Genomic DNA, 57,401 nt, shown 5'->3' on the forward strand with positions numbered 1-57,401 from the left:
AGTTCGTCGGCGTGGCCCGCGGCGCTCGCGGCGGAGAGCTCGTCGATGTAGGCGAAGGTCAGCTCGGCGAACTTGGCGACCTCGGCGGCGGGCAGACCCGCGACGCACGGGGGACTCGGGGGCGGACGTGCGTGTGGAACCGGAGGGCCGGGGCGCGGGCCCGGCCGAAGCGGGCGAGCCCCTGCGGATCGACCTGCTCGGGCCCGTCCGGGCCCGGCGCGGCGACGTCGCCCTCTCCCTCGGTCCGGTACGGCGCCAGGCCGTGCTCGCGGCCCTGGTCCTGCGCGCCCCGGGCTTCGTGACGTACCGGCAGCTCCTCGACGACGTCTGGGGCGCGGAGCCGCCGGGCACCGGCCACCGCGTCCTGCCGAGCTACGTCTACGCGCTCCGCAGGGCCCTGGACCCCGTGGACGCCCGGCCCGGCGGTTCGGTGATCGGCGGCGGGCGCGGCGGCTACCGGTTCGAGCCCGGCGCCGCCCGCACCGACCTCGCCGAGCTCGCCGAGCGGGCGGCGCTCGCCCGGCACACGAAGGCCTCCGGCGACCTCCCGGGCGCCCTCGACGCGGGCGGCCGGGCCCTCGCGCTGCTGAGCGGCGATCCGCTGCCCGGCCTCCCGGGGCCCCTCGCCGACACCGAGCGGCAGCGGCTGAACCGGCTGCGCCGGGCCCTGCACCAGGAGCGCGCGGAGTGCCTCGTCCTGCTCGGCCGCCATCCGGAGGCCCTGGACGGCCTCATGGCGGCGCCCCTGGCCCTGCCGTACGACGAACCGCTGGCCGCGCTGCGGATGCGGGCGCTGTACGGCAGCGGCCGTCAGGCGGAGGCGCTGGCCGTCTACCGGGACACCCGCGACCGGCTCCTGGACGAACTGGGCGTCGAGCCCGGCGCGGACCTGCGCCGCGTGCACCAGGCCGTCCTGCGCCGGGACGAGGCACTGCTGCTCGGCCCGGCCGAAGGGACCCGGCCGGCACCGGCGCCCGCCCTGCGGGACACCGCCTCGGGACAGGTCCCACCGCCGGACGGCGCGGCGGAGCGCCGCCCCGGTGGGGGGAGCCCGCCGCGCAACGAGCTCCCCGGTGACATCGCCCGTCTCGTCGGGCGCGCGGCCGAACTCGCTCTGCTCACCGCTCCCGTCCACCCCGGCGCCGTGTCGGTCATGACCGTGGACGGGACGGCCGGCGTCGGCAAGACCGCGCTCGTCGTGCGCGCCGCCTGGACGCTTCGCGACGACCACCCCGACGGGTGTCTGTTCGTGGACCTGGAGGCGCACGGCGGCGGACCGCACCGAGCCCTGCGTCGCCTGCTCCGCACGGTGCGGGGCGGCGGCCAGGAGCTCCCCGCGGACCCGGACGGCGCGGACGGCCTGGCCGACCTGGTCACGGCCTGGCGCGCGGCCACGAGCGGGCTGCGGCTGCTCCTCGTCCTGGACGGCGCCCGCAGCGCCGAGCAGATCCGTCCGCTGCTGCCCGCGGGCCCGGGGAGCCGGGTCCTCGTGGCGGGGCGGCAGCGGCTGCCCGGTCTCGACGCCGACGTGCGGCTCACCGTGGAGCCCCTGCCCGCCGAGGACGCGCTCGGCCTGCTCCGCTCCCTCCTCGGGGAGGTCCGGGCGGACCGCGAACCCGAGGCCGCCCTGGAGCTCGCCCGGCGCTGCGGCGGCCTGCCGCTCGCGCTGCGGATCACGAGCGCCCGGCTGCAGAACCGCCCGTCGTGGACCCTGGCGTTCCTGGCGGGCCGGATGTCCGACGACGACCGGGGCCTCGGCGAGCTGCGCGCGGAGGACCGCAGCGTGGAGGCCGCGCTCCGGCTCTCGTACGACCGGCTGGAGCCGCGACTGCGGCGTGGATTCAGGGCGTTGGGGGTGGTGCCGACCGTCCGTTTCGACGGACTCGGTCTCGCCGCCGCACTGGGCGGGTCCCGTGCCGATGCCGAAGGGATGCTGGAGGACCTGGTCGACGCGAGCCTGCTCCAGGAGCCGCATCCCGGCCGCTACCGGCTGCACGATCTGGTCCGGGTCCATGCCCGGCAGCTCGCCGCCGCCTCGCCCGCGGAGGCGACGGCGGACCGCGTGGCCGTCCTGCGCCTCTACACGGTGGCCGGACGGCTCGCGGGCGACTGGGGCCCGGACGCGTTCCCGACCGGACCCGCCGCCGCCGAAGTCCCCTTCGCCGACGGGCGGGAGGCCTCCGCCTGGCTGGACGCGGCGGGCGGCGAGCTGGTCGACGTCGTGGCGTACGCGGCGGCCGCCGGGGAGTACGACCACGCCTGCTGGATCGCCGAGGCCCTGGTCGACCACCTGCTCCGGCACGGCCGGCACCTGGAGTGCCGGACCGTCCTGGACCTCGCCCTGGCCTGCGCGGACCGGGCCGACGACCGTCGCATGCCCGCCTCGCTCCGCAACTGCAGGGGCTTCGTGGACGTCCATCAGGGACAGTTCGGGCAGGCGTACGCCTGGTTCGTCGACGCGCTGCGCCTCAGCCCCGGCGACACCAGCCCACGGGACCGGGCCCGGTCCGTCGCCGGGCTCGGGGTCGCCGAGTGGACGCGGGGTCGCGTCGAGGAGGGAACCGCGCACCTGGAGGAGGCCGCGCTCCTGGCGGCCGGACTCGGCGACGCCTGGCTGACCGGTGTCGTGACCTGCAACCTGGGCGCGATCCACCATCGACAGGGCCGCCACGAAGAGGCGGAGGAGCTGTACTCCGAGGCGCTCGCGCTGGCCGAGCGGAGCGGACGGCCCCGCACGATCAGCAGCGGTCTGTGCTTCGTCGCCGAGGCGCGGCTGGCCCTGGGCCGGACCACGGACGCCATCGGCCTGCTGCGGCGGGCGGCCGACCTCGCCCACGAGGCCGACGACCCCACGCTCCGCGTGTCGGCGCTCTCCCGGCTCGCGACCGCCGAGCACGGCCGGGGCCGGCTGCGCGCCGCCGTCGACACCCACCACGAGGCCCTGTCGACGCTCACCGAACACACCAGCACCTGGCTGGAGATGGAGGTCCGGACCCGGCTCGGCAGCACGTACGCGGCGGCGGGCCGTCGCGCGGAGGCCCACCGCGAGTTCAGGACCGCCCTCTCGCTGCCCGGCGCCGGGGACCATCCCCACCTGTACGAGAGGGCGCGCGACGGGCTGGCCGGGACGGGTGACCCGGCGCGGGAGACCGTCGACCGCCGGGCACCGTGCCACGTCCAGGACCACGGCGGCACCGGCACCGGCACCACACGTTGACCGACACCGACGCCCAGGCGCACACCCGCGCAGCAGCCGGCGCCCACGGAAAAAGCCCGTGCCGTCGTCGACGCGGCGTCGTACGATGATCGCGATGACGACTCACCTCCTTCACAGATCGGGGGTCCCGTCCGCGCAAGGTGAGTGCTGATGGCCACTCCCTCCGCGTACGAGGATTCCCACCTCTCCCGCTGGCTGCGCGTGCGCGAGTTCGCCGTGCCGCCCTCCATGATCGAGACCGCGACCACCCGCCGTCAGGCCGAGGACTGGGCGGGGGCCTGCGCCGCCGCGCACGTCGACGTCGATCTCGACCTCCGCGCGTCGGCACGGATCCACGGCACGGAACGCGCGGCCCTCGTGCGGGCCGATCTGCGTCGCCTGGCCCCGGATCTGCTGCGCTGGCACATGCCGAGGATCGCCCCGGACGGGCTGCTGCGCCCGGGCCTCACCGTCGCCCTCGCCCGGTACGGCACCGGTGGGGACGACGGCGCGGGCCCGCTGTGTCTGGTCGCCCGGACCGCCCCCGCCTGGGCGGACTCCGGACAGCGGATCAGCCTCGCGCTCTGGGACCGGTCCCGGTCCGACGCCGGTCCCGCCCCTTCCCCTCCGCATCCCCATCCGCACCCGCACCCCCGGTTCCGGCTCGACCTGCACCGGCACCTCTGGGACGCGAGCCGGTCTGCCGAACTGCGCACGCGCTCCGGGGCCGACGGGCCGTCCGTCGCCCCGCCCGGGCCGGATCTGCCGTGGCACGGACTCCCCTGCGCCGTGGACCGGTGGGCCGACGAGGCGGCGATCCTGCTGCGCGCCGAGGGCCGGCCGGCGGGTCCCGTGTCCGTACGCCTGGGCAGGGGGCACCGGTTGCTCCTGGACGCCGACCCGTCCCAGGATCCCGGGCGTCCACCGGCCACGGCCGCCCTCCGGAGCGAGTCCGCCCGGCACGGCTCCGCCAGGGTGCCCGTCCTGCCGGACGCGGCGACCTGGCTCCCGCCCGACCTGGAGCTGCTGCGCGCCGGTCTCGTCGAGGCGGGGCGACTTCACCCGCTGGTCGCCGCCGCGCTCGTACCCGGCCACGTACCGACGGGGCCGTCCCTGCCGCCCGACCGGGCGGGGGCGCCGCGCCTCGTCGCGTGCCGGGGTGCCGTGCACCGGATCGGTCTGGTCGACGGGGTGCTGACCCCGCTCGACCACGACCCCGCCGAACTCCGCCGCGAGGAACTGCTCGTCGCCCTGACCGGCACCGCACTCCCCTGCGTACGGGCCGTCGACGAGGCGCACCGGCGCCCGGACTGCCTCAGGGGTGTCCGCGAGCGGCTCGACCACGGTGACGTGGCCGGGGCACTGGCCGTCGTCGAGGGCCTCCTCGGTCCCGCCGCGCTGCTGCGTGACGGGGCGCTCCGGGACGCCCTGGAGGCGGCGGCCGAGCGGCGCGTCACGTACGGGCTCTACCGGGCCGGGCTCATCGGCCCCGCGCCCGGCCGGCCGCTCGCGCCGCCCTCGTCCCCGCCCACCCGCGGCACACGTCCGGACAGCCGACGCGTGAGCGCGCGTGGCGCGCGCCCGCGCCACGCCACGTCCGCCTTCCCGAACTCCTCACCCCGCTGACGGAGACCGTGTCTCCCCTCCTTCTTCCCAGGTGATCCTCCGTGCCCGCACCCCTGCCCACCGCTCCTGTCTCCGGTCCGTCCCCGTCCGGGGAACTCGACGTCGCCGGAGCCCTGTTGTCCCTGCTCCGCGACACCACCACCGAGCCCCGGCCCGACCCCCAGCTGGAGGCGCTGGCCCTGGCGGTCGCCGCCGACCTGCCGGTCCTCCTGTGGGGTGAGCCGGGCATCGGCAAGACCGCGGCCCTGACGCAGCTCGCCGCCTCGCTCGACCTGCCGCTGACCACGGTCATCGCGAGCGTGCACGAACCCACCGACTTCTCCGGTCTGCCGGTCGTCGGGGACGACCCCGGGGAACAGGGCGTGCCGATGGCGCCGCCGGAGTGGGCCGTACGTCTGGTGCGGGCCGGTCGCGGCCTGTTGTTCCTCGACGAGCTGTCCACCGCTCCCCCGGCCGTCCAGGCCGCCCTGCTCCGGCTCGTCCTGGAGCGGCGGATCGGGACGCTGGTCCTCCCGCCCGACGTACGGATCGTGGCCGCGGCCAATCCCCGGTCCTCGGCGGCCGACGGCTGGGAGCTGAGCCCGCCGCTCGCCAACCGCTTCGTCCATCTGCGCTGGACCCACGACGCCGAGGTGGTGGTGCGCGGCCTCGGCGGCACCTGGCCCCGAGCCACCCTCCCCCGGCTGGCCCCGGAGAGGCTGGCGGAGGCCGTGGACGTCGCCCGGCGGGCGGTCTGCGGTCTGCTGACGGCCCGTCCGGCGCTCGTGCACCGGCTGCCCGGTGGCGAGACGATGCGGGGCGGCGCCTGGCCCTCGCCCCGGAGCTGGGAGACGGCGCTGCGGCTCATCGCCTTCGCGACCGCCGCCGACGTCTCACGGGACGTGCTCGCACAGCTGGTCAGGGGCGCCGTCGGGGACGGGCCGGGGCTCGAACTCCTGGCCTGGCTCGACCGGATGGACCTCCCGGATCCCGAGCTGCTCCTCGCCGATCCCGAGGGCGCCGAGCTCCCCGAGCGCGGAGACCGCCGCCAGGCGGCCCTGGAGGGGGTCGTGGAGGCCGTGGCGCGGCGCCCTGAGAAGTCCCGCTGGGACGCGGCGTGGGTGCTGCTCGCCCGGGCCCTGGAGTCGGGAGCACCCGATCTGGTGGTGGTTCCGGCGACGGCGCTGGCGGGGCTGCGCCGGGAGGACTGGGACGTTCCGGAGTCGATCGAGCGGCTCGCCGGTGTGGTGTCCCTGTCCCGGCGCGCGGACCGCGCGGGCGACCGCGTGCGGTCGGGCGCGGGGGCGGGGCGGTGAGCGCGGTGGCCCCGCTGGACCGGGAGAAGCTGTACGCCGCCCGTCTGCACGCCGTGCGCGTCCGGCCGTATCTGGCGACCGCGCTGTTCGCCCTGCACACCGTGGAGACGCGGGACGTGCCGACCATGGCGGTGGACCGCCACTGGCGCTGCTACGTGTCGCCGGCGTTCGTCGACCGGACCCCGCTGCGCGAGCTCGCCGCGGTGTGGGTGCACGAGGTGACGCACCTGCTCCGCGACCATCACGGGCGCAGCGACCGGGTGGCGCGGGAGCGGGGTCTCACGGGTCCGGGCGAGCGGCTCCGGATGAACATCGCCGCGGACTGCGAGATCAACGACGACGTGTTCGACGACGAACTGCCGAGGCCCGAGGGGGCCGTGCATCCCGGGATGCTGGGGCTTCCCGAGGGCGAGCTCATGGAGGACTACCTGCGGCAGTTCCAGCTGGGGCGGCGGACCTCGGACGCGGGGTGGCTGGACTGCGGCAGCGGCGCCGACGGCCTGGAGCGGGACTGGGACCTCGGGGCGGACGGCGCCCGGGGGCTCAGTGCCCAGGAGCAGGACGCCGTGCGGTTCCGGGTGGCCGAGGCGATCACGGGCCGTCCGGGCACCACGTCGCGGGGCTGGCGGCGGTGGGCCGAGGAGGCGTTCCATCCGCCGCAGGCGTGGCGCGCGCTGCTGGGGGCGGCGGTCAGGTCGGCGGCCCACGGTTCCGGCTCGGGGGACGACTACGCGTACGGGCGGCAGTCCCGGCGCTCGGCCTCGGTGCCCGGCGCCGTGCTGCCGAGTCTGCGGCGCAGTCCGCCCCGGGTCTCCGTCGTCGTCGACACCTCGGGTTCGGTGAGCGACGCCGAGCTGGGCAGCGCGCTCCTGGAGGTCGCCGCGATCGCCCGGGCGGTGGGCGGCCGGCGCGATCTGGTCACCGTTCTGCCCTGCGACGCGGCGGCGCGGATCGTCCATCCGCTGTGCCGCGCGGAGGGCATTCCGCTCATGGGCGGCGGCGGTACGGATCTGCGGACCGGTTTCGCCGCGGCGCTCCGGGCGCGTCCGCGGCCCGACGTGCTCGTGGTCCTGACCGACGGTCAGACGCCGTGGCCGGCCGGGCGGCCGGCCTGCCGGACGGTGGTGGGCCTGTTCCCGCGCGAGCGGAGGTTCCGTTCCTGGGACGAGGACGACCCCGACCACGTCCCCGCCGGACCGCCGGAGTGGGCCCGTGTGGTCGAGCTCGGCTAGTCGGCGCGCGGGCGTGAGCCGGATCACAGGGAACGTCCGACGGGTCCGGGTCCTCCTTCAGGTGTCGGCACCCTTCGGCGTCGGCGCCGAACCGACCTCGATCCGATCCGGAGGGGACCTCATGGCGGTCATCGACATCGAGCGGCCTCGCGCGGCCGGCGGCGGGCGTGCCGTCGCCGTGCTGCTCGCCGTCCTCGCGCTGGCGCACGTCTACTGGGCGACGGGGCTGACCTGGCCCGCCGTCGACGAGCGGGGGCTCTCGCTCGCCGTCCTGGGCGATGTCGTGTCCTTCGGGCCCGCGGTGGTGCTGCCGCTCGCCCTCGTCGAGGGGTGCGCCGCGGCCGCCGTGGCCGCCCACGCGCGCGGCGTCCGCGGTCGCCGGATCCCGCGCCTGGTCACGTATGCCGTGGCCGGGGGGATGCTGCTGCGCGGGGCGGCCGGCCTGGTGTGGATCGTGCTGGGCCGGGACGGCTCCGGGGCGGTCTTCCCCTGGCTGAACGCGCTGCTCTACACCCCGCTGAGCCTGGTCCTCGGCTGGACGGCCCTGCGTGCCGCCCGCTGAGGACACGGGTCCCGTCGACCGGGGGGTCGCACTCGTCCGGGCCGCCCGGCGCGGCGACACCCTGGCCCTGCACGACCTGCTCGACCACCTGACCCCGTACATCGCCCGGATCTGCGGTCCCATCGCGCTCGACGACGGTCCGGACGCCACCCAGGAGGCCCTGGTCGCCGTCTTCACCTCGCTGCGCTCGCTGCGGGAGCCCGCGGCGCTGTACGGGTGGGTGCGGGCGATCTCCGTACGGGAGGCGGTACGGGTCGCCGGGCGGGCGGCGCGGGCGCGGCCCGCGGAGCTCCCCGACGTACCGGAGCGGGGGGATCCGCAGCTGGCCGCCGACATCGGGGACGTCCTGGCCCGGCTCTCTCCCGCGCACCGGGCGGTGCTCGTGCTGCGGGACGTCGAGGGGATGGACGAGGCGGAGGCGGCGGCGCTCCTCGGAGTGCCGGCGGGTACGGCGAAGTCCCGGTTGCACCGGGCGCGACAGAGCTTCCGGAAGGCGTGGTCGGCGTGAGCGACGAGAAGACGACCGGCGAGGGGAACGGCCCGGTGATCGACGAGGTGCGTCGGCTGCGGGTCATGGCCGCCGGGGTGCGGGGCGCGCGGATCGTGGAGCGGGTGCTGCCGGCGCCGCTGGACGCGGTGTGGGGCGTGATGGGTGATCTGGAGGGCGGCTTCGGGGAGTTCCAGCCCGACATGCGGTCGGTGCGGATCCTGCGGCGGGACGGAGACCGGGTGGAGGCCCTCGCCCGCAGCCGGCACGGATTCCGGGCGCGCTTCCGCGGCGTGCTGCGGCCGGGCTGGTGCTGGCTGCAGAGCCGGTTCCTGGTCATCGGGATGGCGGCGGTGGACGAGGGCGGCCGGACCCGGGTGGCGCTCACCGGCGGTGTCCGGGTTCCCGGGCGGGCCGCGCTGGTCCCGTTCGGGGCGCGCCGCGAGCTGGAGCGGGCCATGGCGCGCCTGGCCGAACGGGCCGTCGGCTAGGAGGCGTTGTCGCGACCGGTGATGTTGACCATCCAGGTGATGCCGAACTGGTCCGTGCACATGCCGAAGACGTCGCCCCACATCTGCTTCTCCAGGGGGACGGCGACGGTGCCGGTGCCGGAGAGCTTCTCCCAGTAGGCGCGGAGTTCGTCGGCGTCCTCGCCGCTCACGCTCACCGCGATGTTGTTGCCGGGGTGGTGCGGCATGCCCGGGGGGACGTCCGCGGCCATGAGGGTGAAGCCGCTGCCGGTCTCCAGCATGCCGTGCATGATCTTGTCGGCGGCGTCCCCGGCCTTGTCCTCGCCGAAGGCGCCGTAGGTGTTGAGGTCCAAGGTGCCGCCGAAGACCTCCTTGTAGAACTCCAGGGCGGCACGGGCGTCGCCGTCGAAGCTGATGTACGGGTTGAGCCGAGAGGGCACGGGATTCCCCTTTTCCTGACGGGCCGGTGGTTCCGGCCGAGGCTAGGGGAAGCTCCGCCGCCGGACGCGGCGACGCCTCGGCCGCGTCCCGGAATTCGACCGGTTGCCTCAGGCGGCCGCCGGCTCACCGCAGGGTCACGCGTCCTGGATCCGCCGGAACGGCCGCTCCGCCTCCAGGGTGAACGCCACGTCCAGGAGGGTCCGTTCGCTGCCGGGGCGGCCGGAGAACATGACGCCGACGGGCAGTCCCCCGTCCGTCGTCCGGGGGCCGGGGAGGGAGATCGACGGGGTGCCGACGACGTTGTCCACCGGGGTGAACGCGACGTACGCCAGGATCCGCTCGATGAGCGTCGGGTAGGGGACGGTGGGCGCGAGGTGCCCGATCTCCGGCGCGGGGTGGGCGAGGACGGGGGTGAGGAGCAGGTCGAGGCCGCGGAAGGCCGCCGCGTACGCCACCTTGGTGCGCTTCAGCCTGCGCAGCACGCCCGGGGTGCGGCGCCAGTTCTCCACGTAGGCGGCGCGCAGCCCGCGGCTGAGGCCGTCCATGCGGTGCCGGTCGAAGTCCGTGCCGAGGGTCCGGCCGGTGGCTCCGAGGAGGAACGACAGCATGCCCCAGTAGGTGAGGAAGTCCTCGGTGAAGCGCGGGTCGATGTCCATCTCGACCGGCTCGACGGTGTGGCCGAGCCGTTCGAGCGTCGACGCGGTCTCCGTGACGGCCTGTCGGGTGACGGTGTCGGAGGCGACGCCGTTCGGCGAGTCCCGCAGGAACCCGATGCGGAGACGTCGTCCGGAGGGCCCTTCGACCAGGCCGACGGGCGGCAGCTTCGGGTTGCGCCAGTGCGTCTCGGCGCCGGCGAGGAAGGCGGCGGTGTCCCGTACGGAGCGGCTGACGACGCCGTCGACGACGAGGTCCAGGGGCAGCCGGCGGCTCTGCTCGTTCGGCACGAGCCGGCCGCGGGTCGGCTTGAGGCCGACGAGCCCGCAGCAGGCGGCGGGGATCCGGATGGATCCGCCGCCGTCGTTGGCATGGGCGATCGGCACCGCTCCGGCGGCGACGAGGGCGGCGCTGCCGCCCGAGGAGCCGCCGGCGGAGTGGCCGGTGTTCCAGGGGTTGCGGACGGGTTCGGCGTTCTCGTACTCCGTGCTCGCGCTGAAGCCGAACTCGGGCAGCCGGGTCTTGCCGAGCACGGTGAACCCGGTGCTGAGGAACTGGCGGGTGAAGGGCGCGTCCCGTCGTGCCGGTGCGGGCGTGAAGGCCGCGCTGCCGTGGCCGGTGGGCAGGCCCCGGTGGTCGGTGTTGTCCTTGACGAAGGTCGGGACGCCCGCGAAGACCCCGCCGGATCCGGCGGCGGGCGCCGGGGCGTCGGCGTGCGTCTGGACGGCGTGGAGCCGTTCCTCGACGGCCCGGACCCGCTCGGCGGCCGCGCGGGCGGCCTCGGCGGCGCCGACCTCGCCGCGCCGGATGGCGTCGGCGAGTCCGACGGCGTCGTGCTCCCCCAGGGCGTCGTCCCGGAAGGCGTGGACCCTGGTCTTCTCGTACGTCGTCACCGCTGTCAGCCCCCCGGCCGTGTGGATGGTCGCCCACCATCATTGCCTACCAGTGGGTAACACGCGAGGGGCCGGAGCGGTTCAGCGTCCCTGGAGGGCCTTGACGTTGTCGCCGAAGGTCCAGCCCTTCGAGCCGTCCCAGTTGGCCGACCAGGTCATCAGGCCCTTGAGGGAGCCCCCGTAGCGGTTCCAGGCCTGGGCCACCGCCGACGGCGTCATGTAGCCGCCGCCCGCGCCGGGCTGGGCCGGAAGGCCGGGGACCTGCTTGTCGTACGGGACCTTGATGGTGGTGCCCTGGACGACGAGTCCCCTGTTCAGGCAGTCGGTCTGGGCGGCGAACCCGGCGACGGTGCCGGCGGAGTAGGAGTCGCCGGAGCAGCCGTACATGCTGCCGTTGTAGTACTGCATGTTGAGCCACCACAGCCGGCCGTTGTCCGCGTACTTCTTGACGATCGGCAGGTAGGCGCCCCAGATGGAGCCGTAGGCCACGCTACCGCCGGTGACGTACGCCGTCTCCGGCGCCATCGTCAGCCCGAAGCCGGCGGGCATGCGGGCGAGGACCCCGTCGATGATGTACACCAGGTTGGCCTGCGAGGCGGACAGGGTGCCGATGCTTCCGCTGCCGACGAGACCGGTCTCGATGTCGATGTCGATCCCGTCGAAGTTGTACTTCTGCAGGATCGGGACGACGGTCGCGATGAAGCGGTCGGCGACGGCCCGGGAGCTCAGGTCGATGCCCGCGGCGGCTCCGCCGATGGACATCAGGATCGTGGCGCCGGCGGCCTTGGCGGCGCACATCTGCGCCGGTGTGGAGACCCGGACGGTGCTGTCCATGCCGTCCTCCCACAGCACGGTCCCGTCCGAACGGATCACCGGGAAGGCGGCGTTGATGACGTTGTAGCCGTGGGCGGCGAACCGGGGGTCGTCGATGGGCGCCCAGCCGAACGGCGGATGGACGCCGTTGGCCGAGCCGTCCCAGTTCTCCCAGTACCCCTGGAGCACCTTCCCCGCGGGCCTCGGCTTGAGGGCGCAGGTGTCGGCGGCGGCGGACGAGGGGGACTGCGCGGGCGGGGCGCCTTCGGCGGCCGCGGGGCCCGTGAGGACGGCGGCGGCGAGCAGGGCGGTGAGCCCCGCTCCGAGGACACGGGTGATCCGGGGGCCTGGCATGCGTGCTCCTGGGGACGTGGGGGGGTGGTCCTGGGCATGGCGCGCGCTCCAGCAGACCGTAAGTTGGTCCAGACCTTTAGTCAACCACCCTCACACGTACGGGAGTTGCCGCACGGAGTGTCAGCGCACCTGCCAGGTCAGCGAGTTGGACGCCGCCGCGCGGACCGCCGGGTCGCGGACCGCCGCCGTGGTGTCGGTGACCTTGGCCGTGACGCGCTGGCCGCTGCGGGTGGCGCCCAGCCGGGCGGGGGTCACGGAGGTGTCGCCCGCGGCCCGGGCGACCTGCTTGCCGTCGACGTACCAGGTCAGCTTCAGGCCGGACAGGCCGGTCACCGGGGCGAGCCGCACGCCGATCCGCTCCCCCGGACGGACCCGGGTGCCGGTCGGCACGGTCGAGGTCAGGCCGTCCGCGTACGTGTAGAAGCCCTTGATCATCGCCTCGCGGCCGACGTGGTTGAACTCCGTGGAGGCCAGGGTGCGCATGAGCGACGTGCTGGTGGGGCGGTAGACGCCGGTCTCGTAGTAGTCGCCGCCCTCGTAGGCCCCGATCACCGAGCCGGTCGGGTCCTGTTCGCCGAGCCAGCGGTACCACTTGGTGGTGCCGAGCTCCGGGGCGACCGAGATGTTGGAGCTCTCGGACGAGGGGTACGGGTAGGCGCCGAAGCCGGCGTACTGGTACTCGTCGGCCAGGTTGCCTATGGAGTGCCCGAGTTCATGGGCTCCGATCAGGTACGACTGCGGGTTGTCGGAGGACATGGTCGCGACGCCGTGGTAGGACGCCCCGTCCGGCGGGGTGGGGAAGCTGTAGCCCGCGCCGCCGTACTTGGCGGAGTTGGCGATGACGAAGACGATGTCGGAGGCCGGTGCCCGGTCGGCGTACGCGGTGACCTTCGACGTGTCGAGGCAGAGCAGCCGCTCCGTGTCCTCGCAGAAGAAGTACGAGCTGAGCGCGGTGTCCCTGACGACGCCGGCGGTCGGATCGCCGGAGACGCCGGACTCGGCGGAGACGGTTTCCACCAGCCAGATGTTGAAGAGGCCGCGGTAGCTGGCGTACGGCTCGATGGCGAAGACGTGGTCCAGCGTGGCCTGCGCGTCCGCGCGGAAGTCGGCCTGCTGGGCGGCGGTGTAGCCGTCGCCCATGATCACGAGGTCGAGCCGCCCGGAGACCGGCCCGGTCTCCTGGACGGGAGTGACCGTCGCTGCCGGGGCCGCGGCGGACGTCCGGTGGCGGGCGATCCCGGCGGGCGCCTCGGCGGGGACGGTCGCGTGCCGGGGCTTGCCGCCGGGCCCGTCGAAGTACTCGACCCGGTGCGTCTCCCCCGCACCGGGGCCGGTGGCGGGAACCGGAGCCGCCCCCGCCGTGTGTGCTCCGGCGAGCAGCGCGGCGGCGGTGGCGAAGGCTCCGACGGAGGTGATCCAGCGTGTGCGGGCCGATCGGGGTCCGGGCACGGCGACCTCTCTCAAGTAGCGGGTTAACTGTGCTTAAGTAGCCGCTTAAGCTAGGGGGTCGGGAGGACCGGGCACAAGCCCCCGGCGCCCGGGAGGACCACGTGGGCGGCAGGGGAGCTGGCATGATGGGGCGCATGGCACAGCGGGACGACCCGGAGACCATCGGCCGCAGGGTCCACCGGCTGCGAGTCCAGCGCGGGCTGACCCAGCGCCAGCTCGCCGAGCCCTCCTACACCCCCGCCTACGTCTCCACGCTGGAGGCCGGACGGGTGCGTCCGTCCGACGAGGCGCTGCACCACCTCGCCGAGCGGCTCGGCGTCGCCTTCGACGAACTCGCCACCGGACGGCCCGCCCACCTCGCCACCGATCTGCGGCTCCGGCTCACCGGGGCGCAGCGGACCCTCGCCGACGGCGCGGCGGAGGAGGCCGCCGCGCGGTACGCCGCCCTGCTCGACGAGGCCGCGGCCCACGGACTGGTCGACGAGCAGGCCACCGCGCGGCTCGGACTCGGCGAGTGCGGGCTCGACACCGGCGACCTCGCGGCCGCCCGCGAGCACTTCGAGCACGCCGAGCGGCTCCTCGCCGAGGCGTCCCTGCCCGCCCGCGTCCCGGCCCGCCGGGGCCGCGCCGTCGCGCACTACCTGGCGGGCGAACTCCGCTACGCCGTCTACCTCCTGGAGTCCACGCTCGACGAACTCAACCTCGCCGGCCTGCACGACCCCGACGCGCTGCTCCTCCTCTACACCGCCGTGATCGCCCCCTACATGGACATGGGCGCCCAGGCCCGCGCCGCCCAGGCCGCCGAACTGGCCCTGGCGCTCGCCCCGCGGGCCGAGGACCCCGCGCTGATCGCCCGGATGCACCGCTCGGTCGCGCGCACCCTGCTCGCCGAGGGCCGCATCGCCGAGGCCGACGCCTCGCTCGGCAAGGCCGCCGAGATGTACCGCCAGCTGGAGATCCGTACCGAACTGGCCAACTGCCGCTGGATGCGCGGCTACGTGTACGCCCAGAACGGCGAACTGGCCCGGGCCGAGGAGGAGCTGCGCGCCGCCCGCGCCATGCTCACCTCGCACCGGGCCTCCCTCTACAGCAGCCAGGTCGCCGTGGAACTCGCCGACGTGCTGCACCGGCAGGGCAGGTCCGGGGAGGCCGCCGAACTGCTGCGCGGGGTGCTCGGGGGGCTCGACGGCCTGTCCCCGGAGCGCGGCGCCGTCCACGCCGCAGCCGCGCACCGGCTCCTCGGCATCATCGCCGAGGACGCCCACGACACCGAGACGGCCGAGGAGCACTACGTACGGGCCCTCAGCCTCCTGGAGCGGGCGGGCGCGGCGGGCGACCTCGCCGACCTGTGCCGGCTCCTCGGGGACCTGCTGCGCCGCACCGGCCGGGTGGAGGCGGCCCTCGACGCCTACCGCACGGGGCTCGGACACCGCACGGCCGGCACCACCACCCTCGGCCCGGCCCCCGCCCAGCCGCCGCTGTAGGACCGGCGCGGCCGTACGACCGTCGGGGGCGCCGGACGCGGGGTGCCGACGAGGCCGTTCACCCTTCCCTCCTCTTCCCGTCTCCGCCCTCGGGCCCGGTCGCGGCCCCGGCACCCTCCGTCCCTCGGTCGCGCCAGGCCGGGACGGCGGCCGTGAGCATCACCGCGGCCGTGAGCGCGAAGGCCGCCGGATAGCCGGTGCGGGCCGCGAGGATTCCGAAGCCCACGGCCCCGGCGCCCATGCCCGCGTCGAAGGCGAAGTTCCACAGGGCGCTGACGGTTCCGTACCCGGAGGCGGGGACCCGTGCGTACATCAGGGTCAGGGTGACGTTCTGGACGGCGCCGAAGCCGACGCCGAACAGGGCCACGCCGACGACGACGGCGACCGGGCTGTGCGTCAGGGCGGTCAGGAGCGTTCCGCCGGCCGCGGCGGCGAGGCCGGGCAGGAGGAGGACGGCCGCCCCGTGCCGGTCGCCGTGGCGGCCCGCGACCCAGCGGGCCGCGGTCGCGGCCGCGGACTGGGCGAACAGGGCCGTGGCGACGACCCCCGCGGAGGCCGACGGGACGGCGAGCGGGAGGAAGGTCACGAGGATCCCGGCGGCGAGGGCGGTGACCGCGAAGACCAGCGTGGGCCGCAGCAGCGCGGCCGTCCGGAATCCGGCCGCCACCCCGATGTCCCGCCCCGGGGCCGCTTCGCGGTCCGGCAGGCCCGGGACCGAGACGACGGCGGCCAGCGCGGCCACGGCTCCGGCGGCGAACACCGGCCCGTACCCCACGTGCGCCGCGAGCCACACGCCCAGGGGCAGCGCCACCAGGGACGGGACCCCGGAGACGATGCCGACGAGGGCCAGCCCCTCACCCCGCCGCTCGGCCGGTACGAGCGAGGCCGTCAGCGCACCGCCCGCGACGACCGTGAAGGCGAAGCCGAGACCGCGCAGGGCGCAGACCGCCGCGATCCACGCCGTGCTCCCCGAGACGGAGAACGCGAACGCGGGCGCACCGAGGAGGACGAGGCCCGCCCCGAGCACGAGGCGGTAGCCGAAGCGGGCGACGAGCCGGGGCGTGGCCAGTTCGCCGCCCACCGTGGCCAGCATCAGCGCACCGGTGGCGAGCCCGGCGGCACCGCCGTGGCCCCCGGCGGACGCCTCGGCGTAGAGGGGGACGACCGACAGGAGCAGGTAGAAGCTGGTCGAGGCGCCGATGATCGAGACGAATCGCAGCAGCAGGGGGCGTGTCACCAGGGGCGGCCGTGCACCGGCGCCCTCCACGGAGGAGCTGAGCATCTTGGTCACGCGACGACGCTAGGGGGCGCGGCGCGGCGCCGGTAGAACCCGATTCCCGCCCCTGGCGCGGTCCTGACCCCGCCGTCCGAGCCTCGGACGGACCGCGCCCGAGCCTCTGGCGGGCACGTCGCCCGAGCGGCTGCCGGCCTCGGCGGGGGGCGCCCGTCCGGCCCTCCGGGGCGGATCGAAAAAAACTTCGGCGGGAGCTGAATCCTCTGGGGACCTCCCCGTCTCTTATGTGTGTACCGGCCGAACGGGGCCGGCGTAACCGGGAGGAAACAGCAAAATGGTGACTGCCATCATCGTGATCGGCGTGGTGCTCGTGGGTGCGTGCAGCTGGCACCTCATGCGGCGCTTCAACAAGAGCCGAAGCTGACCAGCGGCTGCGCGCGGGGCGCCTTCCGGTATGAGTAGCGCATGAATCAACGCTTCCCCTGGCCCGACGAGCGGCTGATCAAGGCCGCTCAGGACGGCGACGTCACGTCGCTCACCACTGTCGTCATGGAATCGCAGCCGCATGTGCGCAAGTTCGCCATATCGCTGTGCGCCTCGCCGCAGGACGCGGAGGACGCGGCACAGGAGGCGCTGATCATCCTCTACCGGAAGATCGGCACCTTGCGGGCCACCGGTGCGCTCGCCTCGTGGATGTTCCGGATCGTGCGCAACGAGTGCCTCCGGTCGCTGCGGCTGCTCGTCGCCCGACGTGACGAAGTATCCGCCGAACCGGAGGCAGGCGCGGAGCCGTCGGCCGAGGAGGCCGTGCTGTACCGGCTGGAGGTGGAGCGGATCGCGGCCGCGGTCAGCGCGCTTCCGCGTGACCAGCGGCAGGTCCTGATCATGCGGGACGTCCAGGGCCTGCCCGGCAAGACCGTCGCCCAGACGCTCGGTCTGAGCACCGCCGCGATGAAGTCGCGGCTGCACCGGGCGCGTGCGGCGCTGCGTGACGCGCTGGAAGCGACCGACCAGGCATCAGATCAGGCCATCGACAGACCAGTCGAAGGAGACTCACGACCATGAACACCGTGAACATCGTGAAGCCCCCCGAGGGCGTGAAGGCCCCGGTCACCGCACCGGCCGTCACCCCGATCAAGGCCCCGTCCGCGGCGCCGAACTTCGCGAGCAAGTCCGTCCCGCGCCACCTGGCGCGCGGTGTCATCGGCTTCGGGCTGATCATCGGCTCGATCGCCATGGTGCCCGTCGTCGGCCCGGCGAGCCTGCTCGCGGCGCCGCTGGCGCTCATCGCCTTCCGGGGCTGCCCCACCTGCTGGATGGTCGGCCTGGCGCAGACCATCTCCCGGGGCCGTCTTGAGCGTCAGTGCGTGGACGGCGTCTGCACCCTCACCAAGGCGCAGCCGGGGGCGAAGAACGACTGATCCCCCCGGCTCCGCGGCCTCCTGCCCCGGCCTGACCCCCACCCTCCCGCAATCCGTCCCGGAGGGTGGTGTCACCGGGCCGGGAGGCTCTGCCCATGCGCCGGAACAATCATGGGACGCCCGTCTCGAAAAACCCGCACAAGTGGCTTCTGGATTCTCTGTCACATTCGTTTTGCATACCATCCCCCCGTTCTCGCCATTGGTTTACGGAGCGGCCCCTCGGTGCTAGGGTCCGAATCGAGTTGAGTCCGGCAGGGCCGCCGAGTCGGCAACGCTGTTGATCGTGCTTCACGGGGGGAGCAACAACACCATGATCCGCCATGCCCAGAACCGGAAAGATTCGGTCGGGGACGCGCCGACGCGCCCGAAGACCGATCCGTTCGACGACCACGCCGTCGCCGTCGTCGGGCTCTCCTGCCGTTTCCCCGGCGGTGCCGGCCCCGCCGAATTCTGGAATCTCCTCAGGAACGGCCGCGACGCCATAGCGGAACCGCCCGCCGATCGCGCCCACCTCGGCGTCCGTGACGACGGTTCGCCGCGTCCCGGTGGTTTTCTGCCCCGTGTCGACGCGTTCGACGCCGAGTTCTTCGGCATATCCCCACGTGAAGCCGCCGCGATGGACCCGCAGCAGCGGCTCGTCCTCGAACTCGCCTGGGAGGCCCTCGAGGACGCCGGCATCGTCCCGGCCGCCCTCGCCGGCAGCGCCACGGGCGTCTTCGTCGGCGCGATCGCCGACGACTACGCTGCGGTCACCCACGCGGCCGGCCCCGAGGCCACCTCCGCGCACACCGTGACCGGCCTGCACCGGGGCATCATCGCCAACCGGGTCTCCTACGCCCTCGGGCTCCAGGGCCCCAGCATGGTGATCGACAGCGCACAGTCGTCATCGCTGGTGGCGGTACATCTGGCCTGCGAGAGCCTGCGCCGCGGCGAGTCCGTGACCGCGCTGGCGGGCGGCGTCAACCTCAACCTCGCACCGGAGAGCACCGAGGCCCTGGCGGCCTTCGGCAGCCTCTCGCCCGACGGCCGATGTTACTCGTTGGACGCCCGGGCGAACGGGTATGTGCGAGGTGAGGGCGGCGGCGTCGTGGCGCTGAAACTCCTCAGTCGGGCCATCGCCGACGGGGACCGCATCCACTGTCTGCTGCACGGTGGAGCCGTCGGCAGCGACGGCGCGAGCGACACCCTCCCCACTCCTGACGGAAAAGCTCAGGAACGCGTCATACGTGACGCCTGGGTTAACTCCGGAATAACACCGGAACACGCGCAGTACATCGAAATACACGGGTCGGGAACCCGCGTCGGCGATCCCGTCGAAGCCGCAGCTCTGGGCGCCGTATTCTCCTCCTCCCGCACTCCGGAAAATCCTCTCCGGCTCGGTTCCGTCAAGACCAACATCGGGCACCTCGAAGGGGCCGCGGGAATTGCCGGACTCGTGAAGACGATTCTCTGCCTCAAAGAGCGGGAACTCGTTCCGACCCTCAACTATCGAACCCCCAATCCGCAGATCCCCTTCGAGGAACTGCGCCTCGCCGCCGTCACCGAAACCGGTCCGTGGCCGAATCCGGACGCCCCGCTCTTCGCCGGTGTGACATCGATCGGAATGGGCGGCACGAACTGCCATCTGGTCCTCGGCGCATGGCCGCGCACGGCCGCCCCGACCAGCGAGAACGAGCCGGTACGGACGCAGGGAACGCGCACCTCCGCATTACTCCCGTGGGTACTCTCCGGACGCGGCGACAAGGCGCTGCGCGCCCAGGCCGCCCGGCTCCGCGAGCACCTCGCGGACCACCCGGAGCTCGACGCCGCGGCGGTCGCCCGGGCGCTCGTCCACGACCGCACCGCCTTCGGCCACCGGGCGGTCCTGACCGGCACCGACCGGGCCGCGCTGCTGACCGCCCTGGACGCGGTGGCCGACGCGGGGGTCACCCAGGCCGCGGTCACCGGCACCACCCCCGGCGCCACCCGCGAGGCCGTGTTCGTCTTCCCCGGCCAGGGCTCCCAGTGGGCCGGGATGTCCGCCGAACTCCTCGACAGCTCACCCGAGTTCGCGCAGGTCATCGGGGACTGCGAGCGCGCCCTCCGCCCGTACCGCGACTGGTCGCTGACCGACGTGCTGCGCGGCCGCCCCGGAGCCCCCGCCCTGGACCGCGACGACGTCGTGCAGCCCGCCCTGTGGGCCGTGATGGTCGGACTCGCCGCGCTGTGGCGGGCGGCAGGGGTCGAACCCGCCGCGGTCGTCGGCCACTCGCAGGGCGAGATCGCCGCCGCCACCGTCAGCGGCGCCCTCACCCTGGACGACGCGGCCCGGCTGATCGCCGTGCGGAGCACCGCCCTCGGCGCGCTCGCCGGGCTCGGAGGCGGCATGCTCACCGTCTCGCTGCCCGCCGAAAGGGTCCGCGCGGACCTGGCCGGATTCCCGCGCCTGAGCGTGGCCGCCGTCAACTCGCCCGGCATGACCGTGGTGGCCGGCGACGGGAACGACCTGGACGCCCTGGCCGCGCACTACGGCGAGGACGTCCGCACCCGGCGCGTCCCGGTCGCCTACGCCTCGCACAGCCCGCACGTCGACGCCGTGCGCGACACGCTGACCGCCGAGTTCGCCGGGATCGCGCCGCACGCCGGAACCGTGCCGCTGCACTCCACCGTGACCGGCACGGCGCTGGACGGCTCCGAGCTGGACGCCGACTACTGGTACCGCAACCTCCGCGAGCCCGTCGGCTTCGAACCCGCCGTGCGGGCCCTGCTCCACGCGGGCCACGAGCTGTTCATCGAGATGAGCCCGCACCCCGTCCTGGCGCTCGCCGTCCAGCAGACCGCGGAGGACGCCGACCTTCCCGCGGCCGCGCTCGGCACCCTGCGCCGCGGCGAGGGCGGGCCGCAGCGCCTGCTGCTCGCGTTCGGCGAGGCGTTCTGCCACGGCGCCGAGGTGGACTGGGACACGCTCCTGCCGGTCCCGCCCGCCGGGACCCCCCGCGCCGAACTGCCGACCTACGCCTTCCAGCGCCGTCGCCACTGGATCTCCGGACGGCCCCACGCCGCCCGGACCCGCCGGCCCACCGCCACGGTGCTCCCCGAGGCCGCCGCGGACGCGCCCGAGGCCGAGCACGACCTCGCCCTGACCGGCCCGGCCGCCCTGGAGCTCGTACGGGCGCACACCGCCGCCGTCCTCGGCCACGACTCCGCCGCCGACGTCGAACCCCGGCGGACGTTCAAGGAACTGGGCATCGACTCGGCGATGGTCGTCGAGCTCCGCAACCGGCTCGTCACCGCCACCGGGCGCAGGCTCCCCACCACCGTCGTGTACGACCACCCCAGCCCCGCCCGGCTGGCCGCGCTGCTCGCCGACGCGCGGGACGAGGCCGAGACGGCGCCCGAGGCCCGTACCGGTGAGGACGACCCGGTCGTGATCGTCGGCATCGGCTGTCGCTTCCCCGGCGGGGTGGACTCGCCCGAGGCGCTGTGGCGGGTCGTCGCCGAGCAGCGCGACGTGATCTCGGGCTTCCCCGCCGACCGCGGCTGGGACCTCGACGGCCTCTACCACCCCGACGCCGCCCACGTGGGCACCACGTACGTCCGCGACGGCGGATTCCTCGAAGGCGCCGCCGAGTTCGACGCCGAGCTGTTCGGGATCTCGCCGCGCGAGGCGCTGGCGATGGACCCGCAGCAGCGCGCCTACCTGGAGGTCTGCTGGGAGGCCCTGGAGCGCGCCGGGATCGCCCCGGACTCCCTGCGCGGGACCCAGACGGGCGTGTTCGCCGGTGTCATGGCCCAGGAGTACGGCCCGCGCCTCGGGGAGGCGGGGGCGGGCGCCGCCGGGTTCGGTCTGACGGGCACCACGTCGAGCGTGGCCTCGGGCCGCGTCGCCTACACCCTCGGCCTCCAGGGCCCGGCCCTGACCGTCGACACCGCCTGCTCGTCGTCGCTCGTCGCCCTCCATCTCGCGGTGCGCGCCGTCCGGTCGGGAGAGTGCTCGCTCGCGCTCGCCGGCGGTGTGACGGTCATGTCGACGCCCGGCATCTTCGTCGAGTTCTCGCGACAGCGCGGGCTCGCGACCGACGGCCGCTGCAAGTCGTTCTCGGCGGACGCGGACGGCACCGCCTGGGCCGAGGGCGTCGGCGTCCTCGTCGTCGAGCGCCTCTCCGACGCCCGCCGCCTCGGCCACACCGTGCTGGCCGTCGTGGCCGGTACGGCCGTCAACCAGGACGGCGCCTCCAACGGACTCACCGCCCCCAGCGGCCCCGCCCAGGAGCGGGTGATCCGCGCCGCCGTGCAGGACGCCGGGGTGACCTTCGCCGAAGTCGACGCCGTCGAGGCACACGGTACGGGCACGGTGCTCGGCGACCCGATCGAGGCCCAGGCCCTGCTCGCCACGTACGGCACCGAGCGCGACGGACAGCCCCTCATGCTGGGCTCCCTCAAGTCCAACCTCGGCCACGCCCAAGCCGCCGCAGGCGTCGGCGGCATCATCAAAATGGTCATGGCCCTACGCCACGCCGAACTCCCCGCAACACTCAACGTCGCCAAACCCAGCGAACTCGTCGACTGGGACACCGGCGGCGTCGAGATCCTCACCCAACCCCGCCCCTGGACCCCCACCAACGGCAGGACCCGCCGCGCCGGCGTCTCCTCCTTCGGCATCAGCGGCACCAACGCCCACGTCATCCTCGCGGAGGCTCCGGCGGACACGCCCGCCGAGGACACCACGCCGGACGGGACACCCGCCCTCGACGGCGCGGCACTGCCGTGGCTGGTCTCGGCGCGTTCGCCGGAGGCCCTGGCCGAGGGCGCCGCGCGGCTGGCCTCGTACGTACGGGAGCGGCCCGAGCTGAGCACCGCCGATGTGGCGCTGTCGCTGGCCGTCGGGCGCTCCGCCTTCGAGTCCCGGGCCTTCGTTCCCGGCGCCGAGGGACGCGACGGGCTGCTGGCCGGCCTGGACGCCCTGGCCGCCGGGGAGACCGGAGTCGTCACCTCGGCCGTCACCGGGGCGAAGCCGGGGCGGACGTCGGGTGCTCCCGTGGTGTTCGTGTTCCCGGGGCAGGGTTCGCAGTGGGTCGGCATGGCCACGGATCTGCTGGACTCCTCAACCGAGTTCGCCCGTGTGATCGCCGCCTGCGAGACGGCCCTCACGCCCTTCGTCGACTGGTCCCTCACCGCCGTCCTGCGCGGCGAGGACGGCGCTCCGGGCCTGGACCGCGTCGACGTCGTCCAGCCCGCCTCCTGGGCCATGATGGTCGGCCTCGCCGCCCTGTGGCGCGCCAACGGCGTGCAGCCCACGGCGGTCGTGGGCCACTCGCAGGGCGAGATCGCCGCGGCCGTCGTCGCGGGCGGTCTGAGCCTGGAGGACGGCGCCCGCGTCGTCGCCCTGCGCTCGAAGGCCCTGCGCGTCCTGTCCGGCGGCGGAGGCATGGCCTGGCTCAGCGTCCCGGAGCCGCGGGCGGAGGAACTCCTCAGCGCGTGGAGCGGACGCGTCTCGGTCGCCGCGGTCAACGGCCCGTCGTCGACCGTCGTCGCCGGACAGCCCGAAGCCCTCGACGAACTCCTCGCCCAGTGCGAGGCCACCGGAGTCTGGGCCCGCCGCATCCCCGTCGACTACGCCTCCCACTCCGCTCACGTCGACGAGATCCAGGACACCCTCGCCCGCGAACTCAAGGACGTCGCACCCCGGTCGGGCCGGATCGCCTTCCACTCGACGGTGACCGGTGGGCTCCTGGACACGGCCGAGCTGGACGCTTCGTACTGGTTCCGGAACCTGCGCAGCAAGGTGCGCCTCGCCGAGGTCGTCACCCGACTCGCCGCCCCCGACGTCGTCTTCGTCGAGGTCAGCGCCCACCCCGTCCTCGTCTCCGGCATCACCGAGACCCTCGGCGACACCGGCGCCGTCGTCGCCACCCTCCACCGCAACACCGGAACCCTCGACCACTTCGCGCAATCCGCCGCCGAAGCCTGGACCCACGGCGTCACCGTCGACTGGACCACCCTGCTCGCGCCGTACGACGCGCACACCGTCGAGCTTCCGTCGTATCCGTTCCAGCGTCGGCACTTCTGGCTCCTGAACGAGCCCGCCGCCGCTCCGCACGAGGTGTCCCGTCCGGTGGACCGTCCTGTCGAGCAGGCCGGTCTGCTGGGTGCGCGGCTTCCGTCGTCGCCGCTCGCGCAGGCGCAGTTCGCCCCGCGTCTCGACCCGGTGGCGCATCCCTGCCTGGGGGACTTCGTGGTCGGCGGGCGGCCGGTGGTCAGCGCCGGTGTGCTCGTGGAGTCGCTGGTCGAGGCGGTGACCGAGCTCGCCGGGCCGGGTCCGGTGTCCGTCGAGGACCTGGAGCTCCCCGTCGACCTGGTGCTCGACCCGGTCGCCGCCGACCTGTCGGCTGCCGGTGCCGAGCGCGGCGCCCAGCTCATCGTGGACGAGGGCCGGTTCCGCTACTACGCCCAGGACGCCTCCGGCGCCTGGCAGCTGCACGCGCAGGGCCGGGCCGCGGCGGGTGCGCCGGCCGCGCCGACGGTCACGCTCGCCCCCGTGGGTTCGGGCCGTGAGCTCACCGGCGACGCGCTCTACCGGCTGCTGTGGCAGCGCGCCCTGTACCTGGGGTCCGCCGCCCGCTGGGTCGAGCGGATCCGGCTCGGCCGGGGCGAGGCCACCGCGGAGATCCGGTCCGCGCGGCCCGGCGAGGCGGAGGGGTACGTGATCCACCCCGGTCTCGTCGACGCCATGTTCCAGACGGCGCTGGCGTGCCTCCCCACGGAGGGTCCGGCCCTGGTGCCGGCCGGGCTCGACCGCTTCGTGCACTACGGCCGCGGCGGGGCCCCGGACGGGCTGCGCTGTCATGCCGAGCTGTTCGACGGCGGTACGCGGGCGCGTATCCGGCTCATCACCGCGCAGGGCCGGCTGGTCGCCGAGGCCGACGGCGTGCGAATCGTCCCGGCCGTGGACCGGCCGGCGGTCGGGCCGGCGGCCGCGCCGGCGGCGACCCGCGCACCCGCGGCCGACCGGGTGTCCCCGGTCGTGCCGGAACCGGTGCGGAGGGCCGAGGTCCCGGCGCCGCAGGCGTCCGTCGAGGCGCCCGGGGCCACTCCGGCGGTGGAGCCCGGGTCGGTGCGCGCCCTCGTGGCGCGGACCGTCGCGCAGGCGCTCGGCACGGTGGCGGCCCGGCTGGACGCCGGGCAGTCCCTGCAGGCCCTCGGCCTGGACTCGCTGATCGCGATGAAGATCCGGACGGCGCTGAACCGGGAGTTCGACGTCCTGCTGCCGATGACGGCGTTCCTGGGCGGCCGGAGCACCGAGGACATCGCCGGGGACGTGCTCGACGCCCTCGGCGCGGGAGCCGAGGAGGAGACGCCGGAGTCGGGCCCCGAAGCCCCCTCGTCCGCCGACGACGCGGAGCGGTACGAGCCGTTCGGCCTGACCGACCTCCAGCAGGCGTACCTCGTCGGCCGCGGTGATGCCTTCGAACTCGGCAACACCTCCACGTACTTCCAGATCGAGATCGACCTGGAGCAGGTCGACCTGGACCGGCTCGGCGCGTCCTTCCGGGCGATGGTGGAGCGTCACGACATGCTGCGGGCCGTCTTCACCGAGGAGGGCGAGCAGCGGGTCCTGCGCGAGGTCCCGGCCTATGTGATCCGTGAGACGGATGTCTCCGCGCTGTCCCCGGAGGCGCGCGAGGAGGCGCTGGTCGCCGTCCACGAGGAGATGCGGCACCAGGTCTTCGACACCGCCCGCTGGCCGCTGTTCGACGTGCGGGTGACGCGGATCGACGATCGGGTGATCCGGCTGCACGCCGGCTTCGACGCCCTGATCATCGACGGCTTCAGCACCTCGATCCTGTTCAAGGAGTGGGCGGCGAGCTACCGCGGTGAGGAGCTGCCCGAGCTGGAGCTGCGCTACCGGGACTACGTGCGGCAGGCCCGCGAGCTGGATCGCGGGCCCGCGTACGACCGGGCGGTCGCCTACTGGCGGGACCGCCTCGACACCCTGCCGGGGGCGCCGCAGCTGCCGCTGGCCGTGGCCCCGTCGAGTCTGGACCGGCCGGTGTTCCACCACCGTGGTGCGACGCTCCCCAAGGAGGAGTGGGACCGGTTCAAGGAGCACGCGGCGGCGGCCGGGGTCAGCCCCTCGGCGGCCCTGTGCACCGCGTACGCGCAGGTGATCGCCGAGTGGAGCGCCACGCCCGACTTCTCGCTGAACCTGCTCTACTTCAACCGGCTGCCGCTGCACCCGCAGGTCGGGGACGTGATCGGCAACTTCTCCACCACGCTGATGCTGGAGATCCGCGACGCGGCCGACGACACGTTCGCCGCCCGTGCGAGCGACGTGCAGGCCCGGCTGTGGAGCGACATGGAGCACAGCCAGGTCAGCGGTGTGCAGGTGCTCAGGGAGCTGAACCGGGCGCGGGGCGCCTCGGTGCGGGCCGCCGCGCCGGTGGTCTTCACGAGCCTGGTGAACTTCGCGGGGCAGCAGGACACCGAGCGGCGCGGAGTCGTCCAGTACCTGGCGGGGATCGGTGAGAACGGCCGTCAGGTGAGCAGCTCGGTCCGTACGCCGCAGGTCTGGCTGGACCACCAGGCGGTCGAGGAGGCCGGTGAGCTCGTCCTGAACTGGGACGTGATCGAGGAGCTGTTCCCCGCGGGCTGCGTGGACGCCATGTTCGCCGCGTACCAGCGGATGCTGCACGAGCTGGCGGGTGACCCGGCGGCCTGGCGGCGGCCCCGTCCGGCGCTCGTACCGGCGGCCGATCTGGACGTACGGGCCGAGGCGAACGACACCGACGGGCCCGTGCCCGACGGGCTGCTGCACGACGCGGTGCTCGCCCAGGCCGCGGCCACGCCCGGCGCGCCCGCCGTCATCTCGTCGGCGCTGACCCTGACGTACCGGGAGCTCGACCTCAGGTCGAACCAGGTGGGGCACGCGCTGCGGGCCCAGGGCGCCGGTCCCGGCGACCTGGTGGCGATCGTCATGGACAAGGGCTGGGAGCAGGTCGTCGCGGCGCTCGGCATCCTGCGGTCGGGGGCGGCGTACGTCCCGATCGACGCGCGGGTGCCCGTCGAGCGGCTGCACGTGCTGCTCGGCAGCGCCGGGATCAGCCATGTGGTCACCCAGCCGTGGGTGGAGGAGGCGGCGGACTGGCCCGAGGGCGTGGTCAGGACCGTGGTGCGGGCCGACGACGCGGGCGAGGAGAGCCCGCTCGGCGAGTCCGGTGCCAAGCCGGGCGACCTCGCCTACGTGATCTTCACCTCGGGCTCCACGGGCCTGCCGAAGGGCGTGATGATCGAGCACGGCGCGGCCCTGAACACGGTGGTCGACGTCAACGAGCGGTACGGCGTGACCGCGGCTGACCGGGCTCTCGGACTGTCCGCGATGCACTTCGACCTGTCGGTCTACGACGTCTTCGGACTGCTCTCGGTGGGCGGCGCCCTGGTGCTGCCCGAGCCGGCCGCGCACCGCGAGCCCGCCCGCTGGGCGGAGCTCGTCGCCGAGCACGGGGTGACGATCTGGAACAGCGTTCCCGCGCTGATGGAGATGTTCACCGAGCACGCCCTGTCGAACGGTCTGACCGGGCTGCCGGTGCGGCTCGTCATGATGAGCGGCGACTGGATCCCGGTGTCGCTGCCCGGACGGATCCGGCTCCTCCTGCCGGACGCCGGGCTGTGGAGCCTCGGCGGCGCCACGGAGGCGTCGATCTGGTCGATCCTGCACCCCATCGGTGACGTCCCGGACGACTGCGTGAGCATCCCGTACGGCAAGGCGATGCGTAACCAGCGCTTCCACGTGCTCGACGCCTCGATGCGGCCCTGCCCCGTGTGGGTGCCGGGCGACCTGTACATCGCGGGCGTCGGTCTGGCCCGCGGCTACCTGAACGACGAGGCGAAGACCGGCGCCGCGTTCCTGCACCACCCGGTCACCGGCGAACGGCTCTACCGGACCGGCGACATGGGGCGCTTCCTGCCGGACGGCACCATCGAGTTCCTCGGCCGGCTGGACTCCCAGGTGAAGATCCAGGGCTACCGGATCGAGCTCGGCGAGGTGGAGTCCGGGCTCACCCAGTGCGAGGGGGTGCGCAGCGCCGCGGTCGTCGCGGCGGGCGAGCAGCACGGGCCGAAGCGGCTGATCGCGTACGTCGTCCTCGACGAGGGGCGCGACGACACGGAGCAGCAGATCACCGAGGCACTGCGCCGGGTGGTTCCGGCGCACCTGGTGCCGCAGCGGGTCCTCGTCCTGGACGAGCTGCCCCTCAGCGACAACGGGAAGGTCAACCGGGCGGCCCTGCCCACGCCGGACGAGGTCGCCGCGGAGGGCGCCGGCTTCGTGGCGCCCCGCGACGAGGTGGAGCGCAGGCTCGCGGAGATCTGGGCGGAGTTCTTCGGCGTCACCGAGATCGGGGTGACCGCGAGCTTCTTCGACCTCGGCGGGGACTCGCTGCTCGCGGTGCGCCTGATGGCCCGGATCGCGCGCGGCCTGGGCCGCAGCCTGCCGCTGTCCACCCTCTTCGCCCGGCCGACGATCGAGCTGCTCGCGCAGGCGGTCCGGGAGGCGGGCAGCGGCGAGGACGGACGCAGGGCGCTGGTTCCGGTGCGCACGAGCGGTACGCGGACGCCGCTGGTGTTCGTGCACCCGGTCGGCGGTGACGTGCTCTGTTACGCGGAGCTCGCCGAACTCCTCGGCGAGGAGCAGCCGTTCTACGCGCTGCAGCTGCCGGACGCGGAGCTGGACGGGGTCGGGGGCATGGCCGCCCACTACGTGGCCGCGGTCCGGGAGGCGCTGCCGGAGGGCCCGTACCGGCTCGGCGGCTGGTCGATGGGCGGGGTGATCGCCCTGGAGATGGCGGCCCAGCTCACCGCGGCGGGCGCCGAGGTGGAGCTGCTGGCCGTGGTCGACCTGATGGTGGAGCCCGGTCCGGCCGAGGGGACGCCCGTCTCCGACGAGACGCTGCTGTCCTGGTTCGCCCGGGACCTGGCGGGTCTGGCCGGTGTGGAGTGGGAGCTGCCGGCCGAGGCCTTCGACGGCCGGCCGCCGGTGGAGGTGCTGCACGCCGAGGCGCGGGCCGCGGGGGCGCTGTCCGGGGACATCGACCTCGGCACGCTGAGCGGCATCGTCGACCGGTTCCGGAGCAACTACCGGGCCCTGCTGCGCCACACGCCCCGTGCCTTCGCCGGGCGCGTGGTGTCGCTGCGGGCCGCGGACGGCGGTGCGACCGTCGAGACCGCGCACCGCTGGATGCGGTACTTCCCCGGTGACGCGGCCCTCGTGGACGTGCCCGGCGACCACTACACGGTGATGCGCGGCGAGCGGCTGCGCGTCCTGGCAGGCGAGCTGCGCCGGGCGCTCGACGCGCACTGAACCGGTCCGGCCGGGCCGTCCCACGGGCGGCCCGGCCGGCCCCCCGGACCGGGTGCCGCCCGGTCCGCCCCGGACGGGGTTCGGCCCCGGTCCCTCCCGGACCGGGCCGGCCCCGGTCCGGCCGATTCCCCCCGGACCGGTCCCGCGGTTCCGCGGGCTCCAGGTCCAAGAGACGAGGACATGCGGTATGCAAACAGATCAGGCCGACCCGACGCGTCGGCCGACGAGCACCCTGCCGGCGTCCGTGCCGGTCGCCGTCGTCGGGGCGGGCCAGTCCGGGCTCGCCGCCGCGTACCACCTGCGGCGGGCCGGGATCGAGTGCGTGCTGCTCGACGCGGGCGACGAGGTCGGCGAGACCTGGGAGCGGCGCTGGGACACGCTGAGGCTGTTCACGTCCGCGCAGTTCTCCGGGCTGCCGGGCCTGCCCTTCCCCGGGGACACGGCGCACTACCCGGGCAAGGACGAGGTGGTGGCGTACCTGCGGGAGTACGCCGAGCGGTTCGGCCTCCCGGTCCTGACCGGTCACCGGGTGCTGTCGCTGCGCCGGGACGGGGACGGCTATCTGCTGACCACCGCCCACGGCACGTGCCGGGCCGGCCGGGTCGTCATCGCGACCGGCGCGTTCGGCAGGGCCCGGGTGCCGGACTTCGCCGCCGGGCTGAGCCAGGACGTGCCCACCCTGCACACCAGTGAGTACCGGGGCGCGGCCCAGGTGCCGCCGGGCACCGTGGTCGTCGTCGGCGACGGCAACTCCGGCCGGCAGATCGCCGCGGAGCTGTCCGAGACCCACACCGTGGTCCTCAGCTGCAGCGAGGCCGTCTCGCCTCCGCTGCCGCAGACGGTCGTCGGCCGGGACATGTTCTGGTGGATGAGCGTCCTCGGCGTGATGAGCCTGCCGGTGAGCATGCAGGCGCCGGACCCGATCGTCGGCGACCGGGTGCCCGGCCTCGTCGCGGCGGGCCGGATACGGACGGTGGGCCGGGTCACCGCGGCCGAGGGCGCCGAGCTGGTGGTCGCGGACGGGGAGCGCCTGAAGCCGTCCGCGGTGATCTGGGCGACCGGGTATCTGACCGACTGGAGCTGGCTGGACCCGGAGATGCTCGACGAGGAGGGGCGGCCCCGGCACACCGAGGGCACGGGGGTGCTGCCCGGCAGCCACTACCTGGGCCTCTACCGGATGCGGACCCGCGGCTCGGCGCTGATCGGCTTCGTCGGCCGGGACGCCGAGCGCGCGGTGGCGGCGATCACGGCCGCCGCGACCACCACGACCGTTGCCCCCACGGCGGAAGGCGAGCCGTCATGACCACCGTCACCACGACCGAACTCGATGTGCTGGGCGCCCTGCTGGCGTTCGACTTCATCGGATTCGCCCAGAAGTCCGCCGCTCTCGACCCTGCCGGCCCCCGGTACGGGGAGGCCGTGGGCTCCGCCTTCGGTCTCGCGGCGCGCCGCCGCTTCCCGCGGGGCGCGAGCCCCGAGGAGATCGGCGCGTACGTCGCCGGGTTCCTCGGCTCGCTGGAGGCCGGGGCCGAGGACTTCGAGCCGGCGGTGCTCGAAGGCCTGGTCGCCGCCGGTCTCGCCGAGGACGGAGGACAGGGCGGTGGACTCACGGACCCGGAGCGGACGATGCAGGCCCGCCTCGTCCTGACGCTCCGCTGGGTGCGGGAGCTGGGCCTCGGGCCCGACGAGCAGCGGGAGCTGCTGGAGGAGGCCGGCCGGCTCACGGCGGTCTGACGCGCGGCGGAGAGGCGGCGCCCCGGGCGGTCCGGGGTGCCGCCTCCCGTGCGTTCAGCTCCGTGCGGTGCCGGTCTGCCAGACGTCCAGGGCCCCGTCCCCGTACAGGCTCCTGACGGCCCGCTTGTCGTACTTGCCGACGCTGGTCTTGGGCACGGCGTCCATGAAGGACCACCGCTCCGGGATCCACCAGCGCGCCACGCGCCCGCCGAGGAACGCCCGCAGCTCGTCCCCGCCGACGGCGGCTCCGGGCACCAGCGACACGCAGGCCAGGGGGCGTTCCTCCCAGCGCGGGTCGGGCACGCCGACCACGACCGCCTCCAGGACGGCGGGGTGCTCGATGATCGCGTTCTCCAGCTCGATGGTGGAGATCCACTCGCCGCCGCTCTTGATGCCGTCCTTGAGCCGGTCGCTGACCACCACCCAGCCGCCCGGCTCGATCACGCCGAGGTCGCCGGTGCGCAGCCAGCCGTCGTGGAACTTCTCCGGGGAGTCCTCGGTGTGGAGGTAGGAGCCGGTGACCCAGGGGCCGCGCAGTTCCAGTTCGCCCACCGAGTTGCCGTCCCAGGGCTGTTCGGTGCCGTCCTCCGCGATGAGCCGCACCTCCACGAAGGGCATCACGCGGCCGCTCTTGGCGAGCCACTGGACCTCCTCCTCGTCGGGGGTGCCGTGCGGCGGGACGGCGAAGGTGGCGAGGGGGCTGGTCTCGGTCAGTCCCCAGCCCTGCTTCAGGCGGACGCCGTAGCGGTCCTTGAGCCGGGCGAGCAGGGCGCGCGGCGGGGTCGCGCCGCCGCAGCCCGCGAGCCGCACGGTGCTCAGGTCCAGCGGGTGTTCCTCGCCGTGGTGGACCAGGCTGTTCCAGATGGTGCAGATCGCCGCGACCGCGGTGGGCCGCTCCTCGTTGATGATGCGGGCCAGGTCCGGTGTGTGCAGCTGCCGGCCGTTCATGATCAGGTCGGAGCCGGCCAGCCAGGCGGCGTACGGCCAGCCCCAGGCGTTGGCGTGGAACATGGGCACGATCGGCAGGACGCGGTCGCCGTCGTGCATCGCGAATCCGGCGCCGGCGGAGACGCCGAGCGTGTGGAGGGTGATGGAACGGTGGCTGTAGGCCACGCCCTTGGGGTTGCCGGTGGTGCCGGTCGTGTAGCAGAGCGCCGCCGCCTCCCGTTCGTCGAGGTCGGGCCAGTCGTAGCCGGGGGTCTCGGCGGCGAGGAGCGCGTCCCAGCGGTGTACGGCGATGTGCGCGGGCAGGTCCGGCTCCGGCGCGTCGCCGATGACGACCACGTGGCGCACGCCGCCCAGCCGGTCGCGGAGGGGGCCGAGCATGTCCAGGAGGCTCGCGTCGACCAGGAGGACGGCGTCCTCGGCGTGCTCGACGATGTAGCCCAACTGGTCCTGGTGCAGGCGCAGGTTGAGGGTGTGGAGCACCGCGCCCATGCTCGGTACGGCGAGGTAGGCGACCAGGTGCTCGGGGGTGTTCCAGGCGAGGGTGGCGACCCGCTCGCCGAGCTGTACGCCGAGCCGGGCGAGGGCGGCGGCGAGCTGTTCGGCCTGGCGTGCGATGTCGGCGAAGGTCTGTGAGGACCGTGCGGTCGGCCCGTCGGAACATCGCACCACCCGGCTGTCCCCGTAGACGCGTCGGCCGTGCGCGAGGATGTCGCGGACGAGCAGTTCGCGGTCCTGCATCGTGCTCTTCATGGTGCGGCCCCTTGAACATCGCGCGGCGGGATGGGGAGACGCTGCGGGGGTGCCGCAGGCTCCGTGGAACGCCGAAGCCGGCCCCGTACGGCGGAGCCGGCTCTGGCGGAGGGTGGCGGCGGTGCGCCACCACCGGTCGTGGTTCCGGGTGTCGGCCGGATCAGCCCGTGTACTGGATGTCGCCCAGCAGCGAGCTGCTGACGTGGTCGTGGTCCAGGAGGTTGACGCGGGCGTTCATCTTGCCGCTGCCGGCCACGAAGGCGTAGTTGCCGCTGCCGCCGGTGATCTTGAACGTCCCGGACGGGTAGACCAGGGTGTCCGAGGTGAGCGGCGCGGAGAGGGTGTAGCTGATGGTGAGTCTGTCGCCGTCGGCCTCGATCATCGTGGCCGTTCCCTTGATGTCGTACTTCCCGGGGATCGTGGCCGTGCACACGACCTCGTCCTGGGTCCAGGTGGCGCTGGTGACGGGCTTGCCGACCGAGGTGCCCTTTCCTGTCACCTTGTAGCCGTTGCAGCCCACGGTGTCGGGATGGACGGTCGCGACCACCGCGAAGTTGTTGGTGATGTTCACCGTGGGTTCGTACGTCTCCGCGGCGTACGCGCGACCGGTCTCGGCGGCGAAGGTGACGCCGGCCGTCCCCCCGGCGATCAGTACCGTTCCGGCCATCACGCCCGCTATGCGCGCGGACCAGTGGCGGGCAGCTCTTCCCATGTTCTCCCCCGAACTTGTCAGATGCCCAACTCAGCCTATGCACAAGGCTGTTGGAGACGAGTTTCCCCGATCGGGGACCCTTCCGTCGAGGCATGCGCACCACTGGCGTTTCGGGCGGGGGCGGGGCCGGCCCCGTCGGGGACGAGGCCGGCCCGGAGCGGCGGATGCCGACCGTAGGCCGTCACCCGCCCGGAGGCGGACCTAGATCAGATCTGCCACCGGAAGCCCATGGTGCCGTCCAGGTTGGCGCTGACGTGCGCCTTGTCCAGCAGGTTGACCGAGGCGTTCATCTTGCCGCCGCCGACGGCCTCGTCGAAGCTGCCGGTGCCGCCGGTGATCGTGAACGTGCCGGTCGGGTACACCATGGTGTCCTCGGTCAGCGGCGCGCTGAGGTGGTAGGTGAAGAAGAGCTGGTCACCGTCGGCCTCGGTGATCGTGACCGACCCGTTGATGTCCCACTTGCCGGGGACGGTGGCGGTACACGCGTCCTCCTTCTGCGACCAGGTGCCGCCGCCGGTGATCCGGTTGCCGGAGACGGTCCCCGAACCGACCACCTTGTAGCCGTTGCAGCCCGTGGCGTCGGGGTGCGTGGTCGTGACCACGCCGTAGTTCCCGAGGCCGGTGAACGCGCTGGCCCCGGGCGGGGTCGTCGCGGCGTTCGAGATGCCGGTGGTGCCGCCGACGACCAGCGCCGCGCCGGCCATCACGCCCGCTATGCGCGCCGAACGACGGTGAGCCATCCTTGCCATGTTGATCCCCCGCACTTGTCAGTTCTCGATGAACTCCGGCCACATCTGGGGCCGTTGCCGACAGTTTCCATGATCGAGGGCCGTTGCGGCGAGGAATTCAGGCCAAAGTTCCGGAACGCGGTGCCCGACTTCCTGTATCCGGACGCCCCTCTTCCATGTCTGCGCGGAGCACGGCGGGTTGACCGGCTCGGCCTCCTGTTGGCAGGGTGGACAACAAGCTGTCGCCCACCCTGCCGACAAGGAGGTGCCGTGCCCCCCGCACGACGTCGGCGCACCCCGGACCAGGCGCGCGCCGAGATCCTGGACGCCGCCACCGAGCTCATCGCGCGGTACGGGCCCGACGGCGCCGGACTGCGCCGGGTCGCGGAGGCGGCCGGGGTGACGCACGGGCTCGTCACGCACTACTTCGGGACCTACCGCGCCCTGGTGCGGGCCGTCCTGGAACGCGAGAACGCACGCAAGCGGGAGCTCGTACGGGAGCGGATGCGCGCCGACGGGAGCGTGCCGTACGCGAACGGCATGACGGAGGTGCTCTTCGAGATCCTCGCCGACGAGCGGTACGTCCGGCTGTGGACGTGGTCGCAGCTCCACGGCTGGGACGACGAGACCGCCCCCGGCTCCCCCACGAACCTCTCCCGCCTCGTCGACGTGATCGAGGAGGGCGTCCGCTCCGTGCTCCCCCCGCCGGAGGGGCCCGACCGGGAGCGGATCGAGACGGTCGTCCTGCTCGCCATGTCCGGGGCGTACGGCTACGCCCTCGGGCGGCGCTACTGGCTCACCGACCTCGGGCACGACCCCGACCGGCCCGGCCACGACGCCGCCTACCGCACCGCACTCTCCTCTGTTCTCGCCGCCTATCTCGGAGGGCTGACGCCGTGACCCGGTACGACCTGGACATCCTCGCCTCGGACCGTGAGCGTGCCGACGCGGAGGAGCGGCTGCGGGCCGCCGTCGAGAACGGGCGGCTGCCGCTGGCGGACCTGTCGGCGCGGCTCGACGAGGTGCACGCCGCGCGCACCCGGGGCGACCTGGAGGAGGCCTGCCGCGGCCTCCCCCGCCCCGGCCCCCGGGACGCGCTCGTGGTGGACCGGCCGCCGAGCTCGCGGGGCTTCGTCGCCGGTGTCTTCGGCGGCTTCGAGCGGAAGGGCGCCTGGGTGGTGCCGCCCCGGATGACGCTCTGGTCGATGTGGGGCGGCGGCCGGATCGACCTCACCGAGGCACGGTTCAGCAGCCAGGACACCGAGATCCGCGCCGTCGCCCTGTGGGGCGGCACCAGGATCGTCGTACCGGAGGACATCGAGGTCGAGGTGCGGGGCTTCGGGCTCTTCGGCGTCTTCGACAAGCGCGCCGCCCGGCGGATCGGGAAGCCGGGCACGCCCCGGGTCGTGATCAGGGGCCTGGCCCTGTTCGGCGCCGTCGTCACCCGCACCGGGAAGCAGCGGAGCCGACCCTAGGGCGAGTCCGGGCGGCGGCGGAGAGATGGGTGCCGCCACGGATGGACGGCGCCCGGGAGATCACCGAGAATTCCGGGGATCCCCCGAGCACCAGGAAAGTCCGCCGTCATGCTGTTCGCCGTCGCCGCCCTCGGCATCGCGCTCTTCGCCGTCACCCTGTGGTGCGCCGTCACCGTCCTCCGGACGGAGGACCTGCCCCGGTGGCGCCGCTTCTTCCCGCTCGTCTGCCTCCTGGCCTCCGCCGCGGCCAGTGCGCTCCGCGCCGTCGACATTCCCGGGCCGGCGGCCGCCGTCGCCTTCCCCCTGAACCTCGCCGCCCTCGTCGTGGCCACGTCGGAGATGCGGGCCGCCCGCCGGCGCCGCGCGGCCTCGGCACGGGGCTGAGCCGGCCGCTCAGGACGATCGGCGCGACGGTCAGACGAGGACCGCTCCCACGACGGCCGTCGTGGCTACGACGATCAGCGTCAGGACGTTGAGGGCGATCTCCCACCGCCACCCGCGTTGCTCGGACTCGGCGTCGAGGGTGAAGCGGGACGGGTCGTCGGGCACGTACCGGATCGTGACGTCCCGGCCGCGCGAGCCCGCCGGGTCCTGCAGGCCGGACTCGCAGTGGGCGGTGACCGCCGCGCCCTCGCGGGTGGTGAACGAGACGACGGGCACCACGGTGGTGGAGGTGTGACCGTCGTCGTCGGTGCTGACGCGCCGGAGCACGGCGGTGACCCGTCCGGGCGCGGTGGACAGCGACGCCAGCGCGTCGATCCGGCGTCGCGCGTCGCGCACGTTCCCGGGCAGGTGGTACGCGCCGGAGACCGCCCACGGCCAGCCGAAGCCGAACAGGGCCCAGGGCCAGCCCCGTTCGATCGCCGTGACGACCACGAGACCGGCGTAGACGAGGAAGGCGGCGAAGTTCGGCCATCCGAGCCCTCGTCCGGGCCCGTCGAGGTTCGCGGTGAAACGGTAGGCGTGCGGCCGGCCGGCGGGGTAGCGGACGCCGATCTCCCGGCCCGTCCAGGCCGTGGTGATCCGCTCGCCGCGCTCGCCGTCGTTGGTCACGGTGAACTCCGCCCCGGTGGAGGGATCGCGGAAGGTGACGACCACGGAGATCCCGTCGCTCGGGGAGCCGCCGTGCCGTGGCGCGCGCACCCGCTCGATCCGCCCCACGGTCGTGACCGTCCGCTGGGCCCGGGTCCGCCCCGCCAGCGAGCGCCCGTACCCGATCAACGCCCACGCGCCGAACACCCCGCACCACAGCGCGAGATACCCGTGCAGTCCCATGCGTCCTCCTCCCGCCCCCGCGGCTCACCGTGCCGGCGTCCGCCGCACCACCTTGCCCTGTCCGTCGGCCTCCAGCGAGGCCGGGCCCCCGGGACCGGTCACGGCGACCCGGAGGGTGAGGGAGCCGGTGAGGCGGTCGGCGGTCAGCTGCCAGGTCCGCGCGGAGGGGACGCCGAGCGTGGTCCTCGCCTCCTCGACGAGCGCGGGGATCCGTGCGTACGGCAGGGACCGCGGGTCGAAGCGCGGGCCCCGCGTACCGGTGGGGGCGAACACAACCGACACCAGGCGTTCCTGTACGACGACGCTCAGCGCCTCGCGCGTCCCCGCTCCCCCGGTGAGGGATGCGACGGCCCGTCGCAGCTCGCCCTCGTCGAGGAACGAGCGGCCGGCCCCGAGGGTGACGCTGCCGGACTCCGCGGACACGGCCACGGTCCACGAGGCGGAGGAGGCGGAGGGCCCCGGGGTGGCGGGCGGGAGCGCGGTGGCGTCCCGGCCGAAGAGGTCCGCGCGGAACAGCAGGATCACGGCGGCAGCGCCGAGCACGAGGCCGAGGAGGGTGACGAAGCCGACCGCGGTGCCCTCCGGGGGTTCGGCCACCACGGCCGCCCCGGGCGCGGAGTCGAGCCGCGCGCCGGCCGCGCGCTCCTCCCACTGCGGCGTCGGCCGCTTCACGATCCGCACCCGCCACGGCCGGTCCGGCGGGTACGCGACCACGACGACGCCGCCCGGCCGGTAGTCGGGGAGGTCGACGACGTGGACGTCCTGGGTGACCGTCACGCGGAACGGCGGCGCGTCGTCCGGTGCGACGGTGAGCTCGAACCGCACGGGTACGTCACTGGTCTCGCCCCGGACGGCCTCCCGGTCTCCGACCAGCGCGAGGGCCGTGCGGGGGGCGACGGCCGCCTCCCGGGCGCGCCGCGGCGCACCGGCGAGGTGGAGGAGCAGGCCGTACACGAGGGGCACGACGAGGCCCGCGACGAACAGCGGCACGCTCTCGACGACCGTGCCGACGACGAGCGCGGCGGGCGACAGCCCGATCACCCCACCCGTCAGGAACCCCCGGGCCAGGGCGGCCGTCCGCCGGCCCGCGGAGGTCCGTTCCGTGGTGATCGTCATACGGACGATTGTGCCGGGCCCCGGTGCCGGCCGACAGGCCTTCGCACGGGTCCTCGCGCGCCCGGCCCCCGCACGTCCCCGCCCGGCGGCCCCTCAGCGCACCCCGTCCCAGAGGAGCCGCTCCCGGGCCCGCGGGTCCTCGACGGCGCCGGATCCGCTCGCGCCGGTGAAGGTCATCGTGGTGCGGTGCGTCCTGTCGTACGCCTTCCAGCCGGGACTGCCGGTCTTCGCGAAGGAGACCCAGGCGCCGTGCACGGCGTCCGCGAGGGCCTGGGGCGGGTCGGCCCCGAGCAGCGGCGCGTACGACGGGTCGTGGAGGCGGTCGAAGACGAAGGGCAGTTCGAGGGCGTGGCAGGCGCCGAGCGCGCCGTCGAACCGGGGCGAGCGCCAGGCGAACTCGTACAGGTACGAGCCGGGGACGGACTCGGCCAGGCGGACGGCGGGGATCCGGTAGAACCAGTCGGTGGCCACCGCGTCGAGGAGTTCGCCGGGCGTGGCGGCCGGGCGGGCGGCCCGGTAGGCGGGGAGGGCTTCGTCCGGGTCGAGGCCGTAGGCCGCGGTCATGGCGCGGAGCGAGGCCTCGGGGAAGACGTCGAGGCGCTCGGTCGGGACGAGGAACAGCCGGTACTCCTCGCGGTTGCTGCCGATGAGGAGGTCGACGCCGCGGTCCGGTCCGGGGAGGGCGAGGCCCTCCTGTACGGGCTCGAACGGCATCATGTTCAGGACGGCCTCGCCCCAGCGCGCCGGGTCCGGGTCGGCTCCCACCTCGGCCCGCAACTCGGCCTGGGCAGACACGAGTTCCTCCAGGGGAACGGTCTCGAAGGCCTCCGGGGTCGGCTCGATCCCCAGCTTCTCCGCCAGCCGGGCCGCGATCAGCTCCGCCGACCGGGGGCGCAGGAAGTGGTGGCAGGCGCCGCTCTGCAGGATCGCCCGGTGGAACAGCCCGCGGGCCTCCTCGGCGGTCAGCAGGGCGCCGATGCTCATCGCGCCCGCCGACTCGCCGAAGACCGTCACCCGGTCCGGGTCACCGCCGAAGGAGGCGATGTTGTCGCGGACCCAGCGCAGCGCGGCGATCTGGTCGAGCAGGCCCCGGTTGTCGGGGCGGCCCGGCAGGCGCAGGAAGCCGTCGGCCCCCAGCCGGTAGTTGAGCGTGACGCAGACGACGCCGTCCCGGGCGAAGGCGCTCCCGTCGTACGCGGACGCCGAGCCCGAGCCGTTGGTGAACGCGCCTCCGTGCAGCCACACCATCACGGGGAGGCCGGCGCCCGGCTCCGGGGCGGGGGTCCACACGCCGAGGTTCAGGCACTCCTCCCCCGGGACCACGTCGTCCGGGATGAGGGCGTCGAAGGGCGGGGCGTAGGGCGCGTGCGGCGCCGTCGGTCCGTGGGCCGTGGCGTCGCGCACCCCCGTCCACGGCTCGGGCGGGGCGGGCGCCCGGAACCGTCGCGCGCCGAACGGCGGGGCGGCGTAGGGGATTCCGAGGAAGGAGGTCACGCCGTCGGGGGAGGTCCGGCCGCGGACCTCCCCCTGCCGGGTACGGCACACCGTCATGCGGACAGGACCTCCAGGAGCGCCTTGCCGAACTCCTCGGGGCGTTCGAGGTGGACGGCGTGGCCCACGCCGGCCACCGCGACCTCCCGCACCGCGCCGCCGGCCGCCGCGTAGCGGTCCAGGACGTACCGGGTCTGGGCGATCATCGGCTGCGCGGGGGTGCCGTCCCAGCCCGGCACGGCGCCGATCGCGCCGAGGTGCGCCAGGTCGAACATCGAGGTGTCGGAGACGATGATGTCGTCCTCGCCCCGGATCCACAGGACCGGCGGCTTGGATTCGAGCAGGTGCAGGTCGTCGACGCGGAAATGGGTCGGGGCCATGCAGTTGAGCACCCCTCGCGTGCCGGGCGCGATGCCGGGCCAGGCGGCGGACGGCCTGCTGTCGCCCGGGTAGTGGTCGTCGCCGAGGCGGGTGGCGAGCATCGACTCGACGTACTCGTCCTCGTACGCGGGGCGCAGCGGCGGCTTCACGTAGCAGGAGGTCAGGACGGAGCGCGGGGAGGTCGGGGAGTCCTCGCCGCGGTCGCCCCCGGCGAGCCGCCGGACGAAGTCCGGGTTGGCGGTGCCGCCGCCCGATCCCGCCCCGTCCTCGGAGTTGAGGGTTCCGTCGACTCCGTGCGTGCCGCCGAAGCCGTACGGGGAGACCGGACTGACCAGGGTGACGGAGCGCACCGCGGCCGGGTGGTCGCGGAGGTACTGCATGACCACGCCGCCGCCCATGGACCAGCCGACGAGGTGGGCCCGGTCGATGCCGAGGGCGGTGAGCAGCTCGGCGAGGTCGTCGGAGTAGTCGCGCAGGCCGCGCGTGGCGTCGACGGGCAGCGGGTCGGTGCCGCCGAAGCCGCGCAGGTCGACGGCGAGGGGACGGTAGCGGTCCGGGAGCGTGGTCAGGGTGCTGTGCCAGAAGGCGGAGGAGGAGACGTTGCCGTGGACGAAGACGACGGCTTCGCCCTCGGACCCGGTCTCGGTGATCTGCTGGGTGAGTCTGCCGGTGGTGACACGGCGGGTGCGCAGGGTGGTCATGTCCTCAGGTCCTTCAGGAGAGCCAGGTGGCGACCTGGGCGGCGGCCGCGCCGTTCCAGCCCAGTTCGAGGTGGTTGGCGGCCGCGATGGTGGCCTTGCCGCCGACGGTGGGGACACCGGTGGTGTCGAGCGCGCTGGAGATGAACACGACTCCGTCGCTGGGGCCGCGGTTCTCGTTGAAGATGCCCACGATGTCGGCGGATCCGCCCGCGAGCAGGTAGGTGGTGACGGACGCGGGCACCCCGGCGGCGTGCAGCGGGGCGATGAGCGACCCGGCGTCGACGGCGGCCTGGATGCCGCTGCCCGCCGTGTAGAAGCCCTGGCCGCCGTAGTACGTGGTGTACCAGTCCTGGGCGGCGCCGTCGACTCCGTACACCCCGTCCCAGCGGGCGAGCATCTGGCGCTGGCCGGGGTAGTTGTCCTGACCGCCGGAGGGGGTCATGGAGAACTCGGGGTGCGCGGTGTAGGAGCCGTAGCAGGTCATGTGGGAGTGCGGGGAGGGTGCGTTGACCGTGCCGCCGCACTCCGGCCAGAGGGAGAAGTCGTGGGCCCAGCCGTGGGCGTACGGGTAGTCGTAGCCGCCGTTCGGGCCGCCGAGGGTGATGAGCTTGCGTACGTCTCCGGCGTACGCCCGTCCCCAGCTCGGCTTCAGGGACGACACGTACGCGCGGGTCGACATCTGGCCCTTGCTCCAGCCGACCAGGTCGACCTTGTCGACGCCCAGCCTGGCCTTGATGACGGCGAGGGCGTCGCCGACGATCTGGGCCTGCATCAGGTTGTCGCCCTGCTTGTGCGCGAAGCCGACGGCGAAGACGCGGTGGCCCCGCCCGGAGAGGTACTGCATCAGCCCGGTGGAGGGGCAGGTGGCGGCGCCGCAGCCGTAGCCGCCCGATTCGCCGGGGTTGGCCCAGGCGCGGTCCGCGGTGTCGTTCGCCCCGTGCACGAGGAGGACGGGGGTGGTGCGGCTGCCGGTGTTCCAGCCGGGTGCGGAGTAGAGCAGGAAGCGGCCCGAGGACGGCCGGGAGACGCCGCCGAAGTACGTGACCCGCTTGCCGTCCTGGTCGCCCCGGCCGTCGGCGGGGAAGCCCTCGGTGCGGAATCCGGTGGTCGTGTCGGCGTAGCGCTCGACCTTCTCCCAGCCGTTGGTGACGGTCCCGGCTCCGTAGGTCGCCTCCAGGGTGAGGTACGGGGGAGCCGCCGCCCCGCTCGCGGTGGCGGGCGCGGCGAGGACGCCGGCCGCGACGACACCGAGCACCGCCGCGAGCCGGGCCGCGCGCTGTCTCCACCCGCTCCTCGGACTCCGTCTGTCGGCCATGGTCAGGCTCCCCCGCTCGTGCGCGCTCGGCGCGTCCGCCCGATGTCCGTCCCGGCACCGGGTCCGCACACGGTAGGCGGCCCCGGACGCCCAGGGCATGGGGGCGCACCACACATCGGGAGCGGTGCGCATGGTGCCCGGGCTCAGGGACGCGGGACGCTCTTCTCCGGACGCCGGTCCTACGCTTCGCAGCCGTACTTCTTCGCGAGGTTGACCGCGGCTTCGCGCACGACGGCGGCGCTGTTGCGGAGGGCGGTGCTCCGGTCGACGAGGCCCTTCTCCTCCTCCTGCGAGGGCGCCTTGAGCGTGACGGTCATGTACGGGGCGGTCGAGCCCATGCGGGCGGCGCAGCCCGCGGGCAGGGTTGCCTCGGCCTCCTCGGGGAGCGCCCAGCCCTTGAATCCGGGTCCGAGGGGGACGGAGTCCTTCCTGGGGCCGGAGTCGTGCCGCTCGTCCGCGATGATCAGGTTGAAGACGCCCCGGGGGTAGTCGCTGCCTGCGTTGGCGCGCATCACACCGCACCCCTTGAAGACCTTGAGCTCGCCCCCGCTCGGGCTGTCCCACTCCTCCGCGCTGACCTCGCCGCCCTTGCCGTCGTCGATCAGTTCCGCGGTCTGCCGGCTGAGCGCCCCGTGACACAGGGTCTGCGGCAGCGGCGGCCTCCCCCCGTCAGGCCAGAGGCTCGCCGTCACGACGGCGACCCCGGCGGCTCCGAGCACGAGGGTCAGCGGCAGCCATTTCTTGTCCATCGGTCACTGTCCCATCGCCTTGTCCGCGTCCCCCATGCCGTTCTGGTACCACTGCTCGGTGATCGCCTGGAGGTGGTCCTCGTACTCGCCGGGGCTGGCGTCCAGCTCCTGTTCCGTGAGTCCGCGGTACGTCGCCATCCCGCGCAGCATGCCGTACAGCTCCTTCTGCCCGTAGTCGTAGTGTTTGATCATGTTCTCGCGGGTCGCGGCGTCGACCTTGGCGTTCTCGTCGTTCACGTGCGCGCTCAGACCCCAGTCCACCGCGCGCTGGACCCCGTCGCCGGCGACCGGGAGAGGAGTCAGCAGCCCGCCGTAGACGTGGTAGTTGACCATCTTCTTCCAGTTGTTGGCGTCCTTCTCCGCCTGCCCCAGGTCGTAGATGACGTCGCCGCGCACCCCGTCGAGGTGCCCGAGCACCGAGGCGGACTGCTTGGTCCAGGCCCGCAGCTCCTCGTCCTCCGACCGGAAGGACTCCGCCGGGAACCGCGCGAGCCCCTCCCCGGTGACCACGGTCTGCGAGGCGTGGACGGCCTTGTAGGCGTTGGGGTCCTCGGCGGTGGCGCGGATGATCCGGGTGAGGTCGCCCCGGTCGATCTCCAGCCCGTTGAAGTCCGTCGGCCCGTCCATCTTCTTGCCCAGGATCTGGTGCACGTCGGAGCCGTAGTCGGCGATCATGTCGGCCATCGGCAGGCGCATGGAGACGGGGACGGCGCTCTGGTCCGTCCTGAGCTCCTGCGTGTACTCGCCCATCACCCGCTCGAAGATCGCGGTCTCGGCGCCGTCGTGGTGGGCGGGTACCGGATGCATCGGCGAGCCGGGCACGCGTCCGGTGGCCGCCGCCTCCAGCGCGAGGCCGAACTCGGCCCGGGCCGAGGTGTACTGGGTCTCCGTGGGCATCCTGGTCTCGACGTCGCCGCCGGGCCACTCACGATCGTCGAGGAAGTACTTCAGGTTGTCGGTGGTGTTCGGGTCGAAGTAGTGGGTGGAGGCGGCGGGGTTGCGGCTCATGGCGTTCAGCAGGCCCTTCATCGGGTCCTCCTGCGTGCCCTGCCAGTTCCTCATGTGGCCGCCGTACGGGTCGTCCGCGTGGGTCTCCCAGTCCCGGACGGCGTCGGCGACCTCCGTGAGGAAGGCCTCGCTGTACACCGGGTCGCCCTCGTCCTTCTTCCAGGGCGAGGACTTCTCCTTGGGGTCCTTGTCCGGGTCGTACACCGCGTCGTCGCCGGAGTCCGCGGCCATCAGCTTCGTGAGCGTACCCAGTCCCGCCGCCCCGCCCCCCAGCTGCCCCGGGTGGCGGTTCGGCAGTCCGTTGCCGTCGCGGGCCAGTCCGATGAGGCGATCGGTCCACGCCGAGGTCGTGCCGCCGGGTGAGCCGATCGGGGAGTCGGGCCCCGTGGCCGTGGCGAGGCTTCCGGAGAACGCCTTGTAGAGGCGGGCGTCCGTCGCCGAGACCGAGCCGTCGCGGCCGCCGTGCTCCATGCTGCCGGCGAGGAGGAGCACCGCCTCCTGGCCGTCGCGGCCGTTGTAGCTGAGACGCGTCATCAGCTCGGCGGAGAAGGCCGGGGAGTCCTTGCCTCCCTCGACGAGGGTGAGCAGTCGCTCCCGCTCCTCGTCGTCGAGGTACTCCCAGCGGGCGTACAGCTTGGCAGCCTCTCGGCCGTTCTCGGTCTGCCGCTTCTCCTCCGCACGCAGCCTCTTCGCCTCCGCGACACCCCCGATGTCGGTGCTGCCGAAGTCGTTCGGGTGGTTCTTGATCAGGGCGCGCAGGCCCCAGGCGCACAGCTCGTCGGCCTCGGCGGCACGCTGCAGGATGCCTTCGATCTTGCCGCGCAACGCCTCGAACTGCGCCTCGGTGGCCAGGGGTTCGGTACTGTTCGCCGGGCGCCGGTCGGGGTGCACCCGGTGGCTGAGGACGCCGTCCGGGTAGATGGTGATGCCCGGCGGCGGGTTGTCGTACGTGGCCTTCAGATCGTCCTGTGCGGACTTGAGCAGCGTGTGCGCGTCCTGGAGGAGGTCCCGTACGGACGTGGCCTCGGTGACGGCGTCGCCGAACTCCTTGGCCGTCTTGGTGACGAACTCCTTTGTCACGGAGGCGTTCTCACCGCGCCACGTGGACTTGTCCGCCTTGGACGTCATGGCCGACGCGTCCGTCCTGAGCCGCGTCAGCTTGGCGATCATCTCGGTCCACTGCGTGGCGGCGGTGTCCATGGGGCCGAGTTTGGCGTTCAGTAGCTGGTCGAACGTAGGCATGTCCGGATCGGCTCCTTACCGGAAGTACGTGGCGATCCGGGACGCGGACACGGCGTCGTCGGCCCCCGGGGCGACCGGGCCGACCGTGCGCAGCCGCGTCGCGATCCAGTCGTCCTCGGCCCGGTTGGACTTCTTCGTGTGGTCGAGGTGGTTGGAGATGTGGGCGCACGCCTGGAGGAGGGTCCTGACCTGGGTCTCCCAGGTCCTGTTCACCTCGCTCAGGGCCGCACCGGCATCGAAGCCGTCGCCCTTCAGGCTCACACCGGCGGTCTCGCTCGCCGCGTTCGCGTGCTTGCCGGCCGGTTCGAGACCGTTGCACAGGCCGTACGCGGCATGGCCGATGTCGCCGAGCTCGTCGTCCTCCACGACATAGTCCCCGGACCCCTTCGCGGGGGTGGAACCTGCTGTGCCGCCCGCCTTGTTCAGCCGCATGGCGACAGCCGCCTTCTCCGCGGCCCACTCGTCTTCGAACGACACCGTCGACACCCCCGTGTCCGATCGCAAAGGCTTCCCGGCCGACCACGCTAGGCACTCCACCCCGGGCCCGCCACAGAATGTCGATCATAGGTACGACTTCTTGACGTGGGCCGGTACGACGGAACGCATCAGCGCAAAAGGGCAGGTCAGAGGTGGGCCCGCTACCGAAAGATGGGTGTTGGCATGTAGAGACACCCCGACGGAGATCGCCAGGCCTTCGATCCGACGACGATCACCGTCACACGATGGGCCTACGCCATGGCAAAGCGCGGAGCGCGCCTCAGCGGTCGCCCGCGAGTCCGCGATCGGGTGCGCTCATGTCTCCGGTGACGGGAGTTCCGTCGGCACGCCCGTAGCGCAGGTAGACGACGCCCTTGGGACCGGCCACCGGAGGTTCGAGGAGCGTGAGGTTGCCGGGCAGGGAACCTGTGTCGAACACCCTCTTCCCGACCCCGAGCACGAGGGGGTGCAGCCACAGGTCGAGACGGTCGAACAGCTTCTCGCGCACGAGGGTCTGCACGAGGTTCAGGCTGCCGACGACCTTCACGTGCTCGTGCCGGTCGCGGATCTCGCGCACGGCGTCGGCGAGGTCCGGACCGAGCTGCGAGGACCCTGCCCACGAGAGGTCCGGCCTGCCACGCGAAGCCACGTACTTCGGCACCCGGTTGAAGAGCGTGGCGATCTCGTTGTCCTCGCCTCCCTCCTGGTGCGGCCAGTAGGCGGCGAAGATGTCGTACGTCCGCCGGCCGAGCAGGAGCGCATCCGTGCCTTCGTACGCGGCCAGAATCTGCGCTCCCGTGACCTCGTCCAGCAGGGGCGCCTGCCAGCCGCCGAACGGGAAGCCCAGGGGGTCCTCGTCCGGGCCGCCGGGCGCCTGCGCGACAAGGTCGACGGTCGCGAACAGTTCGATCTGGATGAGGCCCATGGCCTACTCCCGGGAAGTCGAGCCGGAACTGGTCGCCGGGTTCACCGAACAGGTGTGTGCCACGCGGACCCGGGCCGCCGCGCGTCAGGACCGCTCGACGGCGACCTTGATCCGGAGGCCGAAGCCGGGAGCGTCCTTGCGGGCCGCGCGAACCGCCGGGCCCAGCAGGATCCGGCCGAGTCCGTGGCCTTCGAGCACGTTGAAGATCCGGACCCGGGTGCGGCCGTCAGGCAGCGGTTCGAGATCGTAGCCGCCCTCGGCCGTGATGAGGTTCTTGCTCTGCTCGCTCCAGCGGATCGTGCGCGGCACGTCCAGGCTGGTGATGCGGAACTCGCGGGAGGTCTTCATCCCGGCGTCCTTCACGGTGCTGCGGAAGACCGTCCCGACAGCGGTGGGACCGTCGGGAGTCTTCGTGATCTCCAGGACCCGGGGGCTGAACTCGGGATCGTTCCGGCCGTCGGCGAGGTAGGCGAAAACCTCCTCGACGGGTCGGTCGACCTCGACGCTGGCCTCGAACTCTCCGGACATTGCGGCTCCTCGCTGTGTGCCCGGCGTACGCTTCACGGCCAGGATCCCAGAGAGACTCCCCCGCTGCCTCCCGGCCGCGAGACAGCGGGGTTCCGGACCCCCGTCCGAGACGCCCGCGCGTCTCGGCGCCGCGCCCGCCTCCGGCCCCTCGTACGGGCCGCCTGCCGAACGACCCGACGCCACCCGTGTCAGTCGAGGACCGCGGTCGCCTCGATCTCGACCAGGTGCTCGGGAAGGTCCAGCGCTGCCACACCGATCAGCGTGGCCGGCGGAACCGGCACCAGCCCGAGCCTTCCGGACGCCCGGGCGACTCCGTCCAGGAGCGGGGACATCTTGTCGGGCGTCCAGTCGACGACGTGGACGGTCAGCTTCGCCACGTCGCGAAACGTCGCCTCGGCCGCGGCCAGGGCGGTGGCGACGTTGAGGTAGCACTGCTCCACCTGAGCGGCCAGGTCGCCCGGGCCGACCGTGGCCCCGTCGGCGTCCTGGGCGACCTGTCCTGCGATGAAGACCGTCCTCGTACCTGACGCGATCGCGACCTGCCGGTAGGCGTCGACGGTGGGCAACCCCTGAGGGTTCACCAGGGTGATGGCCATGCGGTTCCTGCCTCCTCGTGCTCTCTTGTGGTGACTCGGAAACCGTAGGAGAGTCAGCGCTGACGTGGAAGAACGCACTTTTCGGTGACGGGGGAACCGCAAGGTGACCAAGCAGCTCAACGGCTCGGGCGCGGCCGAGGACGAGGCCGACGTGAGGCGGGCGGACTCCCTGGCGCGCGAGATCTTCTCCGACATCGCCAACAAGTGGGCCCTCCTGATCATCGAAGCGGTGGGCGACCGCACCCGGCGGTTCACCGAACTGCGTGACGACGTCGAGGGCATCAGCCACAAGATGCTCACCCAGAACCTGCGCCTGCTCGAGCGCAACGGCCTGGTCGTCCGGACCGTCCACCCGACCGTGCCGCCCCGCGTCGAGTACACCCTCACGGAACCGGGCCGCGCTCTGCGCGCGACGGTCGACGGCATGTGCGACTGGACCCACCGCCACCTCGCCGAGATCGAATCCGCGCGCCACCGCTTCGACGGCCACTGAGCCGACCGGACCCGTCCACGAGCGGCGCGCGCCGGCCGCACTCGGTGCACGGCGTTCCTGAACGATCTCCGTTGGAGCGCGCCACCCGAGTCGGCATCGAGCAACGACTTCGACCCCACCCCTTGTTCGATGTTTAGCTAACTTGTTAAATAGATGGCATGACAGATACTCAGGACGAGGCGAGCGCCTTCCGTGCCCTCGCCGATCCGACGAGGCGCCAGATCCTGGAGGACCTCAGGGGCGGCGAGCTCGCGGCAGGTGAGATCGCCGCCAGGTTCGCCATCAGCGCGCCCTCCATCTCGCGGCATCTCGGCGTCCTGAAGGGAGCCGGACTGGTCACCGAGCGACGCGAGGGCAACCGCATTCTCTACGCACTGGCCGAAGACCGCCTGGCCGCCTGCGTCGGCCGGTTCCTCAGCGCCGTCTGCCCCGAGCAGATCGTGCTCCGCCACACCAAATGGCGCCCCAAGGCGCAGAACGAGGGATCATGAGGCAGCCACGGCTGAACAGCGTCGTCGAGCGACGGCTCCTGGTGAACTACCGAGTCGACCCGGACGTCGCAGAACGACTGCTTCCGGCGCCGCTGCGTCCGCAACTGGTGCACGGCCATGCTGTCGCGGGCCTCTGCCTGCTGCGACTGGGGAGCGTCCGGCCCACCTGGACGCCCAAGGTCCTCGGACTGCGGAGCGAGAACGCGGCGCACCGCATCGCCGTCGAGTGGGACGGACCGGACGGCGTCGAGACCGGCGTGTACATCCCGAGGCGCGACACCGCCTCGCGGCTCAACGTCTGGGCCGGAGGCCGCCTCTTTCCCGGCGAGCACGGTCGCGCCGACTTCGACGTACGCGAGACGCCCGGCCGGATGAGCGTCGCGCTGGCCACGCGGGACGGTGACACCCGGGTCGATGTCACCGTCGAGCTGTCCGACGAACTGCGGGGCAGCGCCCTCTTCGCCGACCTCGCCGAGGCCTCCCGCTTCTTCCGGGGCGGGGCCAAGGGCTTCTCGGCCACCAGCTCCGGCCGGCACCTCGACGGCATGGAACTGCGGACCGACGCCTGGCACGTGGAGGCCTGCCGCGTACGCTCCGCCGCATCGTCCTTCTTCGACGACCCGGAGCGCTTCCCGCCGGGGACCGCCACCCTGGACTGCGCCCTGGTCATGCGCGATGTCCCCGTCAACTGGCGGCCGATTCCCTCGATGCCCTCCGAACGGGCCGCTCGGCTCGCAGGCTGAGCGTCCCGAGTTCCTCGAACGGCACGTCCGGCGGATCGCGAACCACCCCTGATCGTCGGCACCGACGGTGCTCGGCGAGGCCCCGCCGTCGCCGCCCTCACCGACGACAACCGGCCGGCCGTGGCGGTGGGGCTGATCGCGTAGACCTGACGGCCGGCGACCAGGAGCCCGCGCGGCGTCTCGATGGCGACAGGAATCGGCTCCTCTGCGTTGCCACCGTGCCGAACCCCTCGGAGAAGCGCCGAGCACGCGCTTCTCGGCCCGGGGTCTGAACCGCCGTCAGCACTACGGAATGCCGCCCGCCGCCGCGGATGCCCTTCTGCGGGAGGCCGGCCGGGAGGGCAGGACCGCCCCGCTCCCCGGAGAGAAGCCCCGGAGCAGCAGCTCCGGGGCCTCTTCGTAGGGGACCAGTCAGGGGGACGGGGGCCGCCGAGGCGGTGGCACGGCCCGCAGCAGCTCCCACAGGGGCCGTGAGGTGCTTGCCCACTCACCCAGCATGGCGCGGTCGACCAGATGCAGCCGCTGCGAGCGGGCGAAGTCGAGCGCCGGCTTGGAGAACCTCCCGTTGGTGACGAGGACGACGACATCGCCCTTGTGCACGGGCCGCCCGGTCCCGTTGAGGACGTGCAGGTCGGGGGTTCCCACCGCGGCTCCGGACATGCCGGCCCGACGGTGCTTGCACTGGATCACCCACTGCCGCCCGAAGGGATCGGTGGCCTTCACGTCGGCGCCGTTGTCCCCGGCGCCGCCGACCTGCACCGCGTTCACGCACCCGTCGCGCCGCATCAGGTCCCGTACCGCGTGCTCGAACTGCCGGTGATGCAGCGCGTCCAGCTGCGTCAGCGCGTACCGAAGCCCCTGGGAACGCACCTGTTCCCACCGTGCGGCCCGCTGCCGGGTGACCACCCAGGCTGCCGTCGCCCCACCGACGAGGAGCACCAGGACGACAGGGACCCACGGATGCGCGCGCACGAAGTCGACCACCGCCGCGATCACGGCCGCCGCGATGACCAGGCCGCCCAGGGCGAGGAGGAGTTGTTCGGTGCCGCCAGCCTTACGTGACCGCCGCCGGGCCGGGCGCCGGCTCACCGCCCGTCTCCGTTCCGGTCCCACTTGATCGGGTACGACACCGTCGGCACCGGACGCGGCACGGTCTGTTGCCACCCCGGCCGGCGAATCGGATACGACACGGCCGGGACCGGCGCCGGTGCCTGGCGGGGTGTCGTCTTCTCCCAGCCCGGCCACTTGATCGGGTACGTCAGCGCCGACGAGGACCGCGGCGCCGGTAACCGCTCCGTGCCCGCTCCACCGTCCGTCGCCGTGCCGGAGCCGCCGAAGAGGAACACAGCCGCCACGATCCCGATCGCGAGCGCGGTCTGCTGACTCGTTCCGGCCGGCGCCCTCCAGTGCGCCCGCACCACAGTCCCGTCCTGCTTGGTGTATCCCTTGACGAACGGCAAGGCCGAAGCCCCCTCCCCTTGATCGGGCGCGCGCTCCCCGCGCAACCGACCAATGTAGAGGCCATCACTGACAGTGGGTCACCTATCGGCCACCCGTCGTGATCTTGAGTCGTCGGCGGGAGTCGCACGACGGAAGCCACGATGTTGCCCGGTCGTCCGATGACCACGTGACCGCACGCCGCACCCTCCGCGCTACCGCAGGTCCCCGACCGCATCCGTGCCGCCCGGGCCGACCTCCGGTGGTCGCACCGGCACGCGCGGTGCTCGTGATCGATGTTCCGCCGTCGGTGGTCTACAGACGGAGGGAACCGCGGGCCGATGGCCATGCGCCGGTGCCGTGGAACGGGCCGGTTCCCGCAGTCGCTCGGATGCGTCGCGGCAGGGGGAGGCACCACCGACCCGGGCGCCGAGAATCAGAGAGACCGCGGTCGTGATGCTGACGCACATGATCCTCGACCCGCCCACAACCGCCCTCGATCCCACAGAGCTCTACCCGGCAACAACCGCCGAGCTGAGCCGACGATTCGCTCGGATCCACTCCGCGCTCGGAACCCAGGACCCCCTCTGTCGCAGGTTCTGTCTCCATCGAGATCGCGACGGGCCTGTCTCGAAGTCGGGTGTGAGCTTGTGACAAGATCGCGGGATGCTGCGACTCACCGATTTCATCATCGACTGCCCCGACACGATGAAGCTCGCGACCTTCTACTCCGAGGTGACGGGCCGTCCGGTCAAGGAAGGCAGCTCCGAGGAATGGGCTGGCATCCAGTTCGGCGAGATCGAGCTGGCCTTCATCCGGGTGGACGACTATCGCGCTCCGCAGTGGCCCGACAGCGAGCACCCCAAGCAGTTCCACCTCGACTTCGAAGTGGACGAGATCGAGTCCGAGCAGCGCCGCGTCCTCGACCTCGGCGCGACGCTGCGGCAGGACTTCATCGGCCCCAACGGCTACGGCTGGCAGGTCTACACCGACCCGATCGGCCACCCCTTCTGCCTGTGCCGCAACAAGGGCGTCGTCTGGACCGACCAGGGCCCGGTCTGGCCCAAGCGCGACGCATGAGATTCCGGTGATGGAGAAGAGCGACATCACGATCAAGCTCGGCCCCGACGAGGCCCTGGTCCTCTCGGACCGGCTGGAGCGAGTACAGATGACAGGTCTCAGCCGCCTGGTCGACGATCCGGCCGTCTGGGCCCCGATCCACAAGATCGCGGGAACACTGGACAAAGCGCTCCCTGGAATCTTCGCCGCAGACTACGCCGAACGTCTGGAAGCGGCCCGGCGCCGTCTCCGGACGGGCACGGGCAGCCTCGCCGAAGAGCGAGACGGCTGAGCTGCCCTCACCCGGCACCAGCGCGCTTCAGTCGCCGACGGTGAAGCGTTCTCCTACGTGGCTGGGGGCTTCGATCTCGTCGACCAGGGCCACCGCGTAGTCCTCGGCGGAGATCCGGCTCTTGCCGTCAGAGTCCACGACCAGGTCGTCGAGGGCGGTGCGGTACGTGCCGGTGCGCTCTCCCGGCTCGATCTGCGCGGCGGGGCTCAGGCAGGTCCAGCGGACGTCGCCGACGGTCTGGTAGAAGTCGAGCGCGTCGCCGTGCGCGTGCATGATCTGGAGCACGAACTCGGGCAGCCCGTCGGCGTCCCACACCTGAGCACCGTCCGGTGTGCGCAGCGAGCCGGCGCCGCCGACTGCGATCAGGCGCGGGGCGTCGGTGCCGAGCGAGCGCAGGCCCGCCACCAAGGCCTCGGCAGCAGGCTTGAGGATCGCCTGGTGTCCGGGGCCGTCACCGCCGCCGACCGCGCTCACGACGACGTCCTGGCCCTCGGCGACAGCAGCCACCGAAGCGGCGTCCAGGACGTTCCCGGTCACCACCGTGAGGGCCGGGTGCTGCTCGGTGATCTTCCGGGGGTCGCGGACGACGGCCGTGACCTGATGGCCGCGGTCCAGCGCCTCACGACGAATCCGGCTGCCGATCGTGCCGGAGGCACCGAAGAGAGCGATCTTGGCCATGAAGGGAGTCTCCTCTGACTGCACCTGAGCTGGAGAAGTCACGCTAGCCACGGAGAACTGCCGGGCCGGGCAGGCTCGCCTGCATGTCGTCGATCAGCCGCCGGGGCCAGACGGGCGGCCTCTCGACACGGTCTACAACCTTTCGCGACGTCAGGAAGTCGAAGGGGTGTACAGCACCGGATGGCTTGGAGGGCTCTGTGGCACGAGTACGTACGGCGGTGGCCGCGGCGGCGTTGGTCGCGGCCCTGGCGCCGGTGACGTTCGGGGGTGCTGCGGCCGTCGCCGCGCCCGTGACGACGGCCGCCGCCGGGACCGCGGCGGAGGCCGGGTCGGTCGGGACGGTAGTCCAGGAAGGCGGCCGGCTGACCGTGCCGGCCGGTGAGGAAGGCGCGGTGACGCTGCGCTTCACGGCCACGCTGCCGGCGGGGACGCAGGGGCCCGTGAGCGGCATGCTCCGCCTGCCCACCACGTTGGTGGCGAGTGCCGGCGGTTCGCCGGTGAGCGAGAACGTGATCCGCTCCACCTGTACGGTCAACGGCACGGCGTACGGGGCGTGCCCGTGGCACATGCCTTTCGTGCGCGCGGGCGAGGAACAGGACCCGCCGTCCCTCGATCTTCCCACGGTGCCGGCCGCAGGAACCCTGACCTATGCCGTGACCATGGACGCGGACCGGACCGCGTCGGTCCTGGGCCACCCGGACGCCCGGGTCGAGCTGAAGGACAGCACGGGCACGGTGGTGGCCGGGGGGACGGTCCGCCTCGACTTCGTCCCCGCGACACCGCCTCCGAGCCAGCGCGGCGCGCTGCACGCCCGGGACAAGCAGGGCGTGCTGTGGCGGTACGAGGGCACCGGTGACGTGACCCGGCCGTTCGCGACGCGCAAGCGCGTCGGCGGCGGCTGGAACGCCTACACCGTCGTCACCCCGCTGTTCAGTGCCACCGCCGGGGGGACCGGCCGCCTCGTGGCCCGTGACCGGGCCGGGGTCCTCTGGTACTACGAGGGGACCGGCAACCCCGCCGCCCCGTTCGCGCCCCGCGAGCGGGTCGGCGGCGGCTGGAACACGTACACCGCCCTCGTCGGCACCGGCGACGGCAGCCTGGTCGCCCGTGACAGGGACGGCGTGCTGTGGCTCTACGAGAAGACCTACGAGGGCTACAGCCGGCCGTTCGAGCCGCGCAAGCGCGTCGGCGGCGGCTGGAACACGTACAACGCCCTCGTCAAGTCAGGCGGGTGGGACGGGGCTCTGAGCCGCGACAAGGACGGCGTGCTGTGGAAGTACGACCGCCAGGGCTGCATCCCCTGCGCGCCGTTCGAGCCGAGGCAGCGTATCGGCGGCGGCTGGAACGTCTACACCGCCCTCGCCGGTACGGCGGAACTCGGACGGGACGATGTTCCCGATCTGGTCGCCCGCGACGCCGCCGGCAAGCTCTGGCTCTACCGGGGTGTGCATGTCCCCGAGCCCGGCTCGTACTGGGGGCTCATCGGTCCCGGCCCCACCCGTAGCCTCATCGGCGGCGGCTGGAACGTCTACGACCTGATGTTCTGAGCAGTTCCCCGCCTCATAGGTCACGGGAGGGGCGGCGGTTCACCGGAGAAACGCTCCGGCTCGCCCGCGCCACCGACCGACCAGGATCCTTCTCGCCCCATTGGACGTCACCGAGTCCTGAGCACCCGGGGGCGAGCCGAGTACTCGACGCCGGGCTGGGGAGGCGCACCAGTACGGTGCTGAGCATGATGGTCACCGCAGGCTTCTACGAGGTTCCCGGTACGGACATCCCCGGGATACTCGACGAGGTCGCTTGTCAGGGCGTTCCCGTGTTCACGCTCTCCACCGCCGGGCGGACCGACAAGGAGGCCTTCTTCGGGGCGGTTCAGGAGACGCTTCCCCTGGACCCGCCGCTCGGGCCCCACATGGTGTGGGACGCCCTCTCGGATTCGGTCTGGGGTGGGCTTCATGAGCTGAAGTCTCCCCGCGTGGTCATCGTCTGGCCCGACGCCCGGCCCGTCGCGGACGCCGAGGGTGATTTCTGGATCGCGCTGGAGATCCTCCGCGATGTGGTCGCGGGCCTCGCTGAGGACCGGTACACCGGCGGCAGGCCGACCCAGGTCTCGGTCTATGTCGCCCCTGCCCCATACGAGGGAGAAACCGTGCTGGCGGAGGGTTGAGCGGCTGCCGTCGACGGTCACGTGCGAGACGGATGCATGGGCGTCGGCAGCTGCCCGAGGGTTGGCTGCACCTGCTCTCCATCGCCGTATTCGGCCCTCGCCGGCCCTCCGGGTATGTGCTGCAACGATTCGGTGGACGGCGCGGCCGGGAACAAGCCATCGGTCCACACCGCCGACTGCGCCGAGGCTCCTCAGGGAGCCGTCACACCGTTCCTGGACCGGACAGTCACTCTCGCTGAGCGGCCAGCCGTCCGGCCGTGTGCACTGTTCCACCCGCTCTGGCCCGCAGTGGAAGGAGATCGGCCGTTGCTGTGCCGACCTCGCCCGGCAGGCTCGTTCGGCCGGTGCGCGGGGCTCTGCCCGGCCGCCGGGGAGGGCCATGGCGGCCGGGCGCATGCGGGAGCGGCGAACTATGGTGTCCCACCACATACGCGGCTGACCTGCCACTTCCTACGGTGTGGCGACACCGAAACGTTCCCGTCATCCGCTCGGAAGTGGTGCACATGGCCGCCGCAACAACCGCTCCCACACCCCCCGGTTCCCTCAAGCGCATCGTCGCCGCGAGTCTCATCGGCACCACCATCGAGTGGTACGACTTCTTCCTCTACGGGTCGGCCGCCGCGCTGGTCTTCAACAAGCTGTTCTTCCCCGAGTCCGACCCCCTCGTCGGGACCCTGCTGTCGTTCCTCACGTACGCCGTCGGGTTCGCCGCGCGACCGCTCGGGGCGCTGGTCTTCGGGCACTACGGCGACCGCCTCGGCCGGAAGAAGCTGCTGGTCCTGAGCCTGCTGATGATGGGCGGGGCGACGTTCGCGATCGGGCTGCTGCCGACGCACGCGACCGTCGGGTCAGCCGCTCCCGTGCTCCTCACCGTGCTCCGCCTGGTGCAGGGCTTCGCGCTCGGCGGTGAGTGGGGCGGCGCCGTCCTGCTCGTGTCCGAGCACGGCGACGCGAAGCGGCGCGGGTTCTGGGCCTCCTGGCCGCAGACCGGCGCACCGGCCGGACAGCTCCTCGCGACCGGCGTGCTCTCCGCGCTGACCGCGCTGCTGTCGGACGCCGCCTTCACCTCCTGGGGCTGGCGCGTGCCCTTCCTGCTCTCCGGCGTCCTGGTGATCGTCGGACTGTGGATCCGGCTCTCCGTCGACGAGTCGCCCGTCTTCAAGGCGGCGCTCGCCGCCGCCGAGGAGCGCAGGGCGCTCGCCGGGCAGGTCGAGAAGATGCCGCTCGTGGCGGTCCTGAAGCACCACTGGCGGGACGTGCTCATCGCGATGGGCGCGCGCATGGCGGAGAACATCTCGTACTACGTGATCACCGCGTTCATCCTCGTGTACGCGACCACCCAGGTCGGCCTGTCCAAGCAGACCGCCCTCAACGCCGTCCTCGTCGCCTCCGCCGTCCACTTCGCCGTCATCCCCGCCTGGGGCGCGCTCTCCGACCGGATCGGCCGCCGGCCGGTGTACCTGATCGGGGCGGTCGGCGTCGGCGCCTGGATGTTCCCGTTCTTCCTGCTGATCGACGAGGGCAGCTTCGGCTCCCTGCTGCTCGCCGTCACGGTCGGACTCGTCCTGCACGGGGCGATGTACGCGCCGCAGGCGGCCTTCTTCTCCGAGATGTTCGCGACCCGGATGCGCTACTCCGGCGCCTCCATCGGCGCCCAGTTCTCCTCCGTGGCCGCCGGGGCACCCGCCCCGCTCATCGCGACCGCGCTCCTCGCCGACTACGGCTCCTCGACCCCGATCTCGCTGTACGTGATCGCCGCCGCGCTGCTCACCGTCGTCGCCCTCGCCTGCGCCCGCGAGACCCGCGACCGGGACCTCGCGGACATCGAGGAGCGGACCCCCGCCGACGCCCGCGTCCGCGCCGACGCCTGACCCCGCTCGACGGCCCCGTGCCCCGCTCACCGAGAGCGGGGCACGGGGCCGTTCCGCGTCAGGCCCCCGTGACGACGTCCGAGAGGGCGTGCAGGCGCAGCGCCAGCTGGATCTCCAGCGCCCGCGCCGGGGACTGCCAGTCCGGGCCGAGGAGCCGGCCGACGCGCTCCAGACGCTGCGCCACCGTGTTGACGTGGACGTGGAGTTCGTCCTTGGTGCGGGCCGGGCTCATGCCGCTGGCGAAGTAGGCGTCCAGGGTGCGGACGAGGTCGGTGCCCCGGCGCCGGTCGTACCCGACGACCTGCCCGATGGTCCGGTCCACGAAGCCCTCGATGTCCCGGCCGTCGGCGAGGAGGAGGCCGAGGAAGCCGAGGTCCTCGGCGGCCGCGCCCTGGCCCGAGCGGTGCAGCAGGCCGAGCGCGTCCAGACAGCGGCGGGCCTCCCCGTACGCGACGGCCACCTGGTCCGGCCGGTCGAGCAGCGCCCGTACGGGGGCGGAGGCGCCGACCGTGACGGGCTCGCGCAGGGTGCCGCCGAGTCCCCTGGCGGTCTGGCGGGCCAGCTCGGCGGCGCTCTCCCCCTGGCCGAGCGGCAGCAGCAGGACCGTGCCGCCGTCGCGTGCCGAGGCCAGTCCGTGCCGGGTGGCGGCCAGGTGCGAGGCGGCCGACCAGAGGCGCCGGCGGTCGGCGCTCTCGCGGCGGCCGGCGTCGGGGTCGGCGGGGCCTCCGGCGGCCCGGTCGATGCGGGCGGCGAGCACGACGTGCGGGGCGTCGCTGTCGGTACGGAGACGGGCGGCGCGCTCGCGCAGCAGGCTCCGGTCCCGGTCGGGGGCGTCGATGAGGTCGTCGAGGAGCTCGCCGCGCACCCGCTGCTCGGCCTCCCCCGCGGAGCGGCGGGCGAGGAGCAGCAGCGAGGTCACCAGGGCGGCGCGCTCCAGGGTGCGCTGGTCGACGGGGTCGAGGTCGGGCTGGCCGTGGAGCACGAGCGCGCCGAGGGTCTCGCCGCCGGCGGAGACGGCGGCGACCCAGTCGTCGCCCTCGCGGACCGCGTGGCCCCCGGCGCGGCGGGCGGAT

General features: G+C 73.4%; 47 protein-coding genes (1 of these 47 running past the window's edge). 24 read left to right on the forward strand and 23 right to left on the reverse strand.

Going from position 1 to position 57,401, the window contains the following annotated elements; genetic code table 11:
- Positions 1–127: 127 nt before the first annotated feature.
- From ACFV2S_RS14450 to ACFV2S_RS14480, 7 genes are all read left to right on the forward strand, one after another.
- Positions 128–3,217, forward strand: a complete 3,090-nt coding sequence (locus tag ACFV2S_RS14450) for a BTAD domain-containing putative transcriptional regulator (protein ID WP_385557783.1) — start codon at positions 128–130, stop codon at positions 3,215–3,217.
- 150 nt (positions 3,218–3,367) lie between these two features.
- A complete protein-coding gene (locus tag ACFV2S_RS14455; RefSeq protein ID WP_385557786.1) occupies positions 3,368–4,822 on the forward strand; it encodes a hypothetical protein in 1,455 nt (484 codons plus the stop codon).
- Between the two features lie 41 nt (positions 4,823–4,863).
- Positions 4,864–6,117, forward strand: a complete 1,254-nt coding sequence (locus tag ACFV2S_RS14460; protein WP_385557789.1) for an AAA family ATPase — start codon at positions 4,864–4,866, stop codon at positions 6,115–6,117.
- Positions 6,114–7,349, forward strand: coding sequence for a VWA-like domain-containing protein (locus ACFV2S_RS14465; protein WP_385557792.1), 1,236 nt, complete (start codon positions 6,114–6,116; stop codon positions 7,347–7,349). The genes ACFV2S_RS14460 and ACFV2S_RS14465 overlap by 4 nt, the downstream gene beginning before the upstream one ends.
- A gap of 121 nt (positions 7,350–7,470) precedes the next feature.
- Complete coding sequence (locus ACFV2S_RS14470; RefSeq protein ID WP_385557796.1) at positions 7,471–7,911, forward strand: DUF3995 domain-containing protein; 441 nt, start codon at positions 7,471–7,473, stop codon at positions 7,909–7,911.
- Entirely contained in the window at positions 7,898–8,419 is a 522-nt protein-coding gene (locus ACFV2S_RS14475) for an RNA polymerase sigma factor (protein ID WP_385557799.1), read from the forward strand. The genes ACFV2S_RS14470 and ACFV2S_RS14475 overlap by 14 nt, the downstream gene beginning before the upstream one ends.
- Positions 8,416–8,889, forward strand: coding sequence for a hypothetical protein (locus ACFV2S_RS14480; protein WP_385557802.1), 474 nt, complete (start codon positions 8,416–8,418; stop codon positions 8,887–8,889). The genes ACFV2S_RS14475 and ACFV2S_RS14480 overlap by 4 nt, the downstream gene beginning before the upstream one ends.
- Here ACFV2S_RS14480 and ACFV2S_RS14485 read toward each other — a convergent pair.
- From ACFV2S_RS14485 to ACFV2S_RS14500, 4 genes are all read right to left on the reverse strand, one after another.
- The gene (locus ACFV2S_RS14485) at positions 8,886–9,308 is read right to left on the reverse strand and encodes a VOC family protein (protein ID WP_385557805.1); all 423 of its coding nucleotides are present in this window, start codon (positions 9,306–9,308) and stop codon (positions 8,886–8,888) included. The two genes, ACFV2S_RS14480 and ACFV2S_RS14485, sit on opposite strands and share 4 nt — an antisense overlap.
- Positions 9,309–9,443: 135 nt before the next feature.
- Positions 9,444–10,856 (reverse strand): amidase, encoded by a 1,413-nt coding sequence (locus tag ACFV2S_RS14490; protein WP_385557807.1) that lies wholly within the window; start codon positions 10,854–10,856, stop codon positions 9,444–9,446.
- An 81-nt stretch (positions 10,857–10,937) separates the two neighbouring features.
- Positions 10,938–12,023: a chitinase gene (locus ACFV2S_RS14495; RefSeq protein ID WP_385557810.1), complete on the reverse strand. Its 1,086-nt coding sequence runs from the start codon at positions 12,021–12,023 to the stop codon at positions 10,938–10,940.
- Between the two features lie 120 nt (positions 12,024–12,143).
- Positions 12,144–13,472, reverse strand: a complete 1,329-nt coding sequence (locus tag ACFV2S_RS14500) for a M64 family metallopeptidase (RefSeq protein ID WP_385557813.1) — start codon at positions 13,470–13,472, stop codon at positions 12,144–12,146.
- 134 nt (positions 13,473–13,606) lie between these two features.
- Here ACFV2S_RS14500 and ACFV2S_RS14505 point away from each other — a divergent pair, with 134 nt between their 5' ends.
- Complete coding sequence (locus ACFV2S_RS14505) at positions 13,607–14,956, forward strand: helix-turn-helix domain-containing protein (protein ID WP_385557816.1); 1,350 nt, start codon at positions 13,607–13,609, stop codon at positions 14,954–14,956.
- Positions 14,957–15,014: 58 nt separating this feature from the next.
- On the opposite strand, the gene ACFV2S_RS14510 is transcribed toward ACFV2S_RS14505, so the two are convergent.
- Complete coding sequence (locus ACFV2S_RS14510) at positions 15,015–16,238, reverse strand: MFS transporter (RefSeq protein WP_385558324.1); 1,224 nt, start codon at positions 16,236–16,238, stop codon at positions 15,015–15,017.
- A 417-nt stretch (positions 16,239–16,655) separates the two neighbouring features.
- Here ACFV2S_RS14510 and ACFV2S_RS14515 point away from each other — a divergent pair, with 417 nt between their 5' ends.
- The 5 genes from ACFV2S_RS14515 to ACFV2S_RS14535 all read left to right on the forward strand — a co-directional run bounded on the left by ACFV2S_RS14515 (position 16,656) and on the right by ACFV2S_RS14535 (position 30,680).
- Positions 16,656–17,255 (forward strand): RNA polymerase sigma factor, encoded by a 600-nt coding sequence (locus ACFV2S_RS14515; protein ID WP_383797588.1) that lies wholly within the window; start codon positions 16,656–16,658, stop codon positions 17,253–17,255.
- Positions 17,252–17,611: a hypothetical protein gene (locus tag ACFV2S_RS14520; RefSeq protein ID WP_383797589.1), complete on the forward strand. Its 360-nt coding sequence runs from the start codon at positions 17,252–17,254 to the stop codon at positions 17,609–17,611. The genes ACFV2S_RS14515 and ACFV2S_RS14520 overlap by 4 nt, the downstream gene beginning before the upstream one ends.
- 310 nt (positions 17,612–17,921) lie before the next feature.
- Complete coding sequence (locus tag ACFV2S_RS14525; RefSeq protein WP_385557820.1) at positions 17,922–28,946, forward strand: amino acid adenylation domain-containing protein; 11,025 nt, start codon at positions 17,922–17,924, stop codon at positions 28,944–28,946.
- Between the two features lie 187 nt (positions 28,947–29,133).
- Positions 29,134–30,249, forward strand: a complete 1,116-nt coding sequence (locus ACFV2S_RS14530; RefSeq protein ID WP_385557823.1) for a flavin-containing monooxygenase — start codon at positions 29,134–29,136, stop codon at positions 30,247–30,249.
- A complete protein-coding gene (locus ACFV2S_RS14535; protein WP_385557826.1) occupies positions 30,246–30,680 on the forward strand; it encodes a hypothetical protein in 435 nt (144 codons plus the stop codon). The genes ACFV2S_RS14530 and ACFV2S_RS14535 overlap by 4 nt, the downstream gene beginning before the upstream one ends.
- A gap of 54 nt (positions 30,681–30,734) precedes the next feature.
- On the opposite strand, the gene ACFV2S_RS14540 is transcribed toward ACFV2S_RS14535, so the two are convergent.
- The 3 genes from ACFV2S_RS14540 to ACFV2S_RS14550 form a co-directional block, all read right to left on the reverse strand.
- Positions 30,735–32,378 (reverse strand): long-chain fatty acid--CoA ligase, encoded by a 1,644-nt coding sequence (locus tag ACFV2S_RS14540; protein ID WP_385557828.1) that lies wholly within the window; start codon positions 32,376–32,378, stop codon positions 30,735–30,737.
- Between the two features lie 160 nt (positions 32,379–32,538).
- Entirely contained in the window at positions 32,539–33,045 is a 507-nt protein-coding gene (locus ACFV2S_RS14545) for a hypothetical protein (RefSeq protein WP_385557831.1), read from the reverse strand.
- Positions 33,046–33,296: 251 nt separating this feature from the next.
- A complete protein-coding gene (locus ACFV2S_RS14550) occupies positions 33,297–33,830 on the reverse strand; it encodes a hypothetical protein (RefSeq protein WP_383792177.1) in 534 nt (177 codons plus the stop codon).
- A gap of 258 nt (positions 33,831–34,088) precedes the next feature.
- Between ACFV2S_RS14550 and ACFV2S_RS14555 the strand changes: the two genes are divergently transcribed.
- The 3 genes from ACFV2S_RS14555 (at position 34,089) to ACFV2S_RS14565 (ending at position 35,677) form a co-directional block, all read left to right on the forward strand.
- On the forward strand, positions 34,089–34,718 hold the full coding sequence (locus tag ACFV2S_RS14555; RefSeq protein WP_385557835.1) for a TetR/AcrR family transcriptional regulator: 630 nt from the start codon (positions 34,089–34,091) through the stop codon (positions 34,716–34,718).
- Positions 34,715–35,293 carry a DUF1707 domain-containing protein gene (locus tag ACFV2S_RS14560; RefSeq protein ID WP_385557838.1) on the forward strand — a complete coding sequence of 193 codons (579 nt, stop codon included), beginning with the start codon at positions 34,715–34,717 and terminating at the stop codon, positions 35,291–35,293. Before ACFV2S_RS14555 ends, ACFV2S_RS14560 begins: the two co-directional genes overlap by 4 nt.
- 108 nt (positions 35,294–35,401) lie before the next feature.
- Positions 35,402–35,677, forward strand: coding sequence for a hypothetical protein (locus ACFV2S_RS14565; protein ID WP_385557841.1), 276 nt, complete (start codon positions 35,402–35,404; stop codon positions 35,675–35,677).
- 30 nt (positions 35,678–35,707) lie between these two features.
- Here the strand turns inward: ACFV2S_RS14565 and ACFV2S_RS14570 are convergent, their stop codons facing one another.
- The 11 genes from ACFV2S_RS14570 to ACFV2S_RS14620 form a co-directional block, all read right to left on the reverse strand.
- Positions 35,708–36,568 carry a DUF3592 domain-containing protein gene (locus ACFV2S_RS14570; RefSeq protein ID WP_385557843.1) on the reverse strand — a complete coding sequence of 287 codons (861 nt, stop codon included), beginning with the start codon at positions 36,566–36,568 and terminating at the stop codon, positions 35,708–35,710.
- Positions 36,569–36,592: 24 nt separating this feature from the next.
- Entirely contained in the window at positions 36,593–37,684 is a 1,092-nt protein-coding gene (locus tag ACFV2S_RS14575; protein WP_385557846.1) for a hypothetical protein, read from the reverse strand.
- 93 nt (positions 37,685–37,777) lie between these two features.
- The gene (locus ACFV2S_RS14580; RefSeq protein ID WP_385557849.1) at positions 37,778–39,235 is read right to left on the reverse strand and encodes a carboxylesterase/lipase family protein; all 1,458 of its coding nucleotides are present in this window, start codon (positions 39,233–39,235) and stop codon (positions 37,778–37,780) included.
- Entirely contained in the window at positions 39,232–40,257 is a 1,026-nt protein-coding gene (locus ACFV2S_RS14585) for an alpha/beta fold hydrolase (protein WP_385557852.1), read from the reverse strand. Before ACFV2S_RS14585 ends, ACFV2S_RS14580 begins: the two co-directional genes overlap by 4 nt.
- Before the next feature lie 13 nt (positions 40,258–40,270).
- A complete protein-coding gene (locus tag ACFV2S_RS14590) occupies positions 40,271–41,572 on the reverse strand; it encodes an esterase/lipase family protein (RefSeq protein ID WP_385557855.1) in 1,302 nt (433 codons plus the stop codon).
- Positions 41,573–41,751: 179 nt separating this feature from the next.
- Positions 41,752–42,321 (reverse strand): hypothetical protein, encoded by a 570-nt coding sequence (locus tag ACFV2S_RS14595; RefSeq protein WP_385557858.1) that lies wholly within the window; start codon positions 42,319–42,321, stop codon positions 41,752–41,754.
- A gap of 3 nt (positions 42,322–42,324) precedes the next feature.
- On the reverse strand, positions 42,325–44,571 hold the full coding sequence (locus ACFV2S_RS14600) for a DUF6571 family protein (RefSeq protein WP_385557861.1): 2,247 nt from the start codon (positions 44,569–44,571) through the stop codon (positions 42,325–42,327).
- Between the two features lie 15 nt (positions 44,572–44,586).
- Positions 44,587–45,048, reverse strand: coding sequence for a hypothetical protein (locus tag ACFV2S_RS14605; RefSeq protein ID WP_385557863.1), 462 nt, complete (start codon positions 45,046–45,048; stop codon positions 44,587–44,589).
- A 280-nt stretch (positions 45,049–45,328) separates the two neighbouring features.
- Positions 45,329–45,973, reverse strand: coding sequence for a dihydrofolate reductase family protein (locus tag ACFV2S_RS14610; RefSeq protein WP_385557866.1), 645 nt, complete (start codon positions 45,971–45,973; stop codon positions 45,329–45,331).
- An 84-nt stretch (positions 45,974–46,057) separates the two neighbouring features.
- Positions 46,058–46,501: an SRPBCC family protein gene (locus ACFV2S_RS14615; protein WP_385557868.1), complete on the reverse strand. Its 444-nt coding sequence runs from the start codon at positions 46,499–46,501 to the stop codon at positions 46,058–46,060.
- A 188-nt stretch (positions 46,502–46,689) separates the two neighbouring features.
- On the reverse strand, positions 46,690–47,097 hold the full coding sequence (locus tag ACFV2S_RS14620; RefSeq protein WP_385557869.1) for a RidA family protein: 408 nt from the start codon (positions 47,095–47,097) through the stop codon (positions 46,690–46,692).
- Positions 47,098–47,200: 103 nt separating this feature from the next.
- On the opposite strand from ACFV2S_RS14620, the gene ACFV2S_RS14625 reads away from it, so the two are divergent.
- The 3 genes from ACFV2S_RS14625 (at position 47,201) to ACFV2S_RS14635 (ending at position 48,824) form a co-directional block, all read left to right on the forward strand.
- Positions 47,201–47,590 (forward strand): winged helix-turn-helix transcriptional regulator, encoded by a 390-nt coding sequence (locus tag ACFV2S_RS14625; RefSeq protein WP_385557872.1) that lies wholly within the window; start codon positions 47,201–47,203, stop codon positions 47,588–47,590.
- Between the two features lie 158 nt (positions 47,591–47,748).
- A complete protein-coding gene (locus ACFV2S_RS14630; RefSeq protein ID WP_385557875.1) occupies positions 47,749–48,081 on the forward strand; it encodes a metalloregulator ArsR/SmtB family transcription factor in 333 nt (110 codons plus the stop codon).
- Complete coding sequence (locus tag ACFV2S_RS14635) at positions 48,078–48,824, forward strand: DUF2071 domain-containing protein (protein ID WP_385557878.1); 747 nt, start codon at positions 48,078–48,080, stop codon at positions 48,822–48,824. The genes ACFV2S_RS14630 and ACFV2S_RS14635 overlap by 4 nt, the downstream gene beginning before the upstream one ends.
- Positions 48,825–49,235: 411 nt before the next feature.
- On the opposite strand, the gene ACFV2S_RS14640 is transcribed toward ACFV2S_RS14635, so the two are convergent.
- Both ACFV2S_RS14640 and ACFV2S_RS14645 read right to left on the reverse strand, forming a co-directional pair.
- Positions 49,236–49,913, reverse strand: coding sequence for a restriction endonuclease (locus ACFV2S_RS14640; RefSeq protein WP_385557881.1), 678 nt, complete (start codon positions 49,911–49,913; stop codon positions 49,236–49,238).
- The gene (locus ACFV2S_RS14645) at positions 49,910–50,284 is read right to left on the reverse strand and encodes a hypothetical protein (protein WP_385557884.1); all 375 of its coding nucleotides are present in this window, start codon (positions 50,282–50,284) and stop codon (positions 49,910–49,912) included. Before ACFV2S_RS14645 ends, ACFV2S_RS14640 begins: the two co-directional genes overlap by 4 nt.
- Before the next feature lie 643 nt (positions 50,285–50,927).
- Between ACFV2S_RS14645 and ACFV2S_RS14650 the strand changes: the two genes are divergently transcribed.
- Positions 50,928–51,341: a VOC family protein gene (locus tag ACFV2S_RS14650; RefSeq protein ID WP_385557887.1), complete on the forward strand. Its 414-nt coding sequence runs from the start codon at positions 50,928–50,930 to the stop codon at positions 51,339–51,341.
- A gap of 10 nt (positions 51,342–51,351) precedes the next feature.
- Positions 51,352–51,612 (forward strand): hypothetical protein, encoded by a 261-nt coding sequence (locus tag ACFV2S_RS14655; RefSeq protein WP_385557889.1) that lies wholly within the window; start codon positions 51,352–51,354, stop codon positions 51,610–51,612.
- 27 nt (positions 51,613–51,639) lie between these two features.
- On the opposite strand, the gene ACFV2S_RS14660 is transcribed toward ACFV2S_RS14655, so the two are convergent.
- Positions 51,640–52,290, reverse strand: coding sequence for an NAD(P)-dependent oxidoreductase (locus ACFV2S_RS14660; protein ID WP_385557892.1), 651 nt, complete (start codon positions 52,288–52,290; stop codon positions 51,640–51,642).
- 197 nt (positions 52,291–52,487) lie between these two features.
- On the opposite strand from ACFV2S_RS14660, the gene ACFV2S_RS14665 reads away from it, so the two are divergent.
- From ACFV2S_RS14665 to ACFV2S_RS14675, 3 genes are all read left to right on the forward strand, one after another.
- Positions 52,488–53,837, forward strand: coding sequence for a hypothetical protein (locus tag ACFV2S_RS14665; RefSeq protein ID WP_385557895.1), 1,350 nt, complete (start codon positions 52,488–52,490; stop codon positions 53,835–53,837).
- A 185-nt stretch (positions 53,838–54,022) separates the two neighbouring features.
- The gene (locus ACFV2S_RS14670) at positions 54,023–54,457 is read left to right on the forward strand and encodes a hypothetical protein (protein ID WP_385557897.1); all 435 of its coding nucleotides are present in this window, start codon (positions 54,023–54,025) and stop codon (positions 54,455–54,457) included.
- Between the two features lie 503 nt (positions 54,458–54,960).
- The gene (locus ACFV2S_RS14675) at positions 54,961–56,328 is read left to right on the forward strand and encodes an MFS transporter (protein ID WP_385557900.1); all 1,368 of its coding nucleotides are present in this window, start codon (positions 54,961–54,963) and stop codon (positions 56,326–56,328) included.
- Positions 56,329–56,386: 58 nt separating this feature from the next.
- Here ACFV2S_RS14675 and ACFV2S_RS14680 read toward each other — a convergent pair whose 3' ends face one another.
- Positions 56,387–57,401 carry the 3' portion of a helix-turn-helix domain-containing protein gene (locus ACFV2S_RS14680; RefSeq protein ID WP_385557902.1) on the reverse strand. The gene runs 881 nt beyond the window's last position, so only the last 1,015 of its 1,896 coding nucleotides appear in the window; its start codon lies beyond the right edge, outside the window; the stop codon is at positions 56,387–56,389.

This window comes from Streptomyces sp. NPDC059695 (assembly GCF_042733785.1).
GTDB lineage: Bacteria > Actinomycetota > Actinomycetes > Streptomycetales > Streptomycetaceae > Streptomyces.

Bases quoted from the DNA above. Each gene is read 5' to 3' on its own strand.
- ACFV2S_RS14620 (WP_385557869.1), bottom strand. From the start codon at position 47,097: ATGGCCATCACCCTGGTGAACCCTCAGGGGTTGCCCACCGTCGACGCC.
- ACFV2S_RS14630 (WP_385557875.1), top strand. From the start codon at position 47,749: ATGACAGATACTCAGGACGAGGCGAGCGCCTTCCGTGCCCTCGCCGAT.
- ACFV2S_RS14590 (WP_385557855.1), bottom strand. From the start codon at position 41,572: ATGGCCGACAGACGGAGTCCGAGGAGCGGGTGGAGACAGCGCGCGGCC.
- ACFV2S_RS14585 (WP_385557852.1), bottom strand. From the start codon at position 40,257: ATGACCACCCTGCGCACCCGCCGTGTCACCACCGGCAGACTCACCCAG.
- ACFV2S_RS14580 (WP_385557849.1), bottom strand. From the start codon at position 39,235: ATGACGGTGTGCCGTACCCGGCAGGGGGAGGTCCGCGGCCGGACCTCC.
- ACFV2S_RS14540 (WP_385557828.1), bottom strand. From the start codon at position 32,378: ATGAAGAGCACGATGCAGGACCGCGAACTGCTCGTCCGCGACATCCTC.
- ACFV2S_RS14470 (WP_385557796.1), top strand. From the start codon at position 7,471: ATGGCGGTCATCGACATCGAGCGGCCTCGCGCGGCCGGCGGCGGGCGT.
- ACFV2S_RS14525 (WP_385557820.1), top strand. From the start codon at position 17,922: ATGATCCGCCATGCCCAGAACCGGAAAGATTCGGTCGGGGACGCGCCG.
- ACFV2S_RS14610 (WP_385557866.1), bottom strand. From the start codon at position 45,973: ATGGGCCTCATCCAGATCGAACTGTTCGCGACCGTCGACCTTGTCGCG.
- ACFV2S_RS14505 (WP_385557816.1), top strand. From the start codon at position 13,607: ATGGCACAGCGGGACGACCCGGAGACCATCGGCCGCAGGGTCCACCGG.
- ACFV2S_RS14510 (WP_385558324.1), bottom strand. From the start codon at position 16,238: ATGCTCAGCTCCTCCGTGGAGGGCGCCGGTGCACGGCCGCCCCTGGTG.
- ACFV2S_RS14520 (WP_383797589.1), top strand. From the start codon at position 17,252: ATGAACACCGTGAACATCGTGAAGCCCCCCGAGGGCGTGAAGGCCCCG.
- ACFV2S_RS14575 (WP_385557846.1), bottom strand. From the start codon at position 37,684: ATGACGATCACCACGGAACGGACCTCCGCGGGCCGGCGGACGGCCGCC.
- ACFV2S_RS14495 (WP_385557810.1), bottom strand. From the start codon at position 12,023: ATGCCAGGCCCCCGGATCACCCGTGTCCTCGGAGCGGGGCTCACCGCC.
- ACFV2S_RS14650 (WP_385557887.1), top strand. From the start codon at position 50,928: ATGCTGCGACTCACCGATTTCATCATCGACTGCCCCGACACGATGAAG.
- ACFV2S_RS14660 (WP_385557892.1), bottom strand. From the start codon at position 52,290: ATGGCCAAGATCGCTCTCTTCGGTGCCTCCGGCACGATCGGCAGCCGG.
- ACFV2S_RS14515 (WP_383797588.1), top strand. From the start codon at position 16,656: ATGAATCAACGCTTCCCCTGGCCCGACGAGCGGCTGATCAAGGCCGCT.
- ACFV2S_RS14600 (WP_385557861.1), bottom strand. From the start codon at position 44,571: ATGCCTACGTTCGACCAGCTACTGAACGCCAAACTCGGCCCCATGGAC.
- ACFV2S_RS14535 (WP_385557826.1), top strand. From the start codon at position 30,246: ATGACCACCGTCACCACGACCGAACTCGATGTGCTGGGCGCCCTGCTG.
- ACFV2S_RS14530 (WP_385557823.1), top strand. From the start codon at position 29,134: ATGCAAACAGATCAGGCCGACCCGACGCGTCGGCCGACGAGCACCCTG.
- ACFV2S_RS14565 (WP_385557841.1), top strand. From the start codon at position 35,402: ATGCTGTTCGCCGTCGCCGCCCTCGGCATCGCGCTCTTCGCCGTCACC.
- ACFV2S_RS14675 (WP_385557900.1), top strand. From the start codon at position 54,961: ATGGCCGCCGCAACAACCGCTCCCACACCCCCCGGTTCCCTCAAGCGC.
- ACFV2S_RS14595 (WP_385557858.1), bottom strand. From the start codon at position 42,321: ATGGACAAGAAATGGCTGCCGCTGACCCTCGTGCTCGGAGCCGCCGGG.
- ACFV2S_RS14655 (WP_385557889.1), top strand. From the start codon at position 51,352: ATGGAGAAGAGCGACATCACGATCAAGCTCGGCCCCGACGAGGCCCTG.
- ACFV2S_RS14455 (WP_385557786.1), top strand. From the start codon at position 3,368: ATGGCCACTCCCTCCGCGTACGAGGATTCCCACCTCTCCCGCTGGCTG.
- ACFV2S_RS14570 (WP_385557843.1), bottom strand. From the start codon at position 36,568: ATGGGACTGCACGGGTATCTCGCGCTGTGGTGCGGGGTGTTCGGCGCG.
- ACFV2S_RS14545 (WP_385557831.1), bottom strand. From the start codon at position 33,045: ATGGCCGGAACGGTACTGATCGCCGGGGGGACGGCCGGCGTCACCTTC.
- ACFV2S_RS14550 (WP_383792177.1), bottom strand. From the start codon at position 33,830: ATGGCTCACCGTCGTTCGGCGCGCATAGCGGGCGTGATGGCCGGCGCG.
- ACFV2S_RS14615 (WP_385557868.1), bottom strand. From the start codon at position 46,501: ATGTCCGGAGAGTTCGAGGCCAGCGTCGAGGTCGACCGACCCGTCGAG.
- ACFV2S_RS14670 (WP_385557897.1), top strand. From the start codon at position 54,023: ATGATGGTCACCGCAGGCTTCTACGAGGTTCCCGGTACGGACATCCCC.
- ACFV2S_RS14635 (WP_385557878.1), top strand. From the start codon at position 48,078: ATGAGGCAGCCACGGCTGAACAGCGTCGTCGAGCGACGGCTCCTGGTG.